The organism is Phytobacter diazotrophicus (assembly GCF_052061655.1).
Classification (GTDB): Bacteria; Pseudomonadota; Gammaproteobacteria; order Enterobacterales; family Enterobacteriaceae; genus Phytobacter; species Phytobacter diazotrophicus.
Genome location: NZ_CM125428.1, coordinates 626015 through 682418, shown reverse-complemented (window position 1 = coordinate 682418; position 56404 = coordinate 626015). Strand labels below are relative to the sequence as shown.

The 56404-nt window shown below is 53.3% G+C and carries 59 protein-coding genes and 1 other RNA gene (2 of these 60 cut by a window edge); 34 read left to right on the top strand and 26 right to left on the bottom strand.

The window, feature by feature from the left end; all coding sequences use genetic code 11:
- From ACS0RQ_RS03365 to sstT, 4 genes are all read left to right on the top strand, one after another.
- Positions 1 to 164: the 3' portion of an aminotransferase class I/II-fold pyridoxal phosphate-dependent enzyme gene (locus ACS0RQ_RS03365; RefSeq protein WP_271849944.1), read on the top strand. Its footprint begins 1012 nt before the window's first position; the window shows 164 of its 1176 coding nt (coding positions 1013-1176); its start codon lies off the left edge, out of view; it ends in the stop codon at positions 162 to 164.
- Between the two features lie 110 nt (positions 165 to 274).
- Positions 275 to 1273, top strand: a complete 999-nt coding sequence (locus tag ACS0RQ_RS03360) for a Gfo/Idh/MocA family protein (protein ID WP_271849943.1) — start codon at positions 275 to 277, stop codon at positions 1271 to 1273.
- Between the two features lie 430 nt (positions 1274 to 1703).
- Positions 1704 to 2672: a TerC family protein gene (locus ACS0RQ_RS03355; protein ID WP_334633109.1), complete on the top strand. Its 969-nt coding sequence runs from the start codon at positions 1704 to 1706 to the stop codon at positions 2670 to 2672.
- 183 nt (positions 2673 to 2855) lie between these two features.
- Positions 2856 to 4100, top strand: coding sequence for a serine/threonine transporter SstT (gene sstT, locus ACS0RQ_RS03350; protein ID WP_271849942.1), 1245 nt, complete (start codon positions 2856 to 2858; stop codon positions 4098 to 4100).
- On the opposite strand, the gene ACS0RQ_RS03345 is transcribed toward sstT, so the two are convergent.
- The 3 genes from ACS0RQ_RS03345 to uxaC form a co-directional block, all read right to left on the bottom strand.
- Complete coding sequence (locus tag ACS0RQ_RS03345) at positions 4097 to 4651, bottom strand: YgjV family protein (protein ID WP_039077527.1); 555 nt, start codon at positions 4649 to 4651, stop codon at positions 4097 to 4099. The genes sstT and ACS0RQ_RS03345 overlap by 4 nt on opposite strands.
- A 205-nt stretch (positions 4652 to 4856) precedes the next feature.
- Positions 4857 to 6344, bottom strand: coding sequence for a UxaA family hydrolase (locus tag ACS0RQ_RS03340; protein WP_271849941.1), 1488 nt, complete (start codon positions 6342 to 6344; stop codon positions 4857 to 4859).
- Positions 6345 to 6361: 17 nt separating this feature from the next.
- Complete coding sequence (gene uxaC / locus ACS0RQ_RS03335) at positions 6362 to 7774, bottom strand: glucuronate isomerase (protein WP_039077525.1); 1413 nt, start codon at positions 7772 to 7774, stop codon at positions 6362 to 6364.
- Positions 7775 to 8229: 455 nt separating this feature from the next.
- Here uxaC and ACS0RQ_RS03330 point away from each other — a divergent pair, with 455 nt between their 5' ends.
- From ACS0RQ_RS03330 to ACS0RQ_RS03280, 11 genes are all read left to right on the top strand, one after another.
- Positions 8230 to 9531: an MFS transporter gene (locus ACS0RQ_RS03330; protein WP_039077524.1), complete on the top strand. Its 1302-nt coding sequence runs from the start codon at positions 8230 to 8232 to the stop codon at positions 9529 to 9531.
- 136 nt (positions 9532 to 9667) lie between these two features.
- Positions 9668 to 10444: a transcriptional regulator ExuR gene (exuR, locus tag ACS0RQ_RS03325; RefSeq protein WP_271849940.1), complete on the top strand. Its 777-nt coding sequence runs from the start codon at positions 9668 to 9670 to the stop codon at positions 10442 to 10444.
- Positions 10445 to 10785: 341 nt separating this feature from the next.
- Complete coding sequence (yqjA, locus tag ACS0RQ_RS03320; RefSeq protein WP_039077522.1) at positions 10786 to 11451, top strand: DedA family general envelope maintenance protein YqjA; 666 nt, start codon at positions 10786 to 10788, stop codon at positions 11449 to 11451.
- On the top strand, positions 11451 to 11834 hold the full coding sequence (mzrA, locus tag ACS0RQ_RS03315; protein ID WP_271849939.1) for an EnvZ/OmpR regulon moderator MzrA: 384 nt from the start codon (positions 11451 to 11453) through the stop codon (positions 11832 to 11834). The genes yqjA and mzrA overlap by 1 nt, the downstream gene beginning before the upstream one ends.
- 145 nt (positions 11835 to 11979) lie before the next feature.
- A complete protein-coding gene (locus tag ACS0RQ_RS03310) occupies positions 11980 to 12348 on the top strand; it encodes a DUF1090 domain-containing protein (RefSeq protein ID WP_271849978.1) in 369 nt (122 codons plus the stop codon).
- 39 nt (positions 12349 to 12387) lie between these two features.
- The gene (locus tag ACS0RQ_RS03305; protein WP_271849938.1) at positions 12388 to 12693 is read left to right on the top strand and encodes an ElaB/YgaM/YqjD family protein; all 306 of its coding nucleotides are present in this window, start codon (positions 12388 to 12390) and stop codon (positions 12691 to 12693) included.
- Between the two features lie 2 nt (positions 12694 to 12695).
- The gene (locus tag ACS0RQ_RS03300) at positions 12696 to 13094 is read left to right on the top strand and encodes a phage holin family protein (RefSeq protein ID WP_071194462.1); all 399 of its coding nucleotides are present in this window, start codon (positions 12696 to 12698) and stop codon (positions 13092 to 13094) included.
- Positions 13091 to 13381: a YqjK-like family protein gene (locus tag ACS0RQ_RS03295; RefSeq protein WP_039077517.1), complete on the top strand. Its 291-nt coding sequence runs from the start codon at positions 13091 to 13093 to the stop codon at positions 13379 to 13381. Before ACS0RQ_RS03300 ends, ACS0RQ_RS03295 begins: the two co-directional genes overlap by 4 nt.
- Positions 13382 to 13593: 212 nt before the next feature.
- Positions 13594 to 13986 (top strand): DoxX family protein, encoded by a 393-nt coding sequence (locus tag ACS0RQ_RS03290; protein ID WP_039077516.1) that lies wholly within the window; start codon positions 13594 to 13596, stop codon positions 13984 to 13986.
- Positions 13987 to 14058: 72 nt separating this feature from the next.
- Complete coding sequence (locus ACS0RQ_RS03285; RefSeq protein ID WP_271849937.1) at positions 14059 to 15045, top strand: glutathione S-transferase family protein; 987 nt, start codon at positions 14059 to 14061, stop codon at positions 15043 to 15045.
- 114 nt (positions 15046 to 15159) lie between these two features.
- Entirely contained in the window at positions 15160 to 15522 is a 363-nt protein-coding gene (locus ACS0RQ_RS03280) for a DUF805 domain-containing protein (protein ID WP_039077514.1), read from the top strand.
- Between the two features lie 17 nt (positions 15523 to 15539).
- Here ACS0RQ_RS03280 and yhaJ read toward each other — a convergent pair whose 3' ends face one another.
- On the bottom strand, positions 15540 to 16436 hold the full coding sequence (gene yhaJ / locus ACS0RQ_RS03275; RefSeq protein ID WP_039077513.1) for a DNA-binding transcriptional regulator YhaJ: 897 nt from the start codon (positions 16434 to 16436) through the stop codon (positions 15540 to 15542).
- Positions 16437 to 16542: 106 nt separating this feature from the next.
- Here yhaJ and ACS0RQ_RS03270 point away from each other — a divergent pair, with 106 nt between their 5' ends.
- A complete protein-coding gene (locus ACS0RQ_RS03270; protein ID WP_039077512.1) occupies positions 16543 to 17244 on the top strand; it encodes a pirin family protein in 702 nt (233 codons plus the stop codon).
- A gap of 26 nt (positions 17245 to 17270) precedes the next feature.
- Positions 17271 to 17438 carry a protein YhaL gene (locus ACS0RQ_RS03265; RefSeq protein ID WP_271849936.1) on the top strand — a complete coding sequence of 56 codons (168 nt, stop codon included), beginning with the start codon at positions 17271 to 17273 and terminating at the stop codon, positions 17436 to 17438.
- A gap of 52 nt (positions 17439 to 17490) precedes the next feature.
- Here the strand turns inward: ACS0RQ_RS03265 and ACS0RQ_RS03260 are convergent, their stop codons facing one another.
- The 6 genes from ACS0RQ_RS03260 to ACS0RQ_RS03235 all read right to left on the bottom strand — a co-directional run bounded on the left by ACS0RQ_RS03260 (position 17491) and on the right by ACS0RQ_RS03235 (position 22895).
- Positions 17491 to 17901: a YybH family protein gene (locus ACS0RQ_RS03260; protein ID WP_039077511.1), complete on the bottom strand. Its 411-nt coding sequence runs from the start codon at positions 17899 to 17901 to the stop codon at positions 17491 to 17493.
- Between the two features lie 243 nt (positions 17902 to 18144).
- An RNA gene (gene rnpB / locus ACS0RQ_RS03255) (RNase P RNA component class A) lies at positions 18145 to 18526 on the bottom strand.
- A 32-nt stretch (positions 18527 to 18558) separates the two neighbouring features.
- The gene (garK, locus tag ACS0RQ_RS03250) at positions 18559 to 19704 is read right to left on the bottom strand and encodes a glycerate 2-kinase (protein WP_271849935.1); all 1146 of its coding nucleotides are present in this window, start codon (positions 19702 to 19704) and stop codon (positions 18559 to 18561) included.
- 129 nt (positions 19705 to 19833) lie between these two features.
- Entirely contained in the window at positions 19834 to 20724 is an 891-nt protein-coding gene (gene garR, locus ACS0RQ_RS03245; protein ID WP_039077509.1) for a 2-hydroxy-3-oxopropionate reductase, read from the bottom strand.
- A gap of 35 nt (positions 20725 to 20759) precedes the next feature.
- On the bottom strand, positions 20760 to 21530 hold the full coding sequence (gene garL, locus ACS0RQ_RS03240; RefSeq protein ID WP_039077508.1) for a 2-dehydro-3-deoxyglucarate aldolase: 771 nt from the start codon (positions 21528 to 21530) through the stop codon (positions 20760 to 20762).
- Positions 21531 to 21560: 30 nt separating this feature from the next.
- On the bottom strand, positions 21561 to 22895 hold the full coding sequence (locus tag ACS0RQ_RS03235) for an MFS transporter (protein WP_271849934.1): 1335 nt from the start codon (positions 22893 to 22895) through the stop codon (positions 21561 to 21563).
- 423 nt (positions 22896 to 23318) lie between these two features.
- On the opposite strand from ACS0RQ_RS03235, the gene garD reads away from it, so the two are divergent.
- The 8 genes from garD to ACS0RQ_RS03195 all read left to right on the top strand — a co-directional run bounded on the left by garD (position 23319) and on the right by ACS0RQ_RS03195 (position 31404).
- Positions 23319 to 24890 (top strand): galactarate dehydratase, encoded by a 1572-nt coding sequence (gene garD, locus ACS0RQ_RS03230; protein ID WP_039077506.1) that lies wholly within the window; start codon positions 23319 to 23321, stop codon positions 24888 to 24890.
- A gap of 190 nt (positions 24891 to 25080) precedes the next feature.
- A complete protein-coding gene (locus tag ACS0RQ_RS03225) occupies positions 25081 to 25935 on the top strand; it encodes a tagatose bisphosphate family class II aldolase (RefSeq protein ID WP_271849933.1) in 855 nt (284 codons plus the stop codon).
- A gap of 50 nt (positions 25936 to 25985) precedes the next feature.
- Positions 25986 to 27257 (top strand): tagatose-bisphosphate aldolase subunit GatZ, encoded by a 1272-nt coding sequence (gene gatZ, locus ACS0RQ_RS03220; protein ID WP_271849932.1) that lies wholly within the window; start codon positions 25986 to 25988, stop codon positions 27255 to 27257.
- Between the two features lie 14 nt (positions 27258 to 27271).
- Positions 27272 to 27739 (top strand): PTS galactitol transporter subunit IIA, encoded by a 468-nt coding sequence (gatA, locus tag ACS0RQ_RS03215; RefSeq protein ID WP_039077503.1) that lies wholly within the window; start codon positions 27272 to 27274, stop codon positions 27737 to 27739.
- Positions 27740 to 27765: 26 nt separating this feature from the next.
- The gene (gene gatB / locus ACS0RQ_RS03210) at positions 27766 to 28050 is read left to right on the top strand and encodes a PTS galactitol transporter subunit IIB (RefSeq protein WP_039077502.1); all 285 of its coding nucleotides are present in this window, start codon (positions 27766 to 27768) and stop codon (positions 28048 to 28050) included.
- 4 nt (positions 28051 to 28054) lie between these two features.
- The gene (locus ACS0RQ_RS03205; protein ID WP_271849931.1) at positions 28055 to 29431 is read left to right on the top strand and encodes a galactitol-specific PTS transporter subunit IIC; all 1377 of its coding nucleotides are present in this window, start codon (positions 28055 to 28057) and stop codon (positions 29429 to 29431) included.
- Between the two features lie 45 nt (positions 29432 to 29476).
- Positions 29477 to 30520, top strand: a complete 1044-nt coding sequence (gene gatD / locus ACS0RQ_RS03200; RefSeq protein WP_271849930.1) for a galactitol-1-phosphate 5-dehydrogenase — start codon at positions 29477 to 29479, stop codon at positions 30518 to 30520.
- A 110-nt stretch (positions 30521 to 30630) separates the two neighbouring features.
- Positions 30631 to 31404 (top strand): DeoR/GlpR family DNA-binding transcription regulator, encoded by a 774-nt coding sequence (locus tag ACS0RQ_RS03195; protein WP_271849929.1) that lies wholly within the window; start codon positions 30631 to 30633, stop codon positions 31402 to 31404.
- A 128-nt stretch (positions 31405 to 31532) separates the two neighbouring features.
- Here the strand turns inward: ACS0RQ_RS03195 and rsmI are convergent, their stop codons facing one another.
- Positions 31533 to 32399, bottom strand: coding sequence for a 16S rRNA (cytidine(1402)-2'-O)-methyltransferase (rsmI, locus tag ACS0RQ_RS03190; protein WP_271849928.1), 867 nt, complete (start codon positions 32397 to 32399; stop codon positions 31533 to 31535).
- A gap of 62 nt (positions 32400 to 32461) precedes the next feature.
- Between rsmI and ACS0RQ_RS03185 the strand changes: the two genes are divergently transcribed.
- The 4 genes from ACS0RQ_RS03185 to dolP are packed head-to-tail and all read left to right on the top strand — an operon-like array spanning position 32462 to position 36143.
- Positions 32462 to 34591 (top strand): penicillin-binding protein activator, encoded by a 2130-nt coding sequence (locus ACS0RQ_RS03185; protein ID WP_271849927.1) that lies wholly within the window; start codon positions 32462 to 32464, stop codon positions 34589 to 34591.
- Positions 34549 to 34944 carry a YraN family protein gene (locus ACS0RQ_RS03180; protein ID WP_271849926.1) on the top strand — a complete coding sequence of 132 codons (396 nt, stop codon included), beginning with the start codon at positions 34549 to 34551 and terminating at the stop codon, positions 34942 to 34944. The genes ACS0RQ_RS03185 and ACS0RQ_RS03180 overlap by 43 nt, the downstream gene beginning before the upstream one ends.
- Positions 34945 to 34967: 23 nt before the next feature.
- The gene (gene diaA / locus ACS0RQ_RS03175) at positions 34968 to 35558 is read left to right on the top strand and encodes a DnaA initiator-associating protein DiaA (protein ID WP_039077495.1); all 591 of its coding nucleotides are present in this window, start codon (positions 34968 to 34970) and stop codon (positions 35556 to 35558) included.
- A 9-nt stretch (positions 35559 to 35567) separates the two neighbouring features.
- Entirely contained in the window at positions 35568 to 36143 is a 576-nt protein-coding gene (gene dolP / locus ACS0RQ_RS03170) for a division/outer membrane stress-associated lipid-binding lipoprotein (RefSeq protein ID WP_271849925.1), read from the top strand.
- A 47-nt stretch (positions 36144 to 36190) separates the two neighbouring features.
- Here the strand turns inward: dolP and ACS0RQ_RS03165 are convergent, their stop codons facing one another.
- Both ACS0RQ_RS03165 and ACS0RQ_RS03160 read right to left on the bottom strand, forming a co-directional pair.
- Positions 36191 to 37228 carry a permease gene (locus tag ACS0RQ_RS03165; RefSeq protein WP_271849924.1) on the bottom strand — a complete coding sequence of 346 codons (1038 nt, stop codon included), beginning with the start codon at positions 37226 to 37228 and terminating at the stop codon, positions 36191 to 36193.
- Between the two features lie 74 nt (positions 37229 to 37302).
- Positions 37303 to 37941, bottom strand: coding sequence for an NAD(P)H-binding protein (locus tag ACS0RQ_RS03160; protein ID WP_271849923.1), 639 nt, complete (start codon positions 37939 to 37941; stop codon positions 37303 to 37305).
- Positions 37942 to 38059: 118 nt separating this feature from the next.
- Between ACS0RQ_RS03160 and ACS0RQ_RS03155 the strand changes: the two genes are divergently transcribed.
- Complete coding sequence (locus tag ACS0RQ_RS03155; RefSeq protein ID WP_039077491.1) at positions 38060 to 38578, top strand: type 1 glutamine amidotransferase domain-containing protein; 519 nt, start codon at positions 38060 to 38062, stop codon at positions 38576 to 38578.
- On the opposite strand, the gene ACS0RQ_RS03150 is transcribed toward ACS0RQ_RS03155, so the two are convergent.
- Positions 38558 to 39001: a YhbP family protein gene (locus ACS0RQ_RS03150; protein ID WP_271849922.1), complete on the bottom strand. Its 444-nt coding sequence runs from the start codon at positions 38999 to 39001 to the stop codon at positions 38558 to 38560. The genes ACS0RQ_RS03155 and ACS0RQ_RS03150 overlap by 21 nt on opposite strands.
- 53 nt (positions 39002 to 39054) lie before the next feature.
- Here ACS0RQ_RS03150 and ACS0RQ_RS03145 point away from each other — a divergent pair, with 53 nt between their 5' ends.
- On the top strand, positions 39055 to 39348 hold the full coding sequence (locus ACS0RQ_RS03145; protein WP_271849921.1) for a GIY-YIG nuclease family protein: 294 nt from the start codon (positions 39055 to 39057) through the stop codon (positions 39346 to 39348).
- On the opposite strand, the gene ACS0RQ_RS03140 is transcribed toward ACS0RQ_RS03145, so the two are convergent.
- Positions 39345 to 39848, bottom strand: coding sequence for a GNAT family N-acetyltransferase (locus tag ACS0RQ_RS03140; RefSeq protein ID WP_193794462.1), 504 nt, complete (start codon positions 39846 to 39848; stop codon positions 39345 to 39347). The two genes, ACS0RQ_RS03145 and ACS0RQ_RS03140, sit on opposite strands and share 4 nt — an antisense overlap.
- On the bottom strand, positions 39842 to 40366 hold the full coding sequence (gene ubiT / locus ACS0RQ_RS03135) for a ubiquinone anaerobic biosynthesis accessory factor UbiT (RefSeq protein ID WP_039077548.1): 525 nt from the start codon (positions 40364 to 40366) through the stop codon (positions 39842 to 39844). Before ubiT ends, ACS0RQ_RS03140 begins: the two co-directional genes overlap by 7 nt.
- Before the next feature lie 240 nt (positions 40367 to 40606).
- On the opposite strand from ubiT, the gene ubiU reads away from it, so the two are divergent.
- From ubiU to ACS0RQ_RS03120, 3 genes are all read left to right on the top strand, one after another.
- The gene (gene ubiU / locus ACS0RQ_RS03130; protein WP_271849920.1) at positions 40607 to 41602 is read left to right on the top strand and encodes a ubiquinone anaerobic biosynthesis protein UbiU; all 996 of its coding nucleotides are present in this window, start codon (positions 40607 to 40609) and stop codon (positions 41600 to 41602) included.
- A gap of 8 nt (positions 41603 to 41610) precedes the next feature.
- On the top strand, positions 41611 to 42489 hold the full coding sequence (locus ACS0RQ_RS03125) for a U32 family peptidase (RefSeq protein ID WP_271849919.1): 879 nt from the start codon (positions 41611 to 41613) through the stop codon (positions 42487 to 42489).
- Positions 42490 to 42632: 143 nt separating this feature from the next.
- Positions 42633 to 43640: a luciferase-like monooxygenase gene (locus ACS0RQ_RS03120; RefSeq protein ID WP_271849918.1), complete on the top strand. Its 1008-nt coding sequence runs from the start codon at positions 42633 to 42635 to the stop codon at positions 43638 to 43640.
- Positions 43641 to 43727: 87 nt separating this feature from the next.
- On the opposite strand, the gene mtr is transcribed toward ACS0RQ_RS03120, so the two are convergent.
- From mtr to nusA, 10 genes are all read right to left on the bottom strand, one after another.
- Complete coding sequence (gene mtr / locus ACS0RQ_RS03115) at positions 43728 to 44972, bottom strand: tryptophan permease (RefSeq protein ID WP_271849917.1); 1245 nt, start codon at positions 44970 to 44972, stop codon at positions 43728 to 43730.
- Between the two features lie 137 nt (positions 44973 to 45109).
- Positions 45110 to 47029 carry a DEAD/DEAH family ATP-dependent RNA helicase gene (locus tag ACS0RQ_RS03110; RefSeq protein ID WP_039077483.1) on the bottom strand — a complete coding sequence of 640 codons (1920 nt, stop codon included), beginning with the start codon at positions 47027 to 47029 and terminating at the stop codon, positions 45110 to 45112.
- A complete protein-coding gene (gene yrbN / locus ACS0RQ_RS03105) occupies positions 47022 to 47102 on the bottom strand; it encodes a protein YrbN (protein ID WP_103245196.1) in 81 nt (26 codons plus the stop codon). The genes ACS0RQ_RS03110 and yrbN overlap by 8 nt, the downstream gene beginning before the upstream one ends.
- Before the next feature lie 107 nt (positions 47103 to 47209).
- The gene (nlpI, locus tag ACS0RQ_RS03100) at positions 47210 to 48094 is read right to left on the bottom strand and encodes a lipoprotein NlpI (protein ID WP_039077482.1); all 885 of its coding nucleotides are present in this window, start codon (positions 48092 to 48094) and stop codon (positions 47210 to 47212) included.
- A 108-nt stretch (positions 48095 to 48202) separates the two neighbouring features.
- Complete coding sequence (gene pnp / locus ACS0RQ_RS03095) at positions 48203 to 50338, bottom strand: polyribonucleotide nucleotidyltransferase (RefSeq protein WP_071194447.1); 2136 nt, start codon at positions 50336 to 50338, stop codon at positions 48203 to 48205.
- Positions 50339 to 50588: 250 nt separating this feature from the next.
- Complete coding sequence (rpsO, locus tag ACS0RQ_RS03090) at positions 50589 to 50858, bottom strand: 30S ribosomal protein S15 (RefSeq protein WP_004385056.1); 270 nt, start codon at positions 50856 to 50858, stop codon at positions 50589 to 50591.
- A 144-nt stretch (positions 50859 to 51002) separates the two neighbouring features.
- The gene (truB, locus tag ACS0RQ_RS03085) at positions 51003 to 51950 is read right to left on the bottom strand and encodes a tRNA pseudouridine(55) synthase TruB (protein ID WP_271849916.1); all 948 of its coding nucleotides are present in this window, start codon (positions 51948 to 51950) and stop codon (positions 51003 to 51005) included.
- The gene (gene rbfA, locus ACS0RQ_RS03080; RefSeq protein WP_039077479.1) at positions 51950 to 52354 is read right to left on the bottom strand and encodes a 30S ribosome-binding factor RbfA; all 405 of its coding nucleotides are present in this window, start codon (positions 52352 to 52354) and stop codon (positions 51950 to 51952) included. The genes truB and rbfA overlap by 1 nt, the downstream gene beginning before the upstream one ends.
- 212 nt (positions 52355 to 52566) lie before the next feature.
- A complete protein-coding gene (gene infB / locus ACS0RQ_RS03075; protein ID WP_039077478.1) occupies positions 52567 to 55281 on the bottom strand; it encodes a translation initiation factor IF-2 in 2715 nt (904 codons plus the stop codon).
- Positions 55282 to 55305: 24 nt separating this feature from the next.
- Positions 55306 to 56404 carry the 3' portion of a transcription termination factor NusA gene (gene nusA, locus ACS0RQ_RS03070; RefSeq protein ID WP_039077477.1) on the bottom strand. It continues 389 nt past the right edge of the window, so the window shows 1099 of its 1488 coding nt (coding positions 390-1488); the start codon falls outside the window, past its right edge; the stop codon is at positions 55306 to 55308.

Sequence of the window (56404 nt, the reverse complement as noted above, 5' to 3'; positions counted from 1 at the left end):
CACAGCAATTTGCCCAGTTGTTATTGCAGGAAGCGCATGTGCTGGTCGCGCCGGGCACTGGCTTTGGGCCTGGGGGAGAAGGGTTTGTTCGCATTAGCCTGACGGCGGGGGATGATGCATTGCAAAGCGCGCTGGATCGCATTGCCAGGCTGCATCTTTTTTAACAAAAAGAGTGACGTGCGAGACGTCTTCCATAACCGGGAGATGAACCTTTTTTCATCTCTGCGCATCATGTTACAGTGCCAGACAGTGCTCAGTTAAAGGAACTCGCTTAATGATACGTTTTGCTGTCATTGGCACAAACTGGATCACCCGCCAGTTTGTCGATGCCGCCCATGAAACGGGCAAATATAAACTCACGGCGGTGTACTCCCGTAGCCTCGAACAGGCGCAGGATTTCTCCAGGGATTACCCCGTCGAACATCTTTTTACTTCGCTGGAGGCCATGGCGCAAAGCGATGAGATTGATGCAGTCTATATTGCCAGCCCTAACTCGCTGCATTTCCCGCAAACCCGCCTCTTTCTCAGCCACAAAAAGCATGTGATTTGCGAAAAACCGCTGGCGTCGAATCTGCGCGAAGTGGAAGAGGCGATTGCCTGCGCCAGAGAGAACCAGGTAGTGTTGTTCGAGGCGTTTAAAACCGCCAGCCTGCCCAATTTTGTGCTGCTGAAACAGTCGCTGGCGAAAGCGGGCAAACTGCGCAAAGCGTTTCTCAATTACTGCCAGTACTCTTCGCGCTACCAGCGCTATCTGGATGGCGAAAACCCGAACACCTTTAACCCGGCCTTCTCTAACGGCTCGATTATGGATATCGGCTTCTATGTTCTGGCGGCGTCTGTCGCGCTCTGGGGCGAACCGAAGGGCCTCCAGGCCACAGCCAGCCTGCTGGAAAGTGGCGTTGATGCCCACGGCGTGGTCGTACTCGACTACGGCGATTTCAGCGTCACACTGCAACATTCCAAAGTCAGCGACTCGGTGCTGCCAAGCGAAATTCAGGGCGAAGCCGGTGCACTGTTAATCGAAAAGATCTCCGAATGCCAGAAGCTCTCTTTCGTGCCGCGTGGCGGTAAAGCCCAGGATCTGACGCAGCCGCAACATATCAACACCATGTTGTACGAGGCGGAAACCTTCGCCAGCCTGGTCGAGCAGAATGAAGTCAACCATGCAGGCCTGGCCGTCAGCCGTATTACCGCGAAGCTGTCGACTGAAATCCGCCGTCAAACGGGGGTGGTTTTCCCGGCAGACGACGTGACCGTGGAGCAGCCTGCGTAAAGGTATGTAAAACAGATGTTACATATCATTGACGGGAGGAATAGCCTGTCATATTTTGTTACGAGCAAAGGGGAGTAACTTCGTTGCCGGTGGGTCGTCATTACGATGCGTCTACCCTAAAGATTTCGAATTGCAGCCACACAGCGGCAGTTCGAAATATAACGGGTATAAGCATCCGGTCGCCGGGCGTCATTCATGTGACGTAAGTGAGACCTTGCCGAAAGGCGAGGACCCAATTGCACCTAAAGCATGCGGCTGACGTCTTTCGACGTTAGCCGTTTTTGTTTATACACATAATCATTCTGGATGCGTCGCGGCGGCAAGACTGAGAATCACCAGGAGCTTACTCAAGTAAGTGACTGGCGTGAGTAGTCGAAGCCAACAAAGAGGCAGCCAGAAGGATGAAGTGTAAGGTGCTGAGGAACCTCACATGAATACTGTCGGTACACCGCTACTCTGGGGCGGGTTCGCCGTTGTTGTCGTTATCATGCTGGCTATCGACCTCCTGCTTCAGGGGCGACGTGGCGTGCACACGATGTCCATGAAACAGGCGGCCGTCTGGTCGCTGGTCTGGGTTAGTCTTTCTCTCTTATTCAACGCTGCCTTCTGGTGGTATCTGGTACAAAACGAGGGCCGCGCCGTTGCCGACACCCAGGCACTGGCATTCCTGACCGGTTACCTGATTGAAAAAGCGCTGGCGGTGGATAACGTCTTTGTCTGGCTGATGCTGTTCAGCTACTTCTCGGTACCTGCTGCGCTGCAGCGTCGCGTACTGATCTACGGTGTGCTTGGCGCGATCGTCCTGCGTACCATCATGATCTTCGCTGGAAGCTGGCTTATCTCCCAGTTCGAATGGCTGCTGTATGTCTTCGGCGCCTTCCTGCTGTTCACGGGTGTGAAAATGGCGCTGGCAAAAGAAGATGAAGGCGGCATTGGCGATAAACCCCTGGTCCGCTGGCTGCGCAGCCATCTGCGCATGACAGACAAGATCGAAAACGAGCATTTCTTCGTGCGTAAGAACGGCCTGCTGTTTGCCACGCCATTGCTGCTGGTGCTGATTCTGGTTGAACTGAGCGATGTGATATTTGCGGTCGACAGTATTCCGGCTATTTTTGCCGTCACCACCGACCCATTTATCGTATTGACGTCTAACCTGTTTGCTATCCTGGGTCTGCGCGCGATGTACTTCCTGCTGGCGGGTGTGGCAGAACGCTTCTCCATGCTGAAATATGGCCTGTCGGTGATCCTGGTGTTTATCGGTATCAAGATGCTGATTGTCGATTTCTTCCATATCTCCATCGCCATCTCGCTTGGCATTGTGGGTGGCATTCTTATGGTAACGCTGCTGATTAACGCATGGGTTAATCACCGTAACGACAAACGCAAGCTTGCTGAATAAGCAGTTCTGAGGGGCTGAGGTGATAACGTCCCTGGTACGCCCTCTTTTCGGGGAGGGCGTTTTTCTGATTTTTTCCCCCGCCAGTACCTGAAACAGCCCCCTGAGCAGCGAATTCTTTATACTCCATCCGTTACGCCTGCTGGCGCAGCAGCGATGGAACACCAATAAAACCAAGGAAAAGGTATGCAAACACAACCCGCTACGACATGGTTGCAACGCGTGATGCGCGGCAACATCGTCAAACAAATTCTCGCCGGACTGATACTGGGCATTCTGTTGAGCTGGCTTTCACCTGACTCAGCGCGCGCCGTTGGCCTGCTGGGCACGCTGTTTGTCGGCGCGCTAAAATCGGTAGCCCCGATTCTGGTGCTGGTACTGGTAATGGCCTCGGTGGCGAATCACCAACAGGGGCAAAAAATCAGCATTCGCCCTATCCTGCTGCTCTACTTAATCGGCACTTTCTCTGCGGCATTCACGGCCGTGATCGTCAGCTTCCTGTTCCCTTCCAGGCTACACCTGGTGGCGGCCGCGACCGATGTCATTGCGCCTTCCGGTATTGTTGGCGTACTGGAAGGGTTACTAATGAATATCGTGGCAAACCCTGTCGACTCGCTGGTCAAAGGGAATTACATCGGCATCCTGGTCTGGGCGGTTGGTCTCGGTTTTGCCCTGCGCCACAGTAGCGATACCAGTAAGAAGCTGATTAACGATATGTCGCAAGCGGTGACGTTTATGGTCACACTGGTGATTCGCTTTGCGCCGCTGGGGATTTTTGGCCTTGTGGCATCCACCCTCGCGACAACGGGCGTTGGCGCGCTCTGGGATTACGCGCAACTGCTGATGGTCCTGGTCGGCTGTATGTTACTGGTTGCGCTGGTGATCAACCCACTGCTGGTCTGGGCGAAAATGCGCCGTAATCCGTACCCACTTGTTTTTATCTGCTTGCGTGAAAGTGGTGTGACAGCTTTTTTCACCCGCAGCTCGGCGGCGAATATTCCGGTAAATATGGCGCTGTGCGAAAAGCTCGGGCTTGATAAAGACACCTATTCCGTCTCGATCCCATTGGGTGCGACGGTCAATATGGCAGGCGCGGCGATAACCATCACCGTGCTCTCACTGGCGGCAGTGCATACGCTGGGGGTGGCCGTAGATTTGCCTACAGCGGTACTGTTAAGCATAGTGGCTTCGCTCTGTGCCTGCGGGGCATCCGGGGTGGCGGGCGGTTCGCTGCTGCTGATTCCACTGGCCTGTAATCTGTTCGGTATTTCAGCCGATGTAGCCATGCAGGTCGTCGCCGTCGGCTTTATTATTGGCGTTGTGCAGGACTCCTGTGAGACTGCCATCAACTCCTCAACCGATGTGCTGTTTACCGCAGCCGCCTGTCTGACAGACGGCGAACGCGTGTCGTTAGTACCCCAACGCGATTAACGCGCAGACGTGCTCTCTTTTTGCAGCGCGGTTTCGACTTTAAACGGGTCGATGCCGCGTTTTTGCATCCGCCAGAAGCGGATAATGTTCAGCCCGTTTACCACGAGGAAGCTGCCTTCGATCAGGGTACCGCCAATCGATCCCAGCCACAGGTTATGGGTGACCCAGCAGGCGGTTGAACACCACATAACGCAACGCACGGAAAGCCCTTTGCAGCGAAACAGCGCCCAGGTACTGGCAACCGTACCGATAATCGGCAGCAGTTCGACCGGGTGGTGTAATTTTATCAAACCAAAAAACAGCGTCAGCGCAATAAATACAGCCATAACCCACAGCTTGCGAGTATGCATGGAGATAATGGTACGTATGGCGTTGAGTTCCGCGCTCATACCGGCAGGCAGTGCGCCCATCAGAAAGAAATGCGCGCCGATGGTGGCGCTGTAAAGGGAAAGCTGGAGTTTGAAGCGTTTTTCGTCGCGGTTAATAAACGTGGTAATACCAATAAGAAAAGCAAGTACACCAACGCCCTGGGCTAACCAATACGCGCTCATGGAAGATCCTTGTTAATGACACCAAAAAAAGAAACGACGCTTCATAATATGAAACGTCGTTTTTTAATTCTACTGCTGTGTTACCCAAAAGATGTCGTGCTTCAGCCAGGCGGCAAGTCCGGGAGCCCCGGAAGCTTACATAAGTAAGTGACCGGGGTGAGTGGATATAGCCAACACCGCTGTAGCGCGAAAAATGAAGGGTAACTTATAACGTTACGCCACTCTTGAAGATAGCCAGCTCGCGGAACTCGTTGCGTTCATTGCAGGTCTGCTTACCGTTGGCAAAATCCACGATCACATCCACGAACTCGCTCAGAAGCTGCGGCATGGTTTTTCCGTGAATAAGCTGACCCGCATCGAAATCGATCCAGTGTTTCTTCTTCGCCGCCAGTTCGCTGTTCGTCGCGATTTTCACTGTCGGAACAAAACCGCCATAAGGGGTGCCGCGTCCGGTACTGAATAGCACCATGTGGCAACCCGCTCCCGCCAGTGCGCTGGTTGCAACCGCATCGTTACCCGGCGCGCTCAACAGGTTGAGCCCGTGGGTTTTCAGGCGTTCGCCGTAACGCAGCACGTCGACCACCTGGCTGGCCCCTGCTTTTTGTGTACAGCCAAGCGATTTTTCTTCCAGCGTAGTGATGCCGCCAGCTTTGTTACCCGGCGATGGGTTTTCGTAGATCGGCTGGTTATGCGCGATAAAGTACTGTTTGAAGTCGTTCACCATGGTGACCGTCTTCTCAAAGGTCTCTTCGTCGCGGCAATGGCTCATCAGAATCTGTTCTGCACCGAACATTTCCGGCACTTCGGTTAAAACTGTAGTGCCGCCGTTACCGATAATGTAGTCAGAAAAACGTCCCAGCATCGGGTTCGCTGTGATACCGGAAAGCCCGTCTGATCCGCCACACTCCAGACCAAATTTCAGCTCGCCCAGTTTGCCGGGCTCGCGCTTGTCGTGGCGCATGGCTTCGTACAATTCGTACAGATGCTCAATGCCCGCTTCCACTTCGTCGTCCTGGTGTTGGCAGATCATAAAGTGGACGCGGGACGGATCGTATTCGCCCAGCGTTTCGCGAAACGCATCAACCTGGTTGTTTTCGCAGCCCAGACCAATGACCAGCACCGCCCCCGCGTTCGGGTGACGCACCATATTTTGCAGCATGGTACGGGTGTTAATATGGTCATCGCCCAGTTGTGAGCAACCGTAGGTGTGGCTAAAAAGGTGCACGCCGTCGATATCTTCGGCGTTGTGCGTCTCTTTCAGAAAACGGGTCTGGATTTGACGAGCGATGCCATTAACACAGCCTACTGTCGGCAGGATCCACAATTCGTTGCGAACCCCAACCTCCCCGTTTGCACGACGGTAGATCTGAACGTCACGATCGACCGCCGGTGCATTTTCATCAATGAGATCAGGTTGATAGCTATACTCATCCAAATCGCTCAGATTGGTACGCACATTGTGAGAATGTATGTGTTCACCTGCGGCGATATCTGTTGTGGCATGGCCGATAGGAAGACCATATTTAACAACATTCTCGCCCGTCGGAATGGCCTGCAGGGCAAATTTATGTCCGCGTACCACTGCCTGACGAAGCAGAATCTCATGACCGTCAACCACAACTTCTGTGCCTTCGGCGAGATCCGCCAGCGCTACCGCGACATTATCCAGCGAGTGGATCTTGATGTATTGCATATCAACCTCAAACGGCCTTAGTTCAGTTCAATCGCGAAGTAGTCACGCGCATTGTTAAAGCAGATATTTTTCACCATCTCGCCCAGCAGCTGGATATCAGCCGGAGCTTCACCCGCGTGCACCCAGCGGCCAATCATCTGGCACAGAATGCGACGGAAATATTCGTGACGGGTATAAGACAGGAAGCTGCGGCTATCAGTCAGCATGCCCACAAAGCGGCTCAGCAGACCAAGCTGCGCCAGTTGGGTCATCTGACGTTCCATACCGTCTTTCTGGTCGTTGAACCACCAGCCGGAACCAAACTGCATCTTGCCTGGCATGCCTTCGCCCTGGAAGTTGCCGATCATGGTGCCCAGCACTTCGTTATCACGCGGATTCAGGCAATACAGGATGGTTTTCGGCAGCAGGTTTTCTTCGTTCTGCTTGCTGAGTAATTTTGACAGTTCTTCCGCCAGCGGACGGTCATTAATGGAATCAAAGCCAACATCTGGCCCCAGCAGTTTGAACTGGCGCAGGTTGTTATTACGCAGCGCGCCAATGTGATACTGCTGTACCCAACCGCGACGGGCATATTCCGCACCGAGGAATACCAGTACGGCCGTTTTGAACTGCGCGACTTCATGCTGGCTTAATGCTTCACCCGCCAGACGGCGTGCGAGGATGCTGTCCAGTTCCGCGTCGCTTGCTTCGGCGAAGAGCACTACGTCAAGCGCGTGGTCCGACACTTTACAACCGTGTGCTTCAAAGTGATCCAGACGTTTAGTCAGCGCCGTTTGCAGATCGGCAAAGCGACGGATATCGGTGTCTGACACTTCACCCAGCTTGCTCATGTAGTCGTTAAACGTAGCCAGTTCAATATTGAAGGCTTTGTCCGGACGCCAGCTTGGCAGCACTTTGATAGTGAAGGTGGTGTCTTTGGCAACGGCAGCATGGTGTTCCAGAGAGTCGATCGGATCGTCAGTGGTACCGACCATCTTCACATTCATCTGCTGCATGATACCGCGGGCAGTAAATTTATCCTGCGCCAGCAATTCATTGCCCAGATTCCAGATTTCATCCGCCGTAGACGGGGAAAGCAGCTTACCTGTAATACCAAATGGACGACGAAGCTCTAAATGGGTCCAGTGGTATAACGGGTTGCCGATTGTATGCGGCACGGTTGCGGCCCATGCGTCAAACTTCTCACGATCGCTTGCATCGCCGGTACACAGGCGCTCCGGCACACCATTGGTTCGCATTGCACGCCACTTGTAGTGATCGCCTTTTAACCAGATGTCATACAGGTTTTTAAAACGGTAGTTATCTGCGATCTGCTGCGGCGGCAGATGGCAATGGAAGTCAAAAATCGGCTGATCTTTCGCGTAGTCATGGTACAGGCGGCGCGCAAATTCGGTATCTAACAGAAAATCTTCGGTCATAAACGGGGTCATTATCGTCTTCCTCTAAACGAGTGCGTCTGATGCTTACCTTAATGCTGACAAAGTTATCACACCAATTTCCAGTGGCCGAAGACTTTTTCGTGAGTTAGATCAATAAACGATGACAAATATTTACAAGATTGCGCGTCAAAATCATCGCCAGACCGCGCCAGTACTGGTCTGGTGCCACAAAGCTAAAAACCACACAAAGAAAAACGCTTTTGTGATGTCACTCACCTTTTGAAGTTGTATGACAAGTTATCTTTCTGCCGTCGAATACATCAGCCGACGGAATGCATTGCCGGTGATTAATCATCGGTCTTTACGGTACGGATACCGAATTGAGCACGTTGAATAGCAAGGTTCGGGTCGTTCCGGTGTTTACCGGTTACGCCCTCCGTTTTCACCTCCCGACCGCAACCGGCAGGTGACCGCGCTAGCGGAATTAACATAACGATGAGGTTTACATGCGTAAAATTAAAGGGTTACGTTGGTACATGATAGCGCTGGTGACGATAGGCACCGTGCTGGGTTACTTGACGCGTAACACGATTGCTGCGGCAGCGCCCACGCTGATGCAAGAGTTGAATATCTCCACACAGCAATACTCTTACATTATTGCGGCTTACTCGGCGGCTTATACCATCATGCAGCCGGTCGCAGGTTATGTACTGGACATCCTGGGCACCAAGATCGGCTACGCAGTGTTCGCCGTGACCTGGGCCATCTTCTGTGGCGCTACTGCGCTGGCAGGCAGTTGGGGTGGTCTGGCGCTGGCGCGCGGTGCCGTTGGTGCTGCCGAAGCGGCAATGATTCCGGCGGGCCTGAAAGCGGCTTCTGAGTGGTTCCCGGCGAAAGAACGTTCTATCGCAGTGGGCTACTTCAACGTCGGTTCTTCTATTGGTGCGATGATTGCACCGCCGCTGGTCGTGTGGGCAATCGTCATGCATAGCTGGCAGCTCGCGTTCATTATCTCTGGCGTACTGAGCTTCGCCTGGGCAATGGCATGGTTGGTTTTCTACAAACACCCGCGCGATCAGAAAAAACTGACCGAAGAAGAACGCGAATACATCATTGGCGGTCAGGAAGCACAACACCAGACCTTCAACGGCAAGAAAATGTCCGTCCTGCAGATTCTGGGCACCCGTCAGTTCTGGGGTATTGCACTGCCGCGTTTCCTGGCAGAACCGGCATGGGGTACGTTCAACGCCTGGATCCCGCTGTTCATGTTCAAAGTCTACGGCTTTAACCTGAAAGAAATCGCCATGTTCGCCTGGATGCCAATGCTGTTCGCTGACCTGGGCTGTATCGTCGGTGGTTACCTGCCGCCGCTGTTCCAACGCTGGTTCGGTGTGAACCTGATTGTTTCCCGTAAAATGGTAGTGACCATGGGTGCGCTGCTGATGATCGGCCCAGGCATGATCGGTCTGTTCACCAGCCCGTATGTTGCAATCGGCCTGCTGTGTATTGGTGGCTTTGCTCACCAGTCTCTGTCCGGTGCATTGATTACCCTGTCTTCCGACGTGTTTGGTCGTAACGAAGTGGCTACCGCGAACGGTCTGACCGGTATGGCGGCATGGACAGCAAGTACCATGTTTGCTCTGGTGGTAGGTGCACTGGCTGACACCATTGGCTTTAGTCCGCTGTTCGCCGTACTGGCCCTGTTCGACCTGCTTGGTGCGGTGGTTATCTGGACGGTGCTGAAAAGTAAATCCGCCAGTGAATTAGCGCAGGAAAGTGCGGTCGGCGGTACCGCAACACAGAGCTAGTACACGCCTTATCTGTACTACTGTTTCCCAAAAGCCGCCCACCGTTTCGGGCGGCTTTTTCTTGCCTTGTTGTGGTGAGAATAGCGTAAAAGTGGTATAACAAATCTACTAATGCCTTATCTTGCCTGGAGCGCATATGGAAATCACTGAATCACGTCGTTTGTACCAACAACTTGCCGCCGAGCTGAAAAGTCGGATCGAGCAGGGTGTCTATCTTGTGGGTGACAAACTTCCCGCTGAGCGTTTTATTGCAGACGAAAAAAGCGTCAGCCGGACCGTGGTTCGTGAAGCGATCATCATGCTGGAAGTTGAAGGGTATGTTGAAGTCCGTAAAGGCTCAGGCATTCATGTTATTTCCAATCAGCCTCGTCATACCCAGGCCCCTGACGAATCGCTGGAATTTGCCAATTACGGTCCGTTCGAGCTTCTGCAGGCGCGTCAGTTAATTGAAAGTAACATTGCTGAATTTGCGGCAACCCAGGTAACTAAGCAAGACATTATGAAACTGATGGAAATTCAGGAAAACGCGCGCAAAGAGAAATGCTTCCGCGATTCCGAATGGGATTTACAGTTTCATGTGCAGGTAGCCCTGGCGACGCAAAACACCGCACTGGCAGCAATCGTCGAAAAAATGTGGACCCAGCGTGTTCACAACCCGTACTGGAAAAAACTGCACGACCATATCGATTTGCGCACCGTGGATAACTGGTGTGACGATCATGACCAAATTCTCAAGGCGCTGATTCGCAAAGACCCGCATGCGGCGAAAGTCGCGATGTGGCAGCATCTGGAAAACACCAAACAGATGCTGTTTAACGAAACCAGCGATGATTTCGAGTTCAATGCTGACCGCTATTTGTTTGCGGAAAACCCCGTAGTTCACCTTGATACCGTAGCTAGTGGCGTAAAATAAGGCTTTTCTTTGTCAGGCGCACAGCCCTCCTGCGCCTGGCCACTTAAGGGTCAGTAAAAAGTATAGAGTGTCAGCCTTTGTAAATACCCTCGCCACCCCTCCTTTCGACAAGCAAAATCATTTTCTGACAAAGCGTAATTTCTCTGCCGCAGAACTATGGCATTTGTTACAATTGGACGCACTTTGCCACTGCGTGAGTTAGCGCTTGCTCACAGCGTTGTTACCGGAATAGTCAGGCTGCTGAATGCGCCACGAGCGACCATAATGTCACTATCAATAATGTCGCCGTGCTGTTTTACAGGTAATCGACGTGCCGTAAACCGATGTACCAGGAACATTGAATGGAACTTTTAAGCCAACTGCTGCATGCCCTCTGGAGCCAGGATTTCGAAACACTGGCCAATCCATCCATGATCGGCATGCTCTACTTTGTGTTATTTGTCATCTTATTTCTTGAGAATGGCCTGCTTCCGGCCGCTTTTCTTCCTGGCGACAGTCTCCTGGTGCTGGTGGGTGTTTTGATTGCCAAAGGGGCGATGGGCTATCCACAGACCATTTTGTTATTAACGGCGGCCGCCAGTCTTGGCTGTTGGCTGAGCTATATTCAGGGCCGATGGCTGGGGAATACGCGAACCGTGCAAAACTGGTTATCGCACCTTCCGGCGCATTATCACCAACGTGCACATCATCTTTTTCATAAACATGGCCTCTCAGCGCTGCTGATTGGGCGTTTTATTGCATTTGTTCGCACACTGTTACCAACTATTGCCGGAATTTCGGGTCTTAGTAGCGCTCGCTTCCAGTTTTTCAACTGGATGAGTGGTTTGTTGTGGGTGCTGATTCTAACGACACTGGGGTATTTATTGGGTATAACGCCAGTGTTTCGTAAGTATGAAGACGCGTTGATGTCTTGTTTGATGCTCCTTCCCGTTGTTCTGCTGGTGATTGGCCTGGTTGGCACACTGGTGGTGCTCTGGAAGAAAAAATACGGTAATCGGGGTCAATAATGGAATCGCAACGTCCCTTCCTGCGCTGGTTGTTTATGGGCATCGCCGCGATGGCGCTGTTCAGCGTACTTTTCTGGGGTTGGGTGACACTGCAAAATCGCGAATCTACGCTGGCGATACGCCCAATCGCGCAAAACACAAGCGTGCCGGATGGTTTTTCCATTTGGCATCATCTGGACGCAAACGGCATCCATTTCAAAAGCATTACGCCGCAAAACGACACGCTGTTAATCAAATTTGAGTCCAGTGCCCAGAGCGCTGCTGCCAAGGAAGTGCTGGACAGAACACTGCCCCACGGCTACATCGTCGCGTTACAGGATGACGAAAGCCAGACCTCTGCCTGGCTTTCGCGTTTACGCGATACCACCCATCGATTTGGCTGATCCTCCAGGATTCTGAATCTTTTCACCTACTTTGGTGCTTTAGCCGTTAACGTTCTATGCTTGAGTTAATGGAACCAAAGTCCACGTTATGTCACTGGATGCTGGCGAGCCTTGTTTCGCCAGCCAACAATGGAAGGTTTCGACCATGAAATACCGCATCGCACTGGCGCTAACCCTATTATCTGTAAGCGCGATGTCTCAGGCAGCTTCCCCCTGTAAGGAGAAGGAGCAGGAGATTACGCGTGAAATCAGCTATGCCGAAAAGCACAACAATCAGAGTCGGGTTGAAGGGCTGAACAAGGCGCTGCACGAGGTTCGCACCACCTGTTCCGACAGTAAATTGCGTGCGGAGCATCAGCGCAAAATTGCCAGACAGAAAGACGAGGTTGCCGAACGTCGCGAAGATCTCGCCAAAGCGAAACAAAAAGGCGATGCGGACAAAATAAGTAAACGCGATCACAAGCTGAAAGAGGCCGAGGCAGAACTTAAGGCGCTTGAAGCACGTGACTACTAATTTTGATGGAAGTTAACACTCACTCACCTGGAGAGAATTATGTCTAAAGAGGCAAATACAGAACATCTGCGCGCTGAGTTGAAATCCCTGGCGGATACCCTTGAGGAAGTACTGAGCACCTCCGGGGACAAATCAAAAGAAGAGTTGAGCAAACTGCGCAGCAAAGCCGAAAAAGCCTTGCAGGAAAGTCGCTATCGTCTGGGCGAAACGGGGGATGCCATTGCCCGCCAGACCCGCGAAGCCGCTGCAAGAACTGACGAATATGTACGTGAAAACCCATGGGCCAGCGTGGGCATTGGCGCGGCGCTTGGCGTCGTGTTGGGCGTGCTCCTGACGCGTCGCTGATTATGGCGGATTCACGACACGCGCAAGGACCGGGCAAAAGCGTACTGGGTATTGGGCAACGCATTGTTTCCATCATGGTTGAAATGGTGGAAACACGGCTTCGGCTGGCAGTGGTCGAACTGGAAGAGGAAAAAGCAAACCTCTTCCAGTTGCTCATGATGTTAGGGCTGACCATGCTGTTCGCTGCATTTGGCCTGATGAGTCTGATGGTACTGGTTATCTGGGCCATCGACCCGCAATACCGACTCAACGCCATGATCGCCACCACGGTGGTGCTCCTGGTGCTGGCGTTGATTGGCGGTATCTGGACCCTACGTAAAGCCCGCGAATCCACAATTCTGCGCCACACGCGGCAGGAACTGGCCAATGACCGTCAGTTACTGGAAGAGGATAAACCATGAGTCACAAGGCCGAGCGTCTCAAGCGTAAAGCTCTGTTGCTCAGCCAGATTCAGCAGCAACGGCTGGATTTGACCGCCGCCCGCCGTGACTGGGTGGACGCCACCGGTGTCTATGATCGCGGGTGGAACACCTTCCTCAGCCTGCGTTCCTGGGCACTGGTCGGTAGCAGCTTTATGGCCGTATGGTCGGTGCGCCATCCCAGCATGCTGATGCGCTGGGCGAAACGCGGGCTTGGGCTGTGGAGCGTCTGGCGGCTGGTAAAATCCACGCTTGATCAACAGCGTTAACAGACTCCCCGGCGGTGCCATACTGGCCGGGGTAGCAGCCTTTTTTTACGCCAACTTCATCAGTATCTTTGAAAAATTTCGACAGTTTTCCTTGCTAACAATCTTTTCCCGCCCCGTTTAATATCCTCTCCATCGACAGCAACCATGCGGCCAGCGCCCATGATTGCCGAACATTTCACTAAAAAAGACATTGTGGTTCCCTGGAGAGAAAGATGAAAAAATTAGAAGATGTTGGTGTACTGGTAGCGCGTATCCTGATGCCAATCCTGTTCATTACCGCAGGCTGGGGCAAAATCACCGGTTATGCCGGCACTCAGCAGTATATGGAAGCCATGGGTGTCCCGGGCTTTATGTTGCCGCTGGTTATCCTGCTTGAGTTCGGCGGCGGTCTGGCCATTCTGTTCGGTTTTCTGACACGCACCACCGCGCTGTTCACCGCAGGCTTCACCCTGCTGACCGCGTTTATCTTCCACAGTAACTTTGCGGAAGGCATGAACTCTCTGATGTTTATGAAAAACCTGAGCATCACCGGTGGCTTCCTGCTGCTGGCTATCACCGGTCCAGGCGCATTCAGCATCGACCGCGTACTGAATAAAAAGTGGTAAGCGCTCTATACTGATAAAGACATGAAGCGAGGAGACATCTCCTCGCTTTTGCCATCTAAAGGAGAATGCATCATGGGACAACTCATTGACGGCGTCTGGCATGATACCTGGTATGATACCAAGTCAACCGGTGGCCGCTTCCAGCGCTCAGTGTCCGCATTTCGTAACTGGCTCACCGCCGATGGCGCACCGGGTCCATCCGGCGAAGGCGGCTTTGCAGCGGAAAAAGACAGATATCACCTGTATGTTTCTCTCGCCTGTCCCTGGGCGCACCGCACTCTCATCATGCGCACGCTAAAAGGGCTGGACGATTTTTTACCGGTTTCGGTGGTGAATCCGCTGATGCTGGAAAACGGCTGGACGTTTGATGATAACTTTCCGGCAGCGACAGGCGACGCGCTTTATCAGCATGAATTCCTCTATCAGCTTTATCTTCATGCCGACCCGCAATACACCGGACGCGTAACGGTCCCGGTACTGTGGGACAAAAAGAACCACACGATTGTCAGCAATGAATCGGCTGAAATCATTCGCATGTTCAACACTGCGTTTGATGCGCAAGGGGCGCGTGCTGGCGACTATTACCCACCAGAATTGCGCACGCAAATTGACGAGCTGAATGGCTGGATCTACGACAACGTCAATAACGGTGTCTATAAGGCCGGTTTTGCCACCAGCCAGCAGGCTTACGATGAAGCCGTCGAAAAGGTCTTCGAATCCCTCGCCCGGCTGGAACAAATCCTGGGGCAACATCGCTACCTGACAGGCGATCGGTTAACCGAGGCGGACATTCGCCTGTGGACAACGCTTATCCGTTTCGATCCGGTGTACGTGACCCACTTTAAGTGCGATAAGCATCGCATTAGCGACTATCTCAACCTCTATGGCTTCCTGCGGGATATCTACCAGATGCCAGGCATCGCGGAAACGGTCAATTTTGACCATATTCGTACCCACTACTACCGCAGCCATAAAACCATCAATCCGACGGGGATTATCTCCATCGGCCCGTGGCAGGATCTTAACGAGCCTCACGGTCGGGACCTTCGTTTCGCATAATGTTTTCGGGCGCAACCGTTGCGCCCGAAAATATTTCACGCATCCTTTTATCCCCGTCTATTCTTACAGTGATCGCTGAGAAAACAACGTATTGAACGTCTTTCGAGGTAGAGAATGGATTGGTATTTCAAAGTGCTGAGCAACTACGTCCTCTTTCATGGCCGTGCGCATCGCCGGGAGTTCTGGATGTTTATGCTGGTCAACCTCATTCTCTTTGGCGTACTTGTCGTGGTGGATGAAATTTTAGGCTGGCGCACGGGCGGCATTGGCCTGTTAAGCCTGATCTACGCTCTGCTGGTTTTCCTGCCTTCCCTTGCCGTTCAGTCCCGGCGGTTGCACGATACCGATCGCACCGCCAAATGGCTGTGGTTGTGGTGTGTTCCTGTCCTGGGTTGGTTGATGCTGCTGGCCTTCTGGAGCCAGCACGGTACCCCCGAAGAAAATCGCTTCGGCCCTGAGCCAAAAGCGTTTCCTTAAGGGGGCTACCAGGGGAATTATTTCCCGGAGAAGAGTTTCGGTATTTCGCGCAGACACCAGGCTTTCGCTTCGCCCATGCTATCGCGCCGCCAGGCCATGATGATGTCGACTTCGCTGGTATATTCAGGACTGACGACGCGCAAACGCCCTTCTGCAATGTCCTGCTCAACCAACGGATAAGGCATCGTCGCCACACCCAGCCCCGCCAGTAAAGCCTGACGTTTATCCTCAATGGTACTGACCGTCAGACGCGGCTGTTTGTCCAGTAACTGCACCGTCAGCACCGGGCGCTCGCGCGCGGTATCCGCAACCGCCACGCCGCGATATTTCACGCGAGTCACCTCAGACAACGGTTCCGGTTCGTGGTGAATCGGATGGTCTGGTGCCGCGACATAAACGTTCAGTACTTTGTACAGCTTGCGAGAGTTGATTTCCGACGAAGAGCGGAAATGCATATCCGGCGCGATCACAATATCCGCACGCCCCTGCTCCAGCCGCTCCCAGGCGCCTGCCAGCACTTCGGTAATGATCGAGAGTTGCGTGTTGGCTTTTGCCGCCAGTTTATCGACAAGCGGGAAAAGCTCGGGCGTCGGCACCAGTGCTTCGGTAACCAGCGTCAGGTGCGTTTCCCAGCCGCGCGCCAGCGCTTCGGCATCGGTAGTGAGTTTGTCAGCCGCTTCGAGCAAAACACGGCCACGTTCCAGCAGCATGCGACCAACGTTGGTAAACTTCGTTCTATGGCCAGAGCGGTCAAACAGAACAACGTCCAGCTCTTCTTCCAGTTTCTGCATCGTATAGCTGAGCGCAGAGGGTACCCGCCCCAGTTCATCTGCCGCGGCGGCAAAGCTACCGCGACGGTCAATTGCGTCCATGACGCGTAACGCTTCCAGCGTAAGTGCTCTATCTTTCGCCATTTTTGTTCTCATTCAGGAAATTTGAACATACCGGGCAGAATATCTGGCTAACAATGCAGCGTCCATACCTTTACCATTGTTTTAGTGTAAAGAGAGGTCAAGAATTATGATTACTACCAGAACAGCCAAACAATGTGGACAAGCGGACTTCGGCTGGCTGCAGGCCCGCTACACCTTTTCCTTTGGACATTACTTTGACCCGAAACTTTTGGGCTACGCCTCCCTGCGCGTACTGAACCAGGAAGTACTGGCACCCGGAGCCTCATTCCAGCCGCGTACCTACCCGAAAGTTGATATTCTGAACCTGATTCTGGAAGGCGAAGCCGAGTATCGCGACAGCGAAGGTAACCATATTCAGGCGAAAACGGGCGAAGCGTTGCTCATTGCGACTCAGCCGGGCATTAGCTATAGCGAACATAATCTGAGTAAAGACAAGCCGCTGACGCGTATGCAGTTGTGGCTGGATGCCTGCCCGGAACGGGAAAATCCGACGGTGCAGAAAGTGATGATTGCCGATCAGGCTCGCCAGTTGCTGGCATCCCCAGACGGAAGCCAGGACAGCCTGCAATTACGCCAACAGGTGTGGTTGCACCATATCGAACTGGAAAAAGGTGAAGAGCTGACGTTTCAACTGCATGGGCCTCGCGCCTATTTGCAGTCGATTCACGGTACGGTACACGCCGTCATGCCGTGTGAATCGCGGGAAGCGCTCACCTGTGGTGACGGTGCGTTTATTCGTGATGAGGCTAACATAACGTTAGTCGCCGATACGCCGTTGCGCGCTTTACTGATAGATTTACCCGTGTAAGCGCAAGAGTTTTACGGAGTACCAAGGTGAAAAAAAAGAGTGTTCAAAACAGAACGTCAAAACCCATTTCCACAGAGCAAACGACACCGGAAGCATCGCCGCAATATTTTGATTACGACGATATGTTGACCGAACTGGAAGCTATTGTCGCCGATGCAGAGCAGCGGCTGGCGCAAGAAGACGAAGCAGCGTAACAGAAGCCCTGGTTTAAAAACCGGGGCTTTTTTTGTGAGACTTGCGGAAAAATTAGCCTGACGGCAACGCGCTATCCAGCAAATCGGTGCCGTAAGAATTATCGATAGTGCATAACCAGCCCTGCGAAGCGGTGTGGCGAAAAACATATGTCGCGCGACGGATTGTCTTAACAGTGCCGCCTTTACCGTCCGGATAACGCAGCAGGGTTTCCATGATGACCAGCGCGTTATCGGCGCCTTCAATGACCTGCATCTCCCCTTGTTCTACCACCAGATTCCCCTGGAAATAGTCAGCGATGGCCATAAAAGCGTTGCGAATATTGTCTTTTCCTTTGGCAATCATTCCCGGCTTTATGACCAGCGCGGCATCGTCCGCGTAAAACGTCATCAGGGTATCGTAATCTTTTGCTGATATCGCCTTGTCGCAGGCTTCGATGATTTTCCGTATTGGGTGTGAGCTCATGTCAGATGCGTCCTGTGAGTATGTTCCGGTACTCAGTAGAGCATTGTCAGCGGAAGATGTAACGGCGAGACGCAGATAGCTACCGGAAATAGGAGTATGGCGAGGCCGTCGTCCCGGTAAACGCAGCGCCACCGGGGAATATTCAGGCTTCCCCTCGCCCCACTGGAGCCAGAGGGAAGATCGTGCAGAAATTTGAAACCACAAAAAAGCAAAAACCCGCCGAAGCGGGTTTTTACCTGAAAAGATCGAAACTGACCGATAAGCCGGGTTCTGTCGTGGACAGTCATTCATCTAGGCCAGCAATCGCTCACTGGCTCAAGCAGCCTACCCGGGTTCAGTACGGGCCGTACCTTATGAACCCCTATTTGGCCTTGCTCCGGGTGGAGTTTACCGTGCCGCGAACTGTTACCAGCCGCGCGGTGCGCTCTTACCGCACCCTTTCACCCTTACCTGATCCCACTTACGTGGGCCATCGGCGGTTTGCTCTCTGTTGCACTGGTCGTAGGCTGTTACACCCCCCAGGCGTTACCTGGCACCCTGCCCTATGGAGCCCGGACTTTCCTCCCCTTCGCCTGTCTCCCCCGAAGGAGGACAACGACGAAGCGGCGACTGTCTGGTCAGCTTCGGCGCGCAGTATAGAGGGTTTGCGCGCCGATGTCACCCCTCAGCAGACATGCCAACCTGTAAGGTGGCCGCAATGTTGCGGGATGCATGATAAATATTGTCAAACGCACCACGGAACGCCTCTTCCAGCGTACCAATGCTGGTCAGAACGCTGAATACTGCGTCAATACCATACTGATGCACAATGCCAACATCACGCGTCAGGCTTCCGGCAATACCGATAACTGGCTTGTGGTATTTTTTTGCCACGTTCGCCACGCCCACCGGCACTTTACCGTGAATACTCTGGCTGTCGATACGGCCTTCACCGGTGACCACCAGGGTACAATCATGAATATGTTCTTCCAGATTCAATGCCTGGGTTACGATTTCGATACCGCTACGCAGCTCCGCGCCGAGGAATGCCATCAACGCGGCGCCCATCCCCCCTGCCGCACCGGCTCCCGGCACATTTTTCACATCAATATGCAGCGATTTTTTAATCACATCGGCGTAATGGGCAAGATTACGGTCCAGCTCAACGATCAGCGCTTCCGTCGCGCCTTTTTGTGGCCCAAAAATACGCGATGCGCCTTTTTCGCCAGTCAGCGGATTTGTCACATCACAGGCAACACGAATGGTGCAACCTCCAAGACGTGGATCGAGCCCTGAAATATCAATAGCATTCAGGCTTATCAGGCTACCGCCGCCGTTGCCGATGTCGGTACCATTGGCATCGCACAGTTTCGCGCCAAGCGCCTGTACCATACCCGCTCCGCCGTCGTTCGTTGCGCTACCGCCGATGCCGATAATAATATTTTTCGCCCCATGATCCAGCGCGTGCAAAATAAGTTCCCCGGTGCCGCGTGAAGTGGTGATCAGAGGGTTTCGTAATTCAGGGGGCACAAGTGCCAGACCGCTGGCGGCGGCCATCTCTATAAAGGCTGTTTTACCGTCGCCGGACATTCCCCAACGCGCATCGACATTTTCACCTAAAGGGCCGGTGACGCATGCACTGTGCACAGAACCTTTTGTCGCGGCAATCATGGCTTCAACCGTTCCCTCACCGCCATCTGCGACCGGAACTGAAACGTATTGAGCATCCGGGAAAATTTCCCGAAATCCTTTTTCTATCGCCTGCGCTACTTCGGTAGCAGAAAGGCTTTCTTTATAAGAGTCTGGGGCGATTACGATTTTCATAGTTGATTAGCCTGACATTGCCGCGCAAGGCATTCATTTCACCTCACAGGCCATTCACGTCACCGCGATTTTCGACCTGCAAGGTGTTGATGCTTAAGAAATTCAGGGTGCGCTCCCGCACCCTTCTTATTAGCGAGAGATTTCTACTTTCGCCAGTTTTTCGTAGTAGCACGCGAGAGCGCTGTGGTCGTCGCTACCGTGACCATCAGCACGCAATGCCTGCATCATTTCCATGACTGCGGCAGTCAGCGGCAACTGCGCACCTACACCATGAGAGGTATCGAGTGCGTTGGAGAGATCTTTGATATGCAGGTCGATACGGAAACCCGGTTTAAAGTTGCGGTTGAGTACCATCGGTGCTTTTGCTTCCAGCACGGTGCTGCCAGCCAGACCGCCGCGGATTGCCTGGAATACCAGCTCAGGATTCACACCCGCTTTTGTTGCCAGAGACAGCGCTTCGGACATTGCAGCAATGTTCAGTGCTACGATGACCTGGTTAGCCAGTTTGGTCACGTTACCCGCGCCGATATCGCCGGTATGAACAACGGAACCAGCCATGGCTTTCAGCAGATCGTAGTATTTGTCGAACAGCGCTTTGTCACCGCCAACCATCACGGACAGGGTGCCATCGATCGCTTTCGGTTCACCGCCGCTTACCGGCGCGTCCAGCATCTCAATGCCTTTTGCTTTCAGACCTTCGCTGATTTCACGGCTGGCCAGCGGAGCGATGGAGCTCATATCGATCAGAACAGTACCTGGTTTAGCGCCTTCAATGATGCCGCCTTCGCCCAGCGCAACCTCTTTTACGTGCGGGGAGTTCGGCAGCATGGTGATGATCACATCACACTGCTCTGCAATGGCTTTAGCGCTGCTTGCGGCTTCTGCGCCAGCGGCGATCAGTTCTGCGACCACATCGCTATTGCGGTCGGAGACCACCAGTGAGTAACCTGCTTTAATGAGGTTTTTACTCATTGGTTTACCCATGATGCCCAGGCCAATGAAACCAACTTTCATCGTCATAATTGCGTCTCTCTCTTTATCCAGTGGTGGTTTGGTTATTTTTTAAAGGCATCAGCCAGTTTCTGCGTACCCGCACGGAACACACCCAGGTCGCTGCCAACAGCAACGATGGTCGCCCCCCATTCCAGATAGCGGCGGGCATCTGCCTCAACAGGCGCCAGGATACCGCTCGGTTTGCCATGCGCTTTTGCACGCGCAAAAATATGCTGGATGGTGCGCTGTACTTCCGGGTGCGCAGCATTGCCGATATAACCCAGGGTTGCCGCCAGGTCGCTCGGACCGACGAATACACCGTCAACGCCGTCGGTTTTGAGGATAGCGTCGAGGTTATCCACGCCCTCCTGGCTTTCGATCTGCACGATGATGGTGATGTTTTTGTTCGACTGCGCGAAGTAATCCGGTACGGTGCCAAACATATTGGCGCGGTGAGACACGGACACGCCGCGGATACCCTCTGGCGGATAACGGGTTGCCGCCACGGCGTTTGCCGCTTCTTCTGCCGTTTCAACGAACGGGACGAGGAAGTTGTAGAAACCAATATCCAGCAGACGCTTGATCACAACCGGATCGTTCGTCGGGATACGTACCACCGGTGCGCTGACGCTGCCTTTCAGCGCCATCAACTGCGGTACAAAAGAGAGCACGTCATTCGGGGCGTGTTCACCGTCCAACAGCAGCCAGTCAAATCCTGCCAGGCCCAGAACCTCAGTGCTGATATGACTACCCAGCGCCGACCAACAACCGATCTGAACCTGATTTGCCGCCAGCGCAGCTTTAAATTTGTTCGGGAAGATATCGTTACTCATCTTTTGCACCTTAATTTTTTAAGCCGTTGCTTACTTTTTCAATTCCATACGTTTGATGTCGCCTACCACAAACAGGTAGCACACCATCATCATCAGGGCCGAGCATCCGACAAAAATCAGCGCCCCGTTGAACGAATGCAACTCTTTGACCATGTACCCAATCACCAGCGGAGTCACGATCGATGCCACATTACCGAACACGTTAAACACGCCCCCGCACAGACCGACAATTTCTTTCGGTGCGATATCGGAGATAACCGGCCAGCCCAACGCGCCAAAACCTTTACCGAAGAATGCCAGTGCCATCAATGCGATAACCAGCACAGTGTTGTCGGTGTAGTTACACAGAATGATGCTGGAAGCCAACAACATCCCGACTACGATGGGGAATTTACGCGCCATGGTTAAAGTACAACCACGTTTAATCAGGTAGTCAGAGAACAGACCGCCCAGCACACCGCCCCCAAAACCACACAGGGCCGGAATAGACGCGACAAAACCCACTTTCAAAATTGACATGCCTTTATCCTGCACCAGATAAATCGGGAACCAGGTCAGGAAAAACCATGTGATCGTGTTCAGGAAGTACTGACCGAAGAACACGCCGAGCATCATACGGCTGGATAACAGTTGCTTGATGTAATCCAGTTTCGGGCCAGATTGCTTATCGCTGTCGGTTTTTTTGTGGTCCATATCAACCACCGCGCCGTTAGCAGAAATGTAATCCAGCTCTTCGCGAGTCATACGTGGATGGTCAGTTGGGTTATGAATGTATTTAACCCAGGCCGCCGTCAGCACAAAACCAATCACGCCCATCACGGTGAAAACATGTTCCCAGCCCCACGCGAAGGTCAGCCAACCCAGCAGCGGAGAAAACAGTGCGAGTGAAAAATACTGCGCCGCGTTAAAAATCGCCGAAGCGGTACCGCGCTCTTTGGCCGGGAACCAGGCCGCCACAATACGGGCGTTTGCCGGGAAAGAAGGCGCTTCCGAGAAGCCCAGCATAAAGCGCATAATAAACATCGAGATCCCGGCCCATGCGAGCGGGAATACGTCGACAAAGCCTTGCAAGAAGGTGAAGAGCGACCAGAAGAACAGGCTCCAGGTGTACACTTTTTTCGAGCCATAGCGGTCAAGTAACCAGCCACCTGGGATCTGCATCAGCAGATACGCCCAGCCAAACGCAGAAAAAATGTAACCCATCGATACCGAGTCAAGATGCAACTCTTTCGCGACATCAGTCCCCGCAATGGAGAGTGTGGCACGGTCCGCATAGTTAACTGCTGTAACAATAAATATAATGAGCAGAATTAAATAGCGAGTTGGTATTCCCCTTTTTACCTCAACTGAACTTTGCACAGACATATGGTTTCCCCTGGTGCAGCTTAATTTAAAGATATAATTTTCTTGATATGTAATTTACCCGATATATAAAAAGAAACTCATGAAAAGTAATATCAGGTAATAGCATGTTTGTATTTTATTACCGCACAGTATAATCACCACCACTCGGCCACGCACTGGTGGTTTGCTCAATTTTAATATGAACCATTAAGATTATTTTGAGCATATGCACACATAGCTGGGCGCTGATGCACAGATCTGGCAATTCACATCCTTACAGGACGGGTAATCACGAAAATAAGTGATTTAGATCACATTTTAATATTGAGACTCCTGACATTCTTATTTCATCAACCGAGGTTTTAACTTCTGAGAAATACAGAACATCCTCTCTTTCTTTTTTTTGAGTAATGCATCGTATCGTTAGCTGGAGATTACTTGATAATGGCCGACATTGAAATTAGACAGCAGTCGCCTACGGCGTTTTATATTAAAGTACACGACACCGATAATGTCGCTATCATCGTTAATGACAATGGATTAAAAGCGGGTACCCGTTTTCCGGATGGTCTCGAATTAATCGAACATATCCCGCAAGGTCATAAAGTTGCGCTGGTAGATATTCCTCATCACGGGGAAATTATCCGTTACGGTGAAGTTATCGGTTATGCAGTGCGTGATATTGCTCGCGGAAGCTGGATTGACGAATCCACCGTTGAATTACCGAAAGCGCCGCCGTTGAACACACTGCCACTGGCGACAAAAGTGCCCGAACCGTTGCCGCCGCTGGAGGGTTACACCTTCGAAGGCTATCGCAACGCCGATGGCAGCGTCGGTACCAAGAATCTCCTTGGCATCACCACAAGCGTACATTGTGTGGCGGGAGTGGTCGATTATGTGGTGAAAATTATTGAACGCGACCTGCTGCCGAAATATCCGAATGTGGATGGTGTGGTCGGCCTGAACCATCTGTACGGGTGTGGCGTGGCGATTAACGCACCGGCAGCCGTTGTGCCTATCCGCACTATTCACAACATCGCGCTGAACCCGAACTTTGGCGGTGAAGTGATGGTCATCGGCCTGGGCTGTGAAAAACTGCAGCCTGAACGCCTGCTTAAGGGCACAGAAGATGTGAAAGCGATTCCGGTAGACGATGCCAGTATTGTCCGTCTTCAGGATGAACATCATGTCGGTTTCAAATCCATGGTTGACGATATTTTGCAGGTTGCGGTACGTCATCTGGAAAAACTCAACCAGCGCCAGCGCGAAACCTGCCCGGCTTCTGAACTGGTTGTCGGCATGCAGTGTGGTGGTAGTGACGCCTTCTCCGGCGTGACCGCAAACCCGGCTGTCGGTTACGCCTCTGACCTGCTTATACGTTGCGGTGGCACGGTCATGTTCTCCGAAGTAACCGAAGTGCGTGATGCCATCCATCTGCTTACGCCGCGCGCAATCAATGAAGAAGTGGGCAAACGCCTGTTGGAAGAGATGGCCTGGTACGATAACTACCTGGACATGGGGCAAACGGACCGTAGCGCTAACCCGTCGCCGGGTAACAAGAAGGGCGGTCTGGCAAACGTGGTGGAAAAAGCGCTGGGCTCGATCGCGAAATCAGGTAAGAGCGCCATCTCCGAAGTGCTTTCTCCGGGCCAGCGTCCGACCAAACGTGGTCTCATTTACGCGGCAACGCCGGCCAGTGATTTTGTCTGCGGCACACAGCAGGTTGCATCGGGTATCACCGTGCAGGTCTTCACCACCGGTCGTGGTACGCCGTACGGTCTGATGGCGGTGCCGGTTATCAAGATGGCAACCCGCACTGAACTGGCCAATCGTTGGTATGACCTGATGGATATCAACGCAGGGACTATCGCAACGGGCGAAGAGACTATCGAGGAGGTGGGCTGGAAGCTGTTCCACTTTATCCTTGATGTCGCAAGCGGTCGTAAGAAAACCTTTTCTGATCAATGGGGCCTGCACAACCAACTGGCTGTCTTTAACCCGGCTCCGGTGACTTGATTCATCAATAAACCTCATCGTTTAGCATGGCTTTGGCCATGCTTTTTTTTTGTTTTTTTCTCCTCGCTTAACTTTCGAAAACCTCCTTTCACTTTCGTATCTTTCATTTTTCTGACTTAACTCACAAAAAAACGTTACGAAACCCTATATCTTCTTTCGAAGAAAACAAACGAAAGGTTTCGGAGGCAGGATGTACATCATTTCGACGAAAGCGATGCTTAACAAAGCGCAGCAAGAAGGCTACGCCGTCCCGGCATTCAATATCCACAATCTTGAAACGTTACAGGTGGTGGTAGAGACCGCCGCAGAGCTGCGTTCTCCCCTGATTGTTGCGGGCACGCCGGGTACATTCAGTTATGCCGGAACAGGCAACATCGTCGCCATCGCTGGCGATCTGGCAAAAGCCTTTAATCAACCACTGGCCATACATCTCGATCATCACGAACAACTTGCTGATATAGAAAGCAAAGTACTCAGCGGCGTGCGTTCCGTTATGATCGACGGCTCCCATCATCCTTTCGCCACAAATATTGAACTGGTGAAAAAGGTCACAGATTACTGCCACCGCTACGACGTCAGCGTTGAAGCGGAACTGGGCCGTCTGGGTGGACAAGAGGACGATCTGGTCGTGGAGGGTAAGGACGCCCTTTATACCAACCCCGAACAAGCCTATGAATTCGTACGTCAGACGGGAATCGACTCGCTGGCTGTTGCTATCGGAACCGCTCATGGCCTGTATGCCGCTGAACCTAAACTCGATTTTGACCGTCTTGAAGAGATTCGCCAGCGCGTAAATGTACCGTTGGTGCTGCACGGCGCCTCAGGTTTGTCTGCCGATGATATCCGCCGGGCCATTAGCCTTGGAATTTGTAAGGTCAACGTCGCGACAGAATTGAAAATCGCCTTCTCGGGCGCGCTCAAGTCATATCTGGCTTCACATCCGGACGCCAGCGATCCGCGGCATTACATGGTGCCAGCAAAGGTCGCCATGAAAGAGGTGGTACGGAAAGTTATCGCCGACTGCGGCTGCGAAGGGAAATTGTGAAGGTAGTTGACTAATTATTGAAAGAATTCAGAAATAACCCGGAGGATATAGTGAAAGATATTATTGCCCGCCATAAGGCAGGGGAGCACCTCGGCATCTGCTCAGTCTGTTCAGCGCACCCGATGGTTATTGAAGCTGCGCTTCGCTTTGATGCCCATAGCGATAACAAAGTGCTGATTGAAGCGACATCGAACCAGGTGAATCAGTTTGGCGGCTATACCGGGATGAAACCGGCTGATTTTCGGGATTTTGTTTTTACAATTGCAAAAGAGGTGGGGTTCCCACTGGAGCGGTTAATTTTAGGCGGCGACCATCTCGGGCCCAACTGCTGGCAGAACGAGACCGCAGAAACGGCAATGGAAAAATCCGTCGACCTTGTTAAGGCCTATATCGCTGCAGGTTTCACGAAGATCCATCTTGATGCATCAATGTCCTGCGCAGATGATCCCGTCCCTTTGGATCCGAAAGTCGTCGCCGAGCGTGCCGCACGTTTGTGTCAGGCCGCGGAAGAAACTGCCAGCAATGAGCTGAAAAAATCGCTGACCTATGTTATTGGGACCGAAGTCCCGGTTCCTGGCGGCGAAGCGAGCAGCATTGATACGGTTCACGTGACTCGCGTAGAAGATGCCGCCAGCACGCTTGAAACCCACCGGGCTGCCTTCCATGCGCTTGGGCTGGATGAAGCGATGAGCCGCGTTATCGGCATTGTTGTGCAACCGGGCGTCGAGTTTGATCACACCCAGATTATTCACTATCAACCTCACGAAGCCGAAGCACTCTCCGCCTGGATTCGCCAGACACCAATGGTGTACGAAGCTCATTCGACAGACTATCAGTCCCGCCAGGCTTACCGTGCGCTGGTACGCGATCACTTTGCCATCCTGAAAGTTGGCCCTGCCCTCACCTTCGCCCTGCGTGAAGCCATTTTTGCTCTGGCACAAATGGAAAACGAGCTGGTTATCCCGGAAAACCGCAGTCGTGTGCTGGAGGTGATTAACGAGGTGATGCTCAACGAGCCGGGCTACTGGAAAAAGTATTATCACCCGACTTGGAGCCAGGCGATGGTGGACATCCATTTCAGCCTGTCTGATCGCATTCGCTACTATTGGCCTCATCCACGCATCCGCCAGGGCGTGGAGAAACTTATCGCCAACCTGAGTGCCATCCCGCTGCCGCTGGGGCTAATCAGCCAGTACATGCCCGTTCAGTTTGAACGTCTATTGCATAACGAGATCGTCGCGACGCCGCAGAATCTTATCAATGACAAAATACAGGATGTATTACGCGCCTATCGTTATGGATGCGCCGAAGAAGCAGCCTGATTTCTGGAGAATGTATGAGTCAACTATTTGTCCGAACCGGAATTGAATTTAGCTCGTGTCAGCAGGCGCTGGCACACATAGGTGAAGAGATGCTGGCGAAAGGCGTCGTGCATGATTCTTATCCTGCGGCATTGCTGGAACGTGAAGCGATTTACCCGACAGGGATCGCCCTTGAACGCCATGCCGTTGCAATCCCGCACTGTGAGGCGACTCATGCAAAGTCAGCGGCAATTTATCTTATTCGGCCGGATAAACCAGTGAATTTTCAACAGGCTGATGATGATGGCGACATTGCAGTTTCGCTGATCATCGCACTGATTGTTGAGAACCCTGCGGCACAGCTTAAGCTCCTGCGCCGCCTTTTTAGTGAGCTACAAAACCCGAATGCGCTTGAGGCGTTGATGACGACGCCTTCCGATCGCCTGGCAACGCTTTTTCGGGAAACGATCCTTGAGCCTGAGAATTGCGAACAGGCTTCATAAGATACTGATAATAAAAGGAGTACCCTATGAAACGTAAAATCATCGTCGCCTGCGGCGGCGCGGTCGCCACCTCCACAATGGCGGCAGAAGAGATCAAAGAACTCTGCGAAGCGAATAACATCAGCGTCGAACTGGTGCAGTGCAGGGTTAATGAGATTGAAACCTATATGGATGGTGTCGATCTTATCTGCACAACGGCAAAAGTGGATCGTACCTTCGGCGATATTCCGGTGGTACACGGCATGCCGTTCATTTCTGGTGTCGGCATTGAGGCACTCCAGCAAAAAATCCTGACCATTCTTGTGGGGTGAAGCCATGTTTAGCGAAATCATGCGCTATATCCTCGACCTGGGCCCCACCGTCATGCTGCCGGTGGTGATCATCATCTTCTCAAAATTATTGGGGATGAAGCTTGGGGACTGCTTTAAATCCGGTCTGCATATCGGGATTGGTTTTGTTGGCATCGGGCTGGTTATTGGCCTGATGCTCGACTCTATTGGTCCGGCGGCGAAAGCCATGGCAGAACAGTTTCAAATAAATTTGCATGTCATTGATGTCGGCTGGCCAGGCTCATCCCCAATGACCTGGGCCTCGCAGATTGCGCTCATTGCTATTCCTGTCGCGATTGCCGTGAACGTACTGATGCTGATCACCAGGATGACCCGCGTGGTGAACGTTGATATCTGGAATATCTGGCATATGACTTTTACCGGTGCGATGCTGCACATCGCAACGGGTTCCTACTGGATCGGGATTTTGGGGGTCGTCGTGCATGCCGCCTTCGTCTACAAACTGGGGGACTGGTTTGCGAAGGATACCCGCGATTTCTTCGGCCTTGAGGGTATCGCCATCCCACACGGCAGCTCAGCTTATCTCGGCCCGATTGCCGTGCTGGTCGACACCATCATCGAGAAGATCCCCGGACTCAACCGCGTTCACTTTAGCGCGGATGATATCCAGAAACGCTTTGGTCCGTTTGGTGAACCGGTAACCGTCGGCTTTGTTATGGGTATTGTTATCGGCCTGCTGGCAGGCTATGACGCTAAAGGCGTACTACAACTGGCCGTCAAAACAGCCGCCGTTATGCTGCTGATGCCACGAGTCATTAAGCCCATCATGGACGGTCTGACGCCGATTGCAAAACATGCCCGTAAACGTCTGCAGGCTAAATTTGGTAGCCAGGAGTTCCTGATCGGGCTCGATCCGGCACTGCTGCTGGGCCATACATCGGTTGTCTCTGCCAGCCTGATCTTTATTCCGCTGACGATCCTCATCGCAGTGCTGGTGCCGGGCAATCAGGTGCTGCCGTTCGGTGACCTGGCAACGATCGGTTTCTTTGTGGCGATGGCGGTTGCCGTGCATCAGGGGAATCTGTTCCGCACGCTGATCTCCGGGACAATTATCATGGGCATCACCCTGTGGATTGCCACCCAAACCATTGGCTTCCATACACAGCTCGCTGCGAATGCAGGCGCGCTGAAAGCCGGAGGGATGGTTGCTTCAATGGACCAGGGCGGCTCTCCGATAACCTGGCTGCTTATTCAGCTCTTCACCTGGCAGAACATCGTCGGCTTCACCGTCATTGGCGTGATTTATCTCGCCGGCGTACTGCTCACCTGGCGCAGAGCGCGCAACTTCGCAGCCGCGGAAAAAGCCGCCGCCGCGATACAACAAACGCACGTCACATCTTGATATTCAGGGGGGCCACCGCTCCCCTTTTCATTCCTGGAGAGTGTTATGAAATCAGTGGTTATTCATGCTGAGGGGAACATCTGCGTTGAAGAACGTCCTGAACCTCAGTTACAGCATGACGATGACGTCAAAGTCAGAGTAATCAGTTCCGGGTTATGCGGTTCTGATATCCCGCGTATTTTCGCAAAAGGAGCCCATTTTTACCCTATTACCCTGGGGCATGAATTCAGCGGCTATATCGAAGAAACGGGGAAAAGTGTGACCGACCTCGCGACGGGCGACGCGGTAGCCTGCGTGCCGCTCCTTCCCTGCTTTGACTGCCCGGAATGCCGCAAACAGTACTTTTCTTTGTGCAAACGTTACCAGTTTGTCGGGTCACGGAGCGACGGAGGCAATGCGGAGTACGTTGTGGTCAGACGGGCAAATCTGATTCGTCTGCCAGAAAAAATGGCCATCGAGGATGGCGCTTTTATAGAACCTATCACGGTCGGTCTGCACGCATTTCATCTGGCGGGTGGATGTGCCGATAAAAACGTGGTGATTGTCGGTGCCGGGACGATTGGTCTGCTGGCCATGCAGTGCGCACTGGCACTGGGGGCGAAAAGCGTAACAGCAATTGACATCAACCCGGACAAATTAGCGCTGGCAAAAAACATCGGGGCGACGCACACCTTTAATAGCCGCGAACTGAGCGCCGCGCAAATTCTCGAAAACCTGACAGACAACCGCTTTGACCAGCTTATTCTGGAGACCGCAGGCGCTCCACAAACCGTTTCACTGGCCATTGAGATTGCCGGTCCACGTGCCCAACTGGCACTGGTCGGCACGCTGCATCATGACCTGACGCTGACCGCAACGGTTTTCGGACAAATTCTGCGTAAGGAGCTAACAATTCAGGGGAGTTGGATGAACTACTCCGGCCCATGGCCAGGGGAAGAGTGGGTGACCGCCACCCGCCTGCTCACTGAAAAACGCCTTACACTGGAACCCCTTATCGCCCATCGTGGTGGCCCAGAGAGCTATGCCCAGGCCGTTCAGGCGTTAAACGGCGCGCCAATGCAGGGAAAAATCCTACTGAAGCTGGATTAAATGCAGGAGCCAGCAACCTGAGCTGGCTCACATTTACTTTCGAAAGTTAGCGTTCAACTTTCACAATCCTTCGATTACACTATCCAGAGTTAATTCTCAGGCAAATCAACATGAACTCATTTGAACGAAGGAACAAAATCGTCGATCTGGTCAACGCCCAGGGAAGCGTGCTGGTTATCGATCTTTCGAATACCTTTGGTATTTCAGAGGTGACGATCCGCGCAGACCTGCGTTTGCTGGAAGAAAAAGGTCTGGTGACCCGTTTTCATGGCGGTGCAGCTAAACCAGGCACGCATATGATGGAAAGTGACAATCAGGAAGTGACGCTGGAAGACCGCTATAAACTTGCCAGCGATCCGAAAAAGCGCATCGCCCAGGCGGCAACCGGCATGATTGAAGAAGGGATGACCGTTATTCTGGATAGCGGTAGTACCACAATGCTCATCGCCGAAGCGCTGGCGAAAAAATCCAACATCACCGTCATTACCAATAGCCTTCCTGCTGCGTTTACCCTCTCTGACAACAAAGACATCACGCTGGTGGTCTGCGGCGGCACCGTGCGCCATAAAACGCATTCAATGCACGGCACCATCGCTGAGCGCTCTTTGCAGGGCATCAGCGCTGACCTGATGTTTGTGGGGGCGGATGGCATTGACACCACCAATGGCATCACCACGTTCAACGAAGGCTATTCGATTAGCGGCGTGATGGCGGCTGCGGCACATAAAGTGGTGGCGGTACTGGACGCCAGCAAGTTCAATCGCCGCGGGTTTAATCAGGTGTTACCGATGGACAAAATCGACTGCGTGATTACCGATGAGGGCATCAGCGAGAAGGACAAAGTAGCGCTGAACAAGATGGGTAAAGACGTGATGATTGTTTAACGCGTCCACTGCGATGACCGTAACGAAAACAGCCATGGTATGAATAACCTGGCTGTTTTGGTCGAAAGCGCGGAATTCGTAAACAGGAAATCGCCTGGATATAACCCTGTTATGCCCAGGCAGAAAACTTACGCGTCGCCCTGCTGTTCCAGCGCGTATTTATAGAGCGCATTTTTCTTCACGCCGTGAATTTCCGCAGCCAGCGCAGCGGCTTTTTTCAGAGGGAGTTCAGCCTGTAACAGGGCCAGCGTACGCAGCGCATCGGCGGGTAAGGCATCTTCCTGCGCCTTATGGCCTTCGACGATCAGCACCATCTCACCTTTGCGACGGTTTTCGTCCTCTTTCACCCATGCCAGCAATTCCCCTACCGGTGCGCCATAAATCGACTCCCAGGTTTTGGTCAGCTCGCGGGCCAGCACTACGTAACGTACTTCACCCAGCACGGCAACGATGTCCTCCAGGCTTTCCAGCAAGCGATGCGTTGATTCATAAAAAATCAGCGTGCGCGGTTCTGTCTCCAGCGATTTTAAGGTGTCGCGACGCCCTTTCGATTTGGCGGGCAGAAACCCCTCGTAACAAAAACGATCGGACGGTAACCCCGCCGCACTTAATGCTGCTATTGCAGCACAGGGCCCCGGCAGTGGAACGACACGGATGCCCGCTTCACGGCAGGTGCGTACAAGATGGTAGCCAGGGTCGTTAATCAGCGGTGTACCCGCATCGGAGACCAGCGCGATGTTTTGCCCTTCTTTTAGCTTCGCCACCAGCGTGTCGGCCTTTTGTTGCTCATTATGGTCGTGCAGGGCAAACAGACGGGCGTTAATGGCGAAATGAGAAAGCAGCAGTCCGGTGTGGCGCGTATCCTCGGCAGCGATAAGATCGACATCCTGCAATACGGTGAGCGCACGCTGGGTAATATCACCCAAATTGCCGATGGGCGTAGGGACAATGTAGAGCTGGCCCTGATAATTGTCCGCAGATTCGTGTTGTTTCATTGTTCTATCCGTATTGCCGATTTAATATTGAGCATTGCGTAAAAAATATCACTGGATACAGTATGCTACCGTCAACATTTCTACGTTCGAAAGCCATGCGCTGCCTGCCTGTCGTGCTGGCCGCTCTGCTGTTCGCAGGCTGCGGCACACACCCGGTCGATCAAAGCACCGGGCACCTGGAGGGCAAGGCTGAGGCTGATTCGGGTTTTTATCTGCACCAGATGCAGCAAAGCTCAGATGATAGCAAGACCAACTGGCAATTACTCGCCATTCGTGCACTGCTGAAAGAAGGCAGGACCCAGCAGGCCAGTGAATTGTTGGGCCAATTACCTCAAGAGTTGAATGACGAGCAGCGCGCTGAGCAAACCTTGCTGAGCGCTGAGCTCAAACTCACGCAACAAGACTACGCAGGTGCGCAGGCACTGTTGAGCAAGGTCGATCTGAAAGGGTTTAGTCAGAATCAGCAAGCCCGTTACTGGCAGGATGTGATCACCGCAAGCCAGAACAAACCGTCGCCGACGCTGCTACGTGCCCTTATCGCACAGCAACCGCTGCTGACTGCGGCAGCGGACAAACAAAAGAATATTGATGCGACCTGGCAGACACTCTCTTCCCTGACGCCCGATCAGGCCAACGCCATTCAGGTGAGCCAGGACGAAACGGTGCTGCAAGGATGGCTGGATTTACAACGCGTGTGGTCCAATAACCGCAACGATCCGAACATGCTAAAAGCGGGTATTGCGGACTGGCAGAAACGCTTCCCACAAAATCCTGGCGCGGTTCTGTTACCGAGCCAACTGGCGAATGTACAAAATTTCCGCCCGGCATCGGTCAATCAAATCGCGTTGCTGCTGCCGTTGAATGGCCAGGCAGCCGTCTTTAGCCGCGCGATCCAGCAGGGTTTTGAAGCGGCGAAAAACGGCACCACCACTGTTTCTGGCCCGGCCGTGCCTGTTCAGGTAGCCCAGGCCGCGACGATGGCGACCACAGCAGACGTTGTCAGCCCCGCACAAACCAATGTCAGCGACCTGACCACGCCGCAGTCCGCGCCTGCGGCTAGCGCACCGGTAACGGCGCCGGTACAGGCTCCGGCAGACCAGACGCAACAAACGTCACCTGCAGAGCAAACCACACAAGCACCTGCTGAACAAACCGATCCGGCCGCCCCGGCAGGACAACCGGTGAATACTCCTGCCGTTGCCAGCACCCCGGCCAATCCGACCGCCGTGCTGAAAGTCTATGACACCAGTTCACAGCCTCTTGACCAGGTGTTGAGCCAGGTACAGAAAGATGGTGCGAGCATTGTTGTTGGGCCACTGCTGAAAAATCACGTCGAAGAGCTAATGCGTAGCCAGACGCCACTGAACGTGCTGGCGTTGAACCAGCCAGAGAAAGTCGAAAACCGTCCGAATATCTGTTACTTCGCCCTCTCCCCGGAAGATGAAGCCCGTGATGCGGCACGCCATATTCACCAGCAAGGCCGTCATACACCGCTGTTGCTGTTGCCGCGTAGCTCACTTGGCGATCGCGTCGCCAGCGCTTTCGCCCAGGAGTGGCAAAAACTGGGCGGCGGTATCGTGCTGCAGCAAAAATTCGGCTCGACGGCAGAATTACGCATGGGTATTAACAGCGGTTCCGGTATTGCAATGACGGGTAGCCCTGTCACGGCCAGTCTGCCACAGCAGCAGGGCGTGACCATTGGCGGGTTGAATATTCCGGCTCCGCCAACCGAAGCGCAGATCACCGGCGGCGGCAATATTGATTCTGTCTATATCGTCGCGACACAGGATGAAATCGCCCTTATCAAGCCGATGATTGCGATGCGTACCGGTAGCCAGAGCGGCATTGTTCTGTATGCCAGCTCCCGTAGCGCTCAGGGCGGTTCAGGCCCGGACTTCCGTCTGGAGATGGAAGGATTGCAGTTTAGCGAAATCCCAATGCTCGCTGGTAGCAACCCGGCACTGATGCAACAGGCGTTGATGCATACCAATAATGACTACTCCCTGGCGCGCCTGTATGCGATGGGCGCGGATGCCTGGACGCTGGCGAACCACTTCTCGCAAATGCGTCAGGTGCCAGGGTTTGAAATTAACGGTAACACGGGCGATTTGACCGCCACTCAGGAATGCGTGATTAACAGGAAGTTGTCATGGCTCAAATACCAGCAGGGGCAAATCGTCCCCGCCAGTTGACCCGTAAGCAGACCGGTGATGCGTGGGAGTTACAGGCGCGTCACTGGCTTGAGCGCAAGGGAATGCGCTTTCTTGCCGCTAACGTGCGCGTGCGCGGCGGTGAGATAGACTTGATTATGCAGGACAAGTCGACAACGGTGTTTGTAGAAGTGCGCTATCGCAAGTCGTCACTTTTCGGCGGCGCAGCGGCCAGTGTCACCGCCAGCAAGCAACATAAATTACTGCATGCCGCCCGTTTGTGGCTGGCCCGGCACAATGGGAGTTTTGATACTGTGGATTGCCGGTTCGATGTGGTAGCCTTCACCGAAAATGAAGTTGAGTGGATACAAAACGCCTTTAACGACCGCTCATAATGACTGAATGATAGGGATCACCCGTGCTCGATAGAATTAAAGTTTGCTTTACAGAAAGCATTCAAACCCAGATTGCGGCGGCAGAAGCGCTGCCAGACGCAATTTCACGCGCGGCCATGACCATGGTCCATTCCCTGCTTAACGGCAACAAAATCCTCTGTTGTGGCAATGGAACTTCCGCCGCCAACGCACAGCATTTTGCTGCCAGTATGATTAATCGTTTTGAAACGGAACGCCCAAGTTTACCTGCCATTGCACTTAATACCGATAATGTGGTCTTAACGGCAATCGCAAACGATCGTCTGCATGACGAAATTTATGCCAAGCAGGTTCGGGCACTCGGACACGCAGGCGACATATTGCTGGCGATTTCCACCCGTGGAAACAGCCGCGATATTGTTAAAGCCGTTGAAGCCGCAGTAACGCGCGACATGAGTATCGTGGCGCTTACGGGGTATGACGGTGGTGAACTGGCCGGATTGTTGGGGCCGCAGGATGTCGAGATACGTATTCCTTCCCACCGCAGCGCACGCATACAGGAAATGCATATGCTGACGGTAAATTGTTTATGCGATCTGATAGATAACACGCTTTTCCCTCACCAGGATGATTAAGGAGTACATATGAAGGCATTTACGCCCCTCGCAGTCCTTATTTCCGCACTGCTGCTACAAGGCTGTGTAGGCGCAGTGGTGGTCGGTTCAGCTGCTGTCGGTACCAAAGCGGCAACCGATCCACGTACGGTTGGCACTCAGGTGGATGACGGTACTCTTGAACTTCGCGTTAACAGCGCGCTGTCTAAAGACGAACAGATTAAAAAACAGGCTCGCATAAACGTCACGGCGTATCAGGGGAAAGTCCTGCTGGTGGGTCAGGCGCCAACCACCGATCTCTCGTCACGTGCTAAGCAAATCGCTATGGGTGTAGACGGTGCAACAGAGGTCTACAACGAAATTCGCCAGGGCGAGCCAATTGGTATGGGAACGGCCGCCAGCGATACCTGGATCACCTCCAAAGTGCGTACGCAACTGCTGAGTAGCGACCAGGTGAAATCGTCCAATGTGAAAGTCACCACTGAGAATGGCGAAGTGTTCTTGCTGGGCCTGGTGACCGATCGTGAAGGCAGAGCCGCGGCGGATATTGCCAGCCGCGTCAGTGGTGTGAAACATGTCACCACCGCATTTACAATGATTAAATAGCGTTGATTCTTCTCCCCGGCGGGCATAGCACCACCGGGGAGAATCAGTTAAAGCAATGCCAGCGTTCCGGTAATCACCCCGCCTAATGCCACCAGCCCCCCTGTTAGCCACAGTGCTTTGGCCGGAAAGGATTTGCGCAGCATAATCAGCGACGGCAGGCTGACCGCAGGCAGCGTCATCAGTAGCGCCATTGCCGGGGCCGCCCCCATCCCCGCCAGCATCATTGTCTGGACAATCGGAATCTCCGCCGCCGTTGGGATCACGAACAGGCAACCGGCTATCGCCATCGCAATCACCCACATCAGGGAATTATCAATCGCACCATCAGCATGCGGGAAAAGCCAGACACGGGCGGCGCCCAGTACCAGCACGGCAAGGATATAAACCGGGATTGTGCTCCAGAACAGAACCCACAGCGCCTTTCCCCAGCGGGCAAAAAAGTGCCCTTCCGGTTCCGGCAACGAAAGATCGACCGGTGCCGTCTGCTGGATATCATCCTTGACCAGATACTGCACCAGTGTCGCCACGCCAATAACCATCACTAACCCGGCAATCAGTCGCATAGCGACAAAATGCCAGCCCAGCACAAAACCCATAAAAACCAGGGTTGCCGGGTTAAGCAGCGGGTTGCCCATCCAGAATGCCAGCGCGCCGCCCATCGATACCTGCTGACGACGCATTCCCGCCGCAACGGGCGCTGCACAGCAGGAGCACATCATGCCCGGCAGAGAAAACAGCGTGCCAAAGAGCGTGCCGCTCAGTCGCTTTTGCCCAAGAGTACGAATCAGCCAGTTTCGCGGAATAAGCACCTGAATTAACGAACCTAGCAATACCCCCAGCACCGCCGCTTTCCAGACGGCAAGAAAATAGACCATGGCATAGTCAAGAGCCGCTTGGAATGGGCTGGCATCGGCCTGAGCGAGAATAGATTTACCAATACTGTGAGTTTCAGCGGCGGTGAAGGCTTTTCCATAGTAGGGCTGCCACTTTACATACCAGAGACCCACGATCACGACGAGAAAAAAGAGAGCGGGTTTCCACCATTGCACCGGTGTCGCCGCCCGAGATGAAGACTGACCAGTCATACAACTCTCCGGGGGATAAATGCAGAAATAATTACCCGGCGAATAGTACTCCTGGGCTATTTATTTGAAAATGATTAATCGTTTGCCATCGCGCGCAGTCGGGCAGATGAAAGGATCTCCACACGTTGCGAAGAAGGCGAAAAGGCCGCTTTCAGCATCGCGCTGGCCACATCCTGTGCAGCAATCGATTTCCAGTTCCCCGGCATGATGCGAAACAACGGGGCGAACAGTGACTCGTTAACACGATGCTTTTCACGGTTCCCGAGTAGCATCGACGGGCGCGCAATGGTCAAACGCTCCCACTCTTGCTCCATCAGCGCATTTTCCATCTCGCCTTTCACCCGATTATAGAAAAACGGCGAACGTGTATTAGCGCCCAGCGCACTCACCACCAGCATGTGCCGTGCCCCCAGGCGTAGCCCTGTTAACGCCGTGTCGACCACCAGTGTGTAATCGGCATGTATAAAGGCCTCTTTGCTACCCGCTTCACGTCGTGTCGTTCCCAGGCAGCAAAAAACAGTATCAACGGGTTCCGTCACCATGGCGAGTGCATCGGTTAACTGGGGATCATGAGGATTGAACACACCAGAGATCGGTTCTAATGGCCGACGCGTGGGGGCTGCAATGGCATCAACGCGAGCATCATTCGCCAGCATCCGCAGTAAGATCCCGCCAACCAGCCCCGTTGCGCCCGTTATCAATACCCGACTCATATCCTCTCCTTTTGCAGAATAGTCTGCCTTGCAATGTCATCGCCCTGAACCAGGCTTAGTAATCCTGATAGTGATTATTGTTGAAAATGACCAGCCTGAGCTGAATAACGGAGGATACATGAGCAAGAAAATTGCAGTCTTGATCACCGACGAATTTGAAGATTCAGAATTTACGTCTCCGGCAGAGGAGTTTCGTAAGGCAGGCCACGAAGTGGTTACGATAGAGAAGCAGGCGGGTAAGACAGTGAAAGGTAAGCAAGGCGATGCCAGCGTGACCATCGACGAAGCGATTGATGATGTCCGGCCCGCCGACTTCGACGCCCTGCTTCTGCCAGGCGGACATTCGCCAGATTCTCTGCGTGGCGACAACCGTTTCGTCACCTTTACCCGCGATTTTATTAACAGTGGAAAACCTGTGTTTGCGATTTGCCACGGGCCGCAGCTTTTGATTAGTGCCGATGTTCTGCGCGGCAGAAAACTGACGGCGGTAAAACCGATCGTGGTGGATGTGAAAAACGCGGGGGGCGAATTCTACGACCAGGAAGTGGTGGTTGATAATAACCAACTGGTCACCAGCCGTACGCCGGATGATCTCCCCGCGTTTAACCGCGAAGCGTTACGGCTGCTGGGTGCCTGAGTCACGTATCCAGTGAAGCTTTTTACCAAAGCCCAGCGTGTTATCGGTGAATTTCAGCTCGGTGAGGCGAATTTCCCACATCGGCGCCGATAAAACGCGGGCAACAGGAAAGCGTCGGTTGTACTGCGCTCGCGGGCCGGCGCTTTCCGCCTCTTCAAGACGCCGTATCTCTCCGGCAAATTGCACGCCGCGAATAAGTGCGACCGTCTTTGGTTGCCCATTTACGGTTCCGGCAATGTTCGCCTGCAGGCCGGTCATCTGCGAATGACGCGTATGATCCTCACTGAGAAGATAAAATGCGACTTTTTGCGGATCATAGATATAAAACGCATTCGCACACCACAACTCCCCCCTATTGGCCACACACCAGGTCACAACATGCTGCTTCGCCAGCCAGCGACTAATGGCCGCAAGAGTTTCCATTTCTCTTCATCCCCGTGTTATTTTTCTTTCACATTAGCACAATGAATGACGTTATGACGCTCTGGTCTCTTTATCTCATCCGCACGGCGGACAACAGCCTTTATACCGGTATTACCACCGATGTGGCGCGTCGCTTTATACAGCATCAAAGCGGCAAAGGCGCAAAAGCACTGCGGGGAAAGGGGGAACTCACGCTGGCATTTTCCGCGCCAGTGGGAGAACGCTCGCTGGCGCTGCGTATGGAGTATCGCATCAAACAACTGACAAAACGCCAGAAGGAGCGCCTCGTTGCCGGAGATGGCATCTTTGAAGCGCTATTAGAAGGCCTGGTTACCGCAGCCGATTAGAAGCGATTAAAGTGCTCGTGGTATTCCACCAGCCCCTTCACATGATTTAACGCATCGTCTGCCAGAGGGTGGAGCTGGAAAGCGCTTTCGGTATCCGGCCAACGACAATGCAGACCGAACTTCGCCGCAGGCTCAAAGCCCAGATGGCCGAAAAAGTCAGGGCTACCCAGCGTCACCACGGCGGCATAGCCAAACTCATTGAGTGAGTCCAGACCTTCGTATACCAACTGGCGAGCAAGGCCCTGGCTACGATACGCCTCATCGACGGCCAATGGCGCAAGGCCGACCCACTGTAAATCTTCGCCCTGCACGGCAACCGGACTGAATGCGACATAACCGATGACCTGCCCTTCATCATCCGTTGCGACAAGCCCAAGGGTAATTAAGCCGTCTTCGCGCAGATCGTGCACCAGCGTCGCTTCGCGCTCATCCGCAAAAGTGCGGCGCAAAAGCGCGTCGATTCCCGGTGCATCAATCCCAATTTCTACTCGAATCAGCATGGTTCACCTACAGAAGATTGTGGCGTTGAGTCCGGCGCTTGCAGGCCGGCTTCAACAAAATCCGCCAGTTGCAGTAGCATGATGCGAAGTGCTTTCGGCATCTGCTCCAGCTCAATGGCGTCCATCAGGTTTTTCACATACAACCCAAGCTCCGTGTCACCTTCAATGACCAGTCGGCGTTGAAAGAACAGCGTATCCGGATCCTGTTTGCGCGCGGCAATCATCAACAGGTCGCTGGCATCTGCGCTGAAACTGACATCAGCCGTGGCAGACTCACGCACGATTAATCGTGAATTTTCAACCGAGGTATACCACGTCAGGCCAATATCGCGAACCTGGATACTTAACCAGCGGCCTTCAAGAAACTCTAGCTCCCCGTCTGCCAGCGCCTGTTGGAACTGCCAGCATAAGACCTGCTCCAGAACCTGCCGTTTAATGGCGAAAGGCGTCAGCTTAACCGGCACGCTCAACAAGGACGGGCCAACGTGAACGAGACGTGAGCGCAGTTTTTCCAACACGAGCATTACTCCCTGAAATGAAAATTCCTTCTATTTTGCCATATCAGATAAACGACATGGCGGCGTAAATCAACAATTACGTAAGAAGAATGCCTCGATTATTGATGTCACCAATACACAATTAACTGCCTCAAATCAAAAATTGTCGCTACCAGGTTAACTAAAATCCCAGTTCATTAACAATTTAGCGCCCCACGTGGGTTGCCAGGGCCAATACAGCCCCTGATTTCAGGATAAATTATGGAGTTGCTCTGCCCTGCCGGAAACCTTCCGGCACTCAAAGCGGCCATCGAAAACGGTGCCGACGCCGTCTATATCGGCCTGAAAGATGATACCAACGCCCGCCACTTTGCCGGTCTCAATTTTACAGAAAAGAAACTGCAGGAAGCGGTCAGTTTTGTGCATCAGCACCGACGCAAACTGCATATCGCGATTAACACCTTCGCGCATCCTGATGGTTATCAACGCTGGGAGCGCGCTGTGGATATGGCCGCGCAAATTGGTGCGGATGCGTTGATTCTCGCCGATCTGGCTATGCTGGAATATGCTGCAACGCGTTATCCCCATATCGAACGCCATGTTTCTGTGCAGGCATCGGCAACCAATGAAGAGGCCATTCGCTTCTATCATCGCCATTTTGACGTCGCCCGCGTTGTCCTGCCTCGCGTTTTATCTATTCATCAGGTTAAACAGTTAGCCCGCGTCACCCCTGTGCCGCTGGAAGTCTTTGCTTTTGGCAGCCTGTGCATCATGGCTGAAGGGCGCTGTTATCTCTCCTCTTACCTGACGGGTGAGTCGCCAAATACCGTGGGCGCCTGCTCTCCGGCACGTTTTGTGCGCTGGCAGCAAACCCCGCAGGGGCTGGAATCGCGCCTCAATGAAGTGCTGATCGACCGCTACCAGGATGGCGAAAACGCAGGTTATCCGACGCTGTGTAAAGGCCGCTATATGGTCGATGGCGAGCGCTACCACGCGCTGGAAGAGCCCACCAGCCTGAATACGCTGGAATTATTGCCTGAACTGCTGGCCGCCAATATTGCCTCGGTGAAAATTGAGGGCCGTCAGCGCAGCCCGGCCTATGTGAGTCAGGTGGCCAAAGTCTGGCGACAGGCCATTGACCGCTGCATTGCCGATCCGCAGAACTTCGTGCCGCAATCCGCCTGGATGAACACGCTGGGTGCGATGTCAGAAGGCACGCAGACCACGCTTGGCGCTTACCATCGCAAATGGCAGTAGGAAACACGATGAAATATTCACTCGGACCCGTGCTCTGGTACTGGTCAAAAGAGACGTTAGAGGCGTTTTACCAGCAAGCCGCAACCAGCAGCGCGGATGTGATTTATCTTGGTGAAGCGGTGTGCAGCAAGCGTCGCGCCACTAAAGTGGGCGACTGGCTGGATATGGCGAAACAACTTGCCGACAGCGACAAACAGGTCGTGCTCTCGACGCTTGCGCTGGTGCAAGCCTCGTCAGAACTTAACGAACTCAAACGCTATGTCGATAACGGCGATTTCCTGCTGGAGGCCAGCGATCTCGGCGTGGTAAACCTGTGTGCCGAGCGCAAATTGCCCTTCGTCGCAGGACACGCGCTGAACTGTTACAACGCCGTTACGCTGCGTCTGCTGCTTAAGCAAGGGATGATGCGCTGGTGCATGCCAGTGGAACTTTCGCGCGACTGGCTCATTAACTTGCTCGATCAGTGCGAAACGCTGGGTATTCGCGATCAGTTCGAAGTGGAAGTGCTGAGTTACGGACATCTGCCGCTGGCCTATTCCGCGCGCTGCTTTACCGCACGCTCGGAAGACAGGCCGAAAGATGAGTGCGAAACCTGCTGCATTAAATATCCAAATGGACGCCGCATGCTGTCGCAGGAAAATCAGCAGGTGTTCGTGCTTAATGGCATCCAGACCATGAGCGGTTACGTCTACAACCTGGGCAATGAACTCAAGTCGATGGCGGGTATCGTGGACATGGTACGGTTGTCACCCATGGGGGAAGAGACGTTTGCCATGCTCGACGCCTTTCGCGCCAATGAAAATGGACAAGCGCCTTTGCCGCTGACAGCAAACAGCGACTGTAACGGCTACTGGCGACGTCTGCCGGGTCTGGAGCTCCAGGCTTAAGAAACCGCTCACTTTGTTAACAACAGTCATCAGATTTTAATGCACTATTAAAGATGCAGCTTTTCTGACCGACGCATCCTGGATGCGCCAGGCTGGAAGAAGACCTTCAATCTGATGACTATGCTGTAGCAAAGTGAGCCGTTATGACCGACAAAACGATTGCCTTCTCGGTGCTGGATCTGGCACCGATCCCACAGGGCGCTTCTGCTAAAGAGGCCTTCGCCCATTCTCTTGATCTCGCAAGGCTTGCTGAAAAGCGCGGATATCACCGCTTCTGGCTGGCTGAGCACCACAATATGGTGGGTATCGCCAGTGCGGCGACATCCGTCTTGATTGGTTATCTGGCGGCCAATACCACCTCTCTGCATCTGGGATCCGGCGGAGTCATGCTGCCAAACCATGCCCCGCTGGTGATTGCCGAACAATTCGGTACGCTTAACACCCTCTATCCGGGCCGTATCGATCTGGGTCTTGGGCGCGCGCCAGGTAGCGATCAACCAACCATGCGGGCACTGCGTCGCCATATGAGCGGCGATGTGGATAATTTCCCGCGCGATGTTGCCGAACTGGTGGACTGGTTTGATGCCAACGACCCGAATCCGCACGTTCGCCCGGTGCCGGGTTATGGCGAGAAAATCCCGGTATGGCTGCTCGGTTCCAGTCTTTATAGTGCTCAACTGGCGGCACAGCTTGGCCTGCCGTTTGCGTTTGCTTCGCACTTTGCACCGGACATGCTGTTCCAGGCGTTGCATCTGTATCGCACCCAGTTCAAGCCTTCCGCGCGACTGGAAAAACCGTATGCCATGGTGTGTATCAATATCATTGCGGCAGACAGTAACCGCGATGCGGAATTCCTGTTTACCTCCATGCAGCAGGCTTTCGTGAAATTGCGCCGTGGGGAAACCGGCCAGTTGCCACCACCGATCCAAAATATGGATCAGTTCTGGTCGCCGTCAGAGCAATATGGCGTACAGCAGGCGCTGGGGATGTCACTGGTGGGCGATAAGGCGAAAGTGCGTCACGGGCTGGAGTCTGTACTGCGCGAAACCCAGGCTGATGAGATTATGGTTAACGGACAAATCTTTGATCACCAGGCGCGTTTGCATTCGTTTGATTTGGCGATGCAGGTGAAAGAGGAACTGCTGGGTTAGGTTTTTCTCGGATGCAGCGCGATGTGCTTTAGCCGGGCTACGCCACCCGTAGCCCGGCTAAGCAGAACGCCAGCCGGGACAGGAGCATTAACGGTAAACCGGCAATAGCTCAAAGCTCGACAGCACATGCACCAGCGCATTGCCCACGCCAAACACAAGGATCAGCGCAATCATCGGCTTGCCGCCCCAGACGCGAAAACGCGGGCTACCAAAGCGTTTACGCGATGCGTTAGCCAGTAAAGCTGGCACAATTGCCGCCCAGATTGTCGCCGCCAGCCCCGCATAACCAATCGCGTAGAGAAAGCCATTCGGCCACAACAAACCACCGACGATGGGTGGCAGAAACGTCAGGAGTGCGGTTTTAAAGCGCCCCTGTGCCGAATCATCAAAACCAAACAGATCGGCCAGATAGTCAAACAGGCCCAGGGTCACGCCGAGGAAAGAACTCGCCACCGCAAAGTTGGAGAAGACCACCAGCAGCAGATCCAGACTGCGGCTGTTCAGCACGCCGCTTAACGCCTGCACCAGCACATCAATATTGCCGCCCTTCTGGGCAATGCCGATAAACTCCGGACGTGGAATATTACCCATCGTGCCCAGCAGCCATACCATATACAGGGCCAGCGCCAGCAACGTGCCATATACCAGGCAACGCGCGATAGTGCGCGGATCTTTACCGTAGAACTTCATCAGGCTCGGCACATTACCGTGGTAACCAAACGACGCCAGACAAAACGGCAGTGTCATCAGCAAGTACGGCGTATAGGACGCATTGCTTTCCGCCATATTGAATAATGTCGCGGGCTGAACATGCCCCAGCAAACTGCCGAAGGTGAGGAAAAAGGTGATAACTTTCGCCCCCAGCACAATCGCCGTCATCCGGCTCACTGCGCGGGTAGATAGCCAGACGATAAAGGCAACCAGCAGCGCAAACCCAAGGCCTGCAATACGAGGCGGGACGTTTAACGACAGTTCAGCAAAGGTGTGGTGCAGAATAGAACCGCTCGCTGAAATATAAGCGTAGGTCAGGATATAGAGCACAAAAGCGATGGAGAGACCGTTAATCACATTCCAGCCGTTGCCCAGCAAATCTTTGGTAATGGTATCGAAGCTGGCACCAATGCGGTAATTGAGGTTCGCTTCCAGAATCATTAGCCCGGAATGCAGCATACAAAACCAGGTGAACACCAGAGCCGCTATCGACCAAAAGAACCATGCACCTGACATGACCACTGGCAGTGAAAACATCCCCGCACCAATAACCGTTCCGCCAATAATCACCACACCGGCAAGCAACGAAGGGGTCGCTTGTGTGGTTGTCAGTGTTGCCATGCTATCTTCTCCAGTAAGGTAAAATACCGATGCATTGTACCAGTACAAGAGTACATAACAGATAAAAGAAACCCCGATGTTTTGCACCGGGGTTGTATCAATTACTTTACGGAGTGTAAAGCTGGCTTACTGCGCGATTATGCGTCACCGAAACGACGACGGCTGGAGCCTTCTTCGCGGTCACGGCGCGGAGCGCGACGTTCGCCACTGAAGTTACGACCCTCGCTACGACCACCTTCACGACGCTCACCACCGAAGCTGCGACCACCTTCACGGCGTTCACCACCACCGAAGCTGCGGCCACCTTCGCGACGCTCACCACCGCCACGACGCTCAGGACGCGGCTGTGCATCACCCAGAAGCTGCATGTTCATCGGCTTGTTCAGGATGCGGGTGCGAGTAAAGTGCTGCAGTACTTCGCCCGGCATGCCCTTCGGCAGTTCGATGGTAGAGTGGGTACCGAACAGCTTGATGTTACCGATATAACGGCTGCTGATGTCGCCTTCGTTAGCAATCGCGCCAACGATATGACGAACTTCAACACCATCATCACGGCCAACTTCAATACGGTACAGTTCCATTTCGCCAGCATCACGACGTTCACGACGCGGACGATCTTCACCACCACGCTCAGGACGGTCACCACGCGGACCACGGTCGTTACGATCGCCACGGCGTTCAAAGCGGTCGTCGCGCTCACGGAATTCACGCTTAGGACGCATCGGCGCGTCTGGCGGAACGATCAGCGCACGTTCACCCTGTGCCATTTTCAGCAGAGCAGCGGCCAGCGTTTCGAGATCCAGCTCTTCACCTTCCGCAGACGGCTGGATTTTCGCCAGCAGAGCACGGTACTGATCCAGATCGCTGCTTTCCAGCTGCTGCTGTACTTTCGCGGCGAATTTTTCCAGACGGCGTTTGCCCAGCAGTTCTGCGTTCGGCAGTTCTACTTCTGGAATAGTCAGCTTCATGGTGCGTTCGATGTTACGCAGCAGACGACGTTCGCGGTTCTCAACAAACAGCAACGCACGACCAGCGCGACCTGCACGACCGGTACGGCCGATACGGTGAACGTAAGACTCGGAATCCATCGGGATGTCATAGTTAACAACCAGGCTGATACGCTCAACGTCCAGACCACGTGCTGCCACGTCGGTTGCAATCAGGATATCCAGACGACCGTCTTTCAGACGCTCCAGAGTCTGCTCACGCAGGGCCTGGTTCATGTCGCCATTCAGCGCGGCGCTGTTATAGCCGCTACGCTCCAGCGCTTCTGCCACTTCCAGGGTCGCGTTTTTGGTACGAACGAAGATGATCGCCGCATCAAAATCTTCTGCTTCCAGGAAACGTACCAGCGCTTCGTTTTTACGCATGCCGTACACAGACCAGTAGCTCTGGCTGATGTCCGGGCGAGTAGTCACGCTGGATTGAATGCGCACTTCCTGCGGCTCTTTCATAAAGCGGCGGGTAATGCGGCGAATCGCTTCCGGCATGGTTGCAGAGAACAGTGCGGTCTGATGACCGTCCGGGATCTCTGCCATGATGGTTTCAACGTCTTCGATGAAGCCCATACGCAACATTTCATCGGCTTCGTCCAGCACCAGACCGCTCAGTTTAGAGAGATCCAGCGTACCGCGTTTCAGGTGGTCAAGCAGACGACCCGGGGTACCGACAACAATCTGTGGCCCTTGACGCAGGGCGCGTAACTGCACGTCATAACGCTGGCCGCCATAAAGGGCAACCACGTTCACGCCGCGCATGTGTTTAGAGAAATCTGTCATGGCTTCGGCAACCTGAACCGCCAGTTCGCGGGTCGGCGCCAGCACCAGGATTTGCGGTGCTTTCAGCTCAGGATCAAGATTGTTCAGCAGCGGTAATGAAAACGCTGCGGTTTTGCCGCTACCCGTCTGGGCCATACCCAGTACGTCGCGACCGCCCAGCAGATGCGGAATGCACTCTGCCTGGATTGGAGATGGTTTTTCGTAACCCAGATCGTTAAGGGCTTCAAGGATAGGAGCCTTCAGGCCCAGATCTGCAAAAGTGGTTTCGAATTCAGCCATGTAGTACGTGTGCCTCGATATTAATGGCGGCCAGTCTACATAACTCATCGTGAAAATTTTCGGTAATTTTCATTAAAAGTGTGAACCGGCTCAAAGTAGGTGTATTAACGAACAACAACGCCCTCACCCGCGAAGGTGATGGCAATCAAAGTAATGATTACGGGCTGATGTGTACGTCAGCTATTGCTGGTCCGATTCTGCCAGGTCATCTTGCTCCTGGCCCAAGAGCGCTAATTCCAACAATGCATAACGGTGCTCAACAAAATTATGAACGTTGTTAGCCACCGCTAATTTGAACAGTGCCGCAGCGCTGTCCTTTTCCCCCAGACTTAGGTAGTACTTACCTAAATAGAAGTTGGTTTCACTGAGATGCTCAGCGAGCGAGGTGTTATCCGTTGCGTCTGCCTTCAGGCGGTTCATTAGCTCTTGTTCGCTAATATCGCCAAGGTAGAACTCGACAATGTTCCATCCCCATTGCTCTTTGCCCGATTTTTCGAAGCGTTGTTTCAGCGCTTCTTTAGCCTGCTTCTCATCGAGCTTCCGCTCAACGATGTAAAGCCACAGACTCCGGAAAGGGTCATTGGGATCGTCTTGATAAAACGCCAGCAGATCATCTTGCGCTAACTTATCGCGACCGCCGTAATATAATGCGATACCGCGATTCAAGTGCGCGTAGTTGTAAGTTGGATCAAGCTCAAGTACAGAATCAAACGCTTCATAGGCAGCATCAAAATTGCCTGCCTGCGTTAAATAAATGCCTAAGTAATTGAATACTTCCGGCATATCTGGTCGGATGGCCAGCGCTTGTGAAAAATCATTTCGCGCCAGTGCTCTCAAACCAAGACTATCATACAATACTCCGCGCTCATATAAAAGCTGTGCGCGTTCATCATCGGATAAAGCCCGACTGGCAAGAATTTGTTCCATGCGCGCCAGAATCACTTCTTGCTGCAAAGTCGGTTGCAATGGCACCGCGAGGACTTCGCTCTTACGCCAGGCAGAGTTGCTGCATCCTGCCAGCGTTAAAGCTGTCGCAACGAAACACCAGCGCAAAAAAGGCTTCATTTCCCACTCCCGAAGACAACAATTGGATGAACGTCCTGTCCCCCGGCTGCAAACACGGCGTCCTGCCAGTTAAATAACCCTCCGCTTTCGCGGAGGGCAAACACCATTTTACTCGCCCTGCTCTGCTTGCGGCGCTTCCGGCGCTGCTTCAGGCTGAGTTTGTTCAGTGGCTTCTTTAATGCTAAGACGAATACGGCCCTGGCGATCAACTTCCAGAACTTTCACCGGTACTTCCTGACCCATCTGCAGATAGTCAGTCACTTTCTCAACGCGCTTGTCAGCGATCTGAGAGATGTGAACCAGACCTTCTTTACCGCCGCCGATGGCAACGAACGCGCCAAAGTCAACGATGCGAGTCACTTTACCGTTGTAGATACGACCTACTTCGATTTCTGCAGTGATCTCTTCGATACGACGAATAGCGAATTTCGCTTTCTCGCCATCGGTCGCTGCGATTTTCACGGTGCCGTCATCTTCGATTTCGATGGTAGTGCCGGTTTCTTCGGTCAGCGCACGAATCACAGAGCCACCTTTACCGATGACGTCTTTGATTTTGTCCGGGTTGATCTTGATGGTGTGGATACGCGGTGCGAATTCAGAGATATCGCCGCGCGGCGCATTGATCGCCTGCTCCATCACGCTCAGGATGTGCAAACGAGCACCTTTAGCCTGGTTCAGCGCAACCTGCATGATCTCTTTGGTGATGCCTTCAATTTTGATATCCATCTGCAGTGCAGAGATACCGTCGCGGGAACCCGCTACTTTGAAGTCCATATCGCCAAGGTGATCTTCATCGCCCAGGATGTCAGAAAGAACAACAAAGTTGTCGCCTTCTTTCACCAGACCCATTGCGATACCCGCAACGGCTGCTTTGATCGGTACGCCAGCGTCCATCAGCGCCAGAGAAGCGCCACACACGGAAGCCATGGAAGAAGAACCGTTGGATTCAGTGATTTCAGACACCACACGAACGGTGTACGGGAATTTATCCGCTTCCGGCATTACAGCCAGCACGCCGCGCTTCGCCAGACGACCGTGACCAATTTCACGACGCTTCGGCGAGCCAACCATACCGGTTTCACCTACAGAGTACGGAGGGAAGTTGTAATGGAACAGGAAGCTGTCAGTGCGCTCACCCATCAACTCATCAATGATCTGCGCATCACGGGCAGTACCCAGCGTTGCGGTAACCAGAGCCTGAGTTTCACCACGGGTAAACAGCGCGGAACCGTGAGTACGCGGCAATACGCCAGTGCGCACGTCCAGACCACGGATCATGTCTTTTTCACGACCATCGATACGCGGTTCGCCTGCCAGTACGCGGCTACGAACAACATTTTTCTCGATAGCGTGCAGGATGTCGCCCAGCTCGTTGGCGTCCAGGGTTTCATCTTCTGCAACCAGCGCAGCAACAACGTCAGATTTAATGACATCAACCTGAGCATAACGCTCTTGTTTGTCAGTGATGCGGTAAGCATCGCTCAGACGCGCTTCTGCCAGAGCAGCAACGCGTGCGTTCAGCGCTTCGTTGACGGCTTCTGGCTGCCAGTCCCAACGCGGTTTGCCCGCTTCTTTTACCAGGTCGTTAATGGCCTGGATAACAACCTGCTGCTGTTCGTGGCCAAATACGACTGCGCCCAGCATCTGGTCTTCGCTCAGCAATTCTGCTTCGGATTCAACCATCAGTACCGCACCTTCGGTACCCGCTACCACCAGGTCCAGTTTGCTGGACTTCAGTTCTTCCTGGGTCGGGTTCAGTACGTATTGATCGTTAATGTAACCCACGCGCGCTGCGCCAATCGGGCCATTGAACGGAATACCTGACAGAGACAGTGCTGCGGAAGCACCAATCATAGAAACGATATCCGGGTTAACCTGCGGGTTAACGGAAACCACGGTTGCGATAACCTGAACTTCGTTAACGAAGCCTTCCGGGAACAGCGGGCGAACCGGGCGGTCAATCAGACGCGCAATCAGGGTTTCGCCTTCGCTTGGACGGCCTTCACGACGGAAGAAACCACCCGGGATTTTACCAGCAGCGTAGGTACGCTCTTGATAGTTAACAGTTAACGGGAAGAAATCCTGGCCCGGTTTAGCTTTTTTAGCGCCCACAACGGTAACGAATACCGCAGTGTCATCCATGCTAACCATAACGGCTGCCGTCGCCTGACGTGCCATCATGCCGGTTTCCAGCGTAACGGTATGTTGGCCGTACTGGAATTTACGAACGATCGGATTAAGCAAAATATTATCCTTTCTTAATCTTAATGAATGACAGCAAACCCCAGGGATGCTGTCGTTTAAACCCGATCTTCCTGCATCCTCGCGACTAATGACAACCCTAACCCCGCTCTTGTGGGTAAAGCCTCTCATTAGCCGCGCGAACCTCTGCAACGAAGATCATTCATAGCAACAATACATTATTGTACTGTTAATTACTGCCGTCTGGTTGAAAAAAGGGGCCTTACGGCCCCTTTCTTGAAACTCGCAAGAATTAGCGACGCAGACCCAGACGCTCGATCAGCGCGGTGTAGCGTGCAACATCTTTACGTTTCAGGTAGTCGAGCAGTTTACGACGCTGAGAAACCATACGCAGCAGACCACGACGGCTGTGGTGATCTTTTTTGTGCTCTGCAAAGTGGCCCTGCAGGTGGTTGATCTGTGCAGTCAGCAGTGCAACCTGAACTTCGGTAGAACCGCTGTCGTTTTCGCCACGACCAAACTCAGAAACGATTTTTGCTTTAGCTTCAACGCTTAGAGACATTTTGTACTCCAGTGATAAAAAAATGAGAGGGTGCCGATCTCTAATTCAGCAACCCCGGAATTAATACCAGATATTGTTAAACAATTGACCCGGCATTAAGCGCCAATATTCTACTCTCAGTGGCTGGTTATCGCAAGACGAGGCTTAGACTGGCGGGTACTCAACCACCAGACGACGCGGAGCAACACGCCCTTCGTCATCCATTTCGCCCATACCGATAAATTTCGCCTCTTCACCTTCAGTGACACGCACCAGACCTTCATGCGGCACACCGGTGGTTCGCACAGGATTACCGTTGCGGAAGTAAACCGACGAAGCCAACGGAAGGTTAACAACAGGGTAGTCAGCTGCCGGGCTATCCATTGGCATTAACAACGGATCGAGTAATTGAGCCGCCGGGATATCACGCTGCTCAGCTTGCGCGACCAGGTCATGCAATTGTTCCAGCGTCACCATTCGCTCAGCAGGATATTTACTCACCGCCAGACGGCGCAGATAAATCACATGTGCGCCACAGCCCAGTTTCTCACCCAGATCGTCAACAATTGTACGAATATAGGTGCCTTTCGAGCAGTGAACTTCCAGTTCCAGTTCATCGCCTTCGTGGCGGATGAATAACAGTTCATACACCGTAATAGGTCGGGCTTCACGTGGAACTTCGATACCCTGGCGCGCGTATTCATACAGCTTTTTGCCCTGATATTTCAGTGCAGAATACATTGAGGGTATTTGTTCGATATCGCCACGAAAGGTCTCCAGCGCGGCAGCCAGTTGCTCAGCGCTAAAATCGACCGGACGCTCTTCGACGATTTGACCATCAGCATCGGAGGTATCGGTGCGCTGGCCCAGCTTCGCAATCACACGGTAACGCTTGTCAGAATCCAGCAGATACTGGGAGAACTTTGTCGCCTCCCCCAGACAAACCGGTAGCATACCCGTGGCCAGAGGATCCAACGCGCCAGTATGCCCGGCGCGATTGGCATTAAATAGACGTTTAACTTTTTGCAGTACATCATTGCTGGATGCACCTTGCGGTTTGTCCAGCAACAGCACGCCGTGCACATCGCGACCGCGACGACGAGGACGACTCATCAGTCCTCCTTGCTGTCGTCCGTTGGGTTCACACGACGTTCATCGTCATGTTTCACCACGCTGGTGACGAGGTTAGACATACGCATCCCTTCCACCAGTGAGTTGTCGTAGAAGAAGGTCAGTTCCGGCACGATACGCAGGCGCATAGCTTTGCCGAGCAGCGTACGGATGAAACCGGATGCTTCCTGCAGCGCTTTGATACCCGCTTTAACGGCGGCTTCATCTTTGTCGTTCAGGAAGGTCACAAACACTTTGGCATAGGCCAGATCGCGAGAGACTTCAACGCCCGATACAGTCGTCATCATGCCAACACGCGGGTCTTTAATTTCGCGCTGCAGGATGATGGCAATTTCTTTCTGCATCTCCTGGGCTACGCGCTGTGGGCGACCAAATTCTTTCGCCATAATAAATTCTCCAGACAAAAAAGGGGCTTATAGCCCCTTTTGAAATTCATACCGGGTGGCGCTGCGCTTCCCCGGTCTACACTAATCAATCTTCTAAGGTTTTGGGAATCCGGCAAGGCGGCACGCTCATCAATCCCCGGGAGCATAGATAACTATGTGACCGGGGTGAGTGAACGTAACCAACACAGCGACGGCCCAAAAGCCGACGAAAATTAATCGATGCTACGTTGGATCTCGATAATTTCGAACACTTCGATCATATCGCCAACGCGAACGTCGTTGTAGTTCTTAACGCCGATACCACATTCCATGCCGTTACGGACTTCGTTAACGTCATCTTTGAAGCGGCGCAGGGATTCCAGCTCGCCTTCATAGATAACCACGTTGTCACGCAGGACGCGGATTGGGTTGTGACGTTTAATCGTGCCTTCGGTAACCATACAGCCCGCGATCGCACCGAATTTCGGTGATTTGAACACGTCACGAACTTCAGCCAGACCAATGATCTGCTGTTTCAGTTCCGGAGACAGCATGCCGCTCATCGCTGCTTTCACTTCGTCGATCAGGTTATAGATGACGGAGTAGTAACGCAGATCCAGACCTTCGGCTTCGATCACGCGGCGCGCTGAGGCGTCGGCACGAACGTTAAAGCCAACCAGAATGGCATTCGAAGCCGTTGCAAGGGTAGCATCGGTTTCGGTGATACCACCAACACCGGAACCTACGATCTTCACTTTCACTTCGTCAGTAGACAGTTTCAGCAGAGAATCGGTGATCGCTTCCACAGAACCCTGAACGTCCGCTTTCAGAACGACGTTCACTTCGTGGACTTCGCCTTCGGTCATGTTGGCGAACATATTTTCCAGTTTGGATTTCTGCTGACGCGCCAGTTTGACTTCACGGAATTTACCCTGACGATACAGTGCAACTTCACGCGCTTTCTTCTCGTCGCGAACAACCGTCGCTTCATCACCCGCTGCCGGAACACCAGACAGGCCGAGGATTTCAACCGGAATAGAGGGACCCGCTTCGCTAACTTCACGACCAAGCTCATCACGCATCGCACGTACGCGGCCATATTCAAAGCCACACAGAACGATATCGCCTTTGTGCAGAGTACCTTCGCGTACCAGAACGGAAGCAACCGGGCCACGACCTTTATCCAGGAAGGATTCGATCACAACACCGCTCGCCATACCGGTACGGATAGCTTTCAGCTCAAGAACCTCAGCCTGCAGCAGGATAGCGTCGAGCAGTTCGTCGATACCGGTACCCGCTTTTGCAGATACATGAACGAACTGGCTTTCGCCGCCCCACTCTTCCGGCATAATGCCGTACTGGGACAATTCATTCTTAACGCGATCCGGATCCGCTTCTGGCTTATCGATTTTGTTCACTGCAACAACAACCGGTACCTGCGCCGCTTTTGCGTGCTGGATAGCTTCGATTGTTTGCGGCATCACGCCATCGTCAGCAGCCACAACCAGAACCACGATATCCGTTGCCTGCGCACCACGTGCACGCATCGCGGTAAACGCGGCGTGGCCCGGGGTATCCAGGAAGGTGATCATGCCGTTTTCGGTTTCGACGTGGTATGCACCGATGTGCTGGGTAATGCCGCCCGCTTCACCTGAGGCTACTTTCGTTGAACGAATGTAGTCCAGCAGAGAGGTTTTACCGTGGTCAACGTGACCCATGATGGTCACAACCGGCGCACGCGGTTCAGCCGCAGCCCCCGTATCACGGTCGCTCATTACCGCTTCTTCCAGTTCGTTTTCACGACGGAGGATAACTTTGTGGCCCATTTCTTCGGCTACAAGCTGTGCGGTTTCCTGGTCGATAACCTGGTTGATGGTGGCCATTGCGCCCAGTTTCATCATCGCTTTGATGACCTGAGAGCCTTTCACCGCCATTTTGTTAGCCAGCTCACCAACGGTCAGCGTTTCACCGATCACAACGTCACGGTTAACTGCCTGCGCAGGCTTCTGGAAGCTCTGTTGCAGCGCAGAACCTTTACGCTGTTTGCCGCCTTTACCACCGCGAATGGCCGCACGGGCTTCTTCACGATCGGCTTTGCTTTCGGCATGCTTGTTGCCTTTTTTCGCTGGGCGTGCCGCTTTCGCGTTACGACCACGACCACGACCACCTTCAACTTCGCGGTCGCTATCGTCCTCAGCCTGGCGTGCATGGTGAGAAGTGGTTACATGATAGTCGCTGCTTTCTTCTTCTTTATCGCTGCTGGCATTCCAACGGGATTCGTTTTCCTCAGCCATGCGACGAGCTTCTTCCGCTACGCGACGCGCATTTTCTTCCAGCTTACGACGAGCCTCCTCTTCCGCTTTGCGCTTAAGATCTTGCGCTTCAGCTTCACGACGGGCTTTTTCACCCTGGGCTGTCCTGGTCATTTCGTCAGATTGTTGGTTGCTCACTTTGCTATTTTCCGCAGCTTCACGTTTTGCTTTATCAGCAGACTCGCGTTTGGCTTTTTCATCCGCTTCACGCTTCGCTCTTTCTTCGGCATCACGTTTGGCTTTTTCCTCGGCTTCGCGCTTAGCAGCTTCCTCTGCTTCACGACGGGCCTTATCCTCCGCTTCACGCTTCGCCTCTTCTTCCGCTGCGAGACGTTCTGCCTCTTGTGGATCGCGTTTTACAAAGGTGCGTTTTTTACGGACTTCGATCTGCACCGATTTACTTTTCCCACCGGTGCCCTGAATGCTTAATGTGCTACGCGTCTTGCGCTGCAACGTCAGCTTGTCAGGACCTGAGCCGTGTTCGCGGTTCAGATGCGCTAACAGCGTCTGTTTTTCTTGTGCCGTCACTGAGTCTTCAGCGGACTTACGGATCCCTGCATCAGCAAATTGCTGTACCAGGCGGTCCACAGAGGTCTGAATCTCAGCGGCCAGCGTTTTTACGGTTACATCTGTCATGCTGTTCCTTCCTGCTACAGTTTATTACGCTTCGCCACCAAACCAGCAAATATTACGTGCGGCCATGATGAGCTCCCCGGCTTTCTCGTCGGTCAAACCGTCGATATCGCTCAGGTCATCTACGCCCTGGTCGGCGAGATCTTCCAGCGTACAAACACCGCGGGCTGCCAGTTTAAACGCCAACGCACGATCCAAACCTTCCAGGTTCAGCAGGTCTTCAGCCGGTTCTTTATTACCGATGCTTTCTTCCTGCGCCAGAGCCAGGGTGGTCAGGGCATTTTTCGCGCGTTCACGCAGGGCTTCAACGGTATCTTCATCCAGACCGTCGATTTCCAGCAGCTCTTTCATTGGCACATAGGCCAGTTCTTCCAGCGTAGAGAAACCTTCTTCAACCAGAACAGTGGCGAAGTCTTCGTCAATGTCGAGGTAGCGAGTGAAGGTGTCGATCGCTGCATGGGCTTCTGCCTGATGCTTCGCCTGCAGGTCTTCAACGGTCATCACGTTGAGTTCCCAGCCGCTCAGCTGCGAAGCCAGACGAACGTTCTGGCCATTACGGCCAATCGCCTGAGCCAGGTTACCGGCTTCAACGGCGATATCCATGGTGTGCTTGTCTTCATCAACAACGATAGAAGCAACATCAGCAGGTGCCATGGCGTTAATAACGAACTGCGCCGGGTTATCATCCCACAGGACGATATCGATTCGCTCGCCGCCCAGTTCGGTTGATACTGCCTGAACACGTGCGCCACGCATCCCTACACACGCACCGACCGGGTCAATACGTTTGTCGTTGGTTTTCACAGCGATTTTTGCGCGAGAACCAGGATCGCGAGCAGCCGCTTTGATTTCGATAACTTCTTCGCCGATTTCCGGTACTTCAATGCGGAACAGTTCGATCAGCATCTCAGGTTTGGAACGCGTCACGAACAACTGTGCGCCACGCGCTTCGGGACGTACAGCGTAGAGCACGCCACGAATACGGTCGCCCGGACGGAAGTTTTCACGCGGCAGCATGTCTTCACGCAGAATGACCGCTTCGGCATTGCTTCCCAGATCAAGCGTGATGTTGTCGCGGTTCACTTTCTTCACCACACCCGTGATGATCTCGCCTTCATGCTCACGG

Coding starts and splice junctions, on each gene's coding strand:
- garR (WP_039077509.1), bottom strand. CDS start 20,724: ATGACGATGAAAGTTGGTTTCATTGGCCTGGGCATCATGGGTAAACCA.
- ACS0RQ_RS03290 (WP_039077516.1), top strand. CDS start 13,594: ATGAAAAAATTAGAAGATGTTGGTGTACTGGTAGCGCGTATCCTGATG.
- rbfA (WP_039077479.1), bottom strand. CDS start 52,354: ATGGCGAAAGAATTTGGTCGCCCACAGCGCGTAGCCCAGGAGATGCAG.
- ACS0RQ_RS03270 (WP_039077512.1), top strand. CDS start 16,543: ATGATTACTACCAGAACAGCCAAACAATGTGGACAAGCGGACTTCGGC.
- dolP (WP_271849925.1), top strand. CDS start 35,568: ATGAAGGCATTTACGCCCCTCGCAGTCCTTATTTCCGCACTGCTGCTA.
- ACS0RQ_RS03345 (WP_039077527.1), bottom strand. CDS start 4,651: ATGAGCGCGTATTGGTTAGCCCAGGGCGTTGGTGTACTTGCTTTTCTT.
- uxaC (WP_039077525.1), bottom strand. CDS start 7,774: ATGACCCCGTTTATGACCGAAGATTTTCTGTTAGATACCGAATTTGCG.
- mtr (WP_271849917.1), bottom strand. CDS start 44,972: ATGGCAACACTGACAACCACACAAGCGACCCCTTCGTTGCTTGCCGGT.
- gatB (WP_039077502.1), top strand. CDS start 27,766: ATGAAACGTAAAATCATCGTCGCCTGCGGCGGCGCGGTCGCCACCTCC.
- sstT (WP_271849942.1), top strand. CDS start 2,856: ATGCAAACACAACCCGCTACGACATGGTTGCAACGCGTGATGCGCGGC.
- garD (WP_039077506.1), top strand. CDS start 23,319: ATGGCCGACATTGAAATTAGACAGCAGTCGCCTACGGCGTTTTATATT.
- ACS0RQ_RS03120 (WP_271849918.1), top strand. CDS start 42,633: ATGACCGACAAAACGATTGCCTTCTCGGTGCTGGATCTGGCACCGATC.
- ACS0RQ_RS03330 (WP_039077524.1), top strand. CDS start 8,230: ATGCGTAAAATTAAAGGGTTACGTTGGTACATGATAGCGCTGGTGACG.
- garK (WP_271849935.1), bottom strand. CDS start 19,704: ATGAAAATCGTAATCGCCCCAGACTCTTATAAAGAAAGCCTTTCTGCT.
- rpsO (WP_004385056.1), bottom strand. CDS start 50,858: ATGTCTCTAAGCGTTGAAGCTAAAGCAAAAATCGTTTCTGAGTTTGGT.
- rsmI (WP_271849928.1), bottom strand. CDS start 32,399: ATGAAACAACACGAATCTGCGGACAATTATCAGGGCCAGCTCTACATT.
- ACS0RQ_RS03145 (WP_271849921.1), top strand. CDS start 39,055: ATGACGCTCTGGTCTCTTTATCTCATCCGCACGGCGGACAACAGCCTT.
- ACS0RQ_RS03355 (WP_334633109.1), top strand. CDS start 1,704: ATGAATACTGTCGGTACACCGCTACTCTGGGGCGGGTTCGCCGTTGTT.
- ACS0RQ_RS03260 (WP_039077511.1), bottom strand. CDS start 17,901: ATGAGCTCACACCCAATACGGAAAATCATCGAAGCCTGCGACAAGGCG.
- ACS0RQ_RS03305 (WP_271849938.1), top strand. CDS start 12,388: ATGTCTAAAGAGGCAAATACAGAACATCTGCGCGCTGAGTTGAAATCC.
- mzrA (WP_271849939.1), top strand. CDS start 11,451: ATGGAATCGCAACGTCCCTTCCTGCGCTGGTTGTTTATGGGCATCGCC.
- ACS0RQ_RS03295 (WP_039077517.1), top strand. CDS start 13,091: ATGAGTCACAAGGCCGAGCGTCTCAAGCGTAAAGCTCTGTTGCTCAGC.
- ACS0RQ_RS03125 (WP_271849919.1), top strand. CDS start 41,611: ATGAAATATTCACTCGGACCCGTGCTCTGGTACTGGTCAAAAGAGACG.
- ACS0RQ_RS03165 (WP_271849924.1), bottom strand. CDS start 37,228: ATGACTGGTCAGTCTTCATCTCGGGCGGCGACACCGGTGCAATGGTGG.
- infB (WP_039077478.1), bottom strand. CDS start 55,281: ATGACAGATGTAACCGTAAAAACGCTGGCCGCTGAGATTCAGACCTCT.
- nlpI (WP_039077482.1), bottom strand. CDS start 48,094: ATGAAGCCTTTTTTGCGCTGGTGTTTCGTTGCGACAGCTTTAACGCTG.
- ACS0RQ_RS03180 (WP_271849926.1), top strand. CDS start 34,549: ATGGCTCAAATACCAGCAGGGGCAAATCGTCCCCGCCAGTTGACCCGT.
- ACS0RQ_RS03185 (WP_271849927.1), top strand. CDS start 32,462: ATGCTACCGTCAACATTTCTACGTTCGAAAGCCATGCGCTGCCTGCCT.
- ACS0RQ_RS03140 (WP_193794462.1), bottom strand. CDS start 39,848: ATGCTGATTCGAGTAGAAATTGGGATTGATGCACCGGGAATCGACGCG.
- ACS0RQ_RS03310 (WP_271849978.1), top strand. CDS start 11,980: ATGAAATACCGCATCGCACTGGCGCTAACCCTATTATCTGTAAGCGCG.
- yhaJ (WP_039077513.1), bottom strand. CDS start 16,436: ATGGCGAAAGATAGAGCACTTACGCTGGAAGCGTTACGCGTCATGGAC.
- ACS0RQ_RS03155 (WP_039077491.1), top strand. CDS start 38,060: ATGAGCAAGAAAATTGCAGTCTTGATCACCGACGAATTTGAAGATTCA.
- ACS0RQ_RS03225 (WP_271849933.1), top strand. CDS start 25,081: ATGTACATCATTTCGACGAAAGCGATGCTTAACAAAGCGCAGCAAGAA.
- ACS0RQ_RS03235 (WP_271849934.1), bottom strand. CDS start 22,895: ATGTCTGTGCAAAGTTCAGTTGAGGTAAAAAGGGGAATACCAACTCGC.
- truB (WP_271849916.1), bottom strand. CDS start 51,950: ATGAGTCGTCCTCGTCGTCGCGGTCGCGATGTGCACGGCGTGCTGTTG.
- yrbN (WP_103245196.1), bottom strand. CDS start 47,102: ATGAAAATTACCGAAAATTTTCACGATGAGTTATGTAGACTGGCCGCC.
- yqjA (WP_039077522.1), top strand. CDS start 10,786: ATGGAACTTTTAAGCCAACTGCTGCATGCCCTCTGGAGCCAGGATTTC.
- ACS0RQ_RS03150 (WP_271849922.1), bottom strand. CDS start 39,001: ATGGAAACTCTTGCGGCCATTAGTCGCTGGCTGGCGAAGCAGCATGTT.
- ACS0RQ_RS03195 (WP_271849929.1), top strand. CDS start 30,631: ATGAACTCATTTGAACGAAGGAACAAAATCGTCGATCTGGTCAACGCC.
- ACS0RQ_RS03360 (WP_271849943.1), top strand. CDS start 275: ATGATACGTTTTGCTGTCATTGGCACAAACTGGATCACCCGCCAGTTT.
- gatD (WP_271849930.1), top strand. CDS start 29,477: ATGAAATCAGTGGTTATTCATGCTGAGGGGAACATCTGCGTTGAAGAA.
- gatA (WP_039077503.1), top strand. CDS start 27,272: ATGAGTCAACTATTTGTCCGAACCGGAATTGAATTTAGCTCGTGTCAG.
- ubiU (WP_271849920.1), top strand. CDS start 40,607: ATGGAGTTGCTCTGCCCTGCCGGAAACCTTCCGGCACTCAAAGCGGCC.
- ACS0RQ_RS03160 (WP_271849923.1), bottom strand. CDS start 37,941: ATGAGTCGGGTATTGATAACGGGCGCAACGGGGCTGGTTGGCGGGATC.
- ACS0RQ_RS03300 (WP_071194462.1), top strand. CDS start 12,696: ATGGCGGATTCACGACACGCGCAAGGACCGGGCAAAAGCGTACTGGGT.
- exuR (WP_271849940.1), top strand. CDS start 9,668: ATGGAAATCACTGAATCACGTCGTTTGTACCAACAACTTGCCGCCGAG.
- ACS0RQ_RS03205 (WP_271849931.1), top strand. CDS start 28,055: ATGTTTAGCGAAATCATGCGCTATATCCTCGACCTGGGCCCCACCGTC.
- garL (WP_039077508.1), bottom strand. CDS start 21,530: ATGAGTAACGATATCTTCCCGAACAAATTTAAAGCTGCGCTGGCGGCA.
- ACS0RQ_RS03110 (WP_039077483.1), bottom strand. CDS start 47,029: ATGGCTGAATTCGAAACCACTTTTGCAGATCTGGGCCTGAAGGCTCCT.
- ACS0RQ_RS03285 (WP_271849937.1), top strand. CDS start 14,059: ATGGGACAACTCATTGACGGCGTCTGGCATGATACCTGGTATGATACC.
- ACS0RQ_RS03340 (WP_271849941.1), bottom strand. CDS start 6,344: ATGCAATACATCAAGATCCACTCGCTGGATAATGTCGCGGTAGCGCTG.
- ACS0RQ_RS03280 (WP_039077514.1), top strand. CDS start 15,160: ATGGATTGGTATTTCAAAGTGCTGAGCAACTACGTCCTCTTTCATGGC.